General features: G+C 70.6%; 49 protein-coding genes and 1 other RNA gene (2 of these 50 running past the window's edge). 30 read left to right on the forward strand and 20 right to left on the reverse strand.

The genetic code is table 11. The features are described from left to right. The 8 genes from accB to K8640_RS18015 all read left to right on the forward strand — a co-directional run. Positions 1–73: the 3' portion of an acetyl-CoA carboxylase biotin carboxyl carrier protein gene (gene accB, locus K8640_RS17980; RefSeq protein ID WP_223748139.1), read on the forward strand. The gene continues 524 nt to the left of window position 1, outside the view; 73 of the gene's 597 nt are visible here — the last part of the coding sequence; the start codon falls outside the window, past its left edge; its stop codon occupies positions 71–73. 70 nt (positions 74–143) lie between these two features. Further along, positions 144–1,529, forward strand: coding sequence for an acetyl-CoA carboxylase biotin carboxylase subunit (accC, locus tag K8640_RS17985; RefSeq protein WP_141323742.1), 1,386 nt, complete (start codon positions 144–146; stop codon positions 1,527–1,529). 188 nt (positions 1,530–1,717) lie between these two features. Then, positions 1,718–4,873, forward strand: coding sequence for a tetratricopeptide repeat protein (locus tag K8640_RS17990; protein ID WP_223748140.1), 3,156 nt, complete (start codon positions 1,718–1,720; stop codon positions 4,871–4,873). 24 nt (positions 4,874–4,897) lie between these two features. Continuing rightward, the gene (locus K8640_RS17995; RefSeq protein ID WP_223748141.1) at positions 4,898–5,842 is read left to right on the forward strand and encodes an ExeA family protein; all 945 of its coding nucleotides are present in this window, start codon (positions 4,898–4,900) and stop codon (positions 5,840–5,842) included. 5 nt (positions 5,843–5,847) lie between these two features. After that, positions 5,848–9,780: a translocation/assembly module TamB domain-containing protein gene (locus K8640_RS18000; RefSeq protein ID WP_223748142.1), complete on the forward strand. Its 3,933-nt coding sequence runs from the start codon at positions 5,848–5,850 to the stop codon at positions 9,778–9,780. Between the two features lie 11 nt (positions 9,781–9,791). Next, positions 9,792–12,878 carry a POTRA domain-containing protein gene (locus K8640_RS18005; RefSeq protein ID WP_223748143.1) on the forward strand — a complete coding sequence of 1,029 codons (3,087 nt, stop codon included), beginning with the start codon at positions 9,792–9,794 and terminating at the stop codon, positions 12,876–12,878. Beyond that, complete coding sequence (locus K8640_RS18010; RefSeq protein WP_046715636.1) at positions 12,878–13,399, forward strand: hypothetical protein; 522 nt, start codon at positions 12,878–12,880, stop codon at positions 13,397–13,399. The genes K8640_RS18005 and K8640_RS18010 overlap by 1 nt, the downstream gene beginning before the upstream one ends. A 35-nt stretch (positions 13,400–13,434) precedes the next feature. After that, positions 13,435–14,754 (forward strand): lysophospholipid acyltransferase family protein, encoded by a 1,320-nt coding sequence (locus K8640_RS18015; RefSeq protein ID WP_223748144.1) that lies wholly within the window; start codon positions 13,435–13,437, stop codon positions 14,752–14,754. Here the strand turns inward: K8640_RS18015 and K8640_RS18020 are convergent. From K8640_RS18020 to K8640_RS18050, 7 genes are read right to left on the reverse strand one after another with little or no spacing between them, the layout of a single operon-like run. Beyond that, positions 14,744–16,048 carry an MFS transporter gene (locus K8640_RS18020; protein WP_223748145.1) on the reverse strand — a complete coding sequence of 435 codons (1,305 nt, stop codon included), beginning with the start codon at positions 16,046–16,048 and terminating at the stop codon, positions 14,744–14,746. The genes K8640_RS18015 and K8640_RS18020 overlap by 11 nt on opposite strands. Next, the gene (locus K8640_RS18025) at positions 16,045–16,980 is read right to left on the reverse strand and encodes a Ppx/GppA phosphatase family protein (protein ID WP_223748146.1); all 936 of its coding nucleotides are present in this window, start codon (positions 16,978–16,980) and stop codon (positions 16,045–16,047) included. The genes K8640_RS18020 and K8640_RS18025 overlap by 4 nt, the downstream gene beginning before the upstream one ends. Before the next feature lie 17 nt (positions 16,981–16,997). Next, positions 16,998–18,182, reverse strand: coding sequence for an aminotransferase class V-fold PLP-dependent enzyme (locus K8640_RS18030; RefSeq protein WP_223748147.1), 1,185 nt, complete (start codon positions 18,180–18,182; stop codon positions 16,998–17,000). A 50-nt stretch (positions 18,183–18,232) separates the two neighbouring features. Continuing rightward, a complete protein-coding gene (locus K8640_RS18035) occupies positions 18,233–19,528 on the reverse strand; it encodes an LpqB family beta-propeller domain-containing protein (RefSeq protein ID WP_223748148.1) in 1,296 nt (431 codons plus the stop codon). Next, the gene (locus tag K8640_RS18040; RefSeq protein ID WP_141323752.1) at positions 19,525–20,307 is read right to left on the reverse strand and encodes a TonB family protein; all 783 of its coding nucleotides are present in this window, start codon (positions 20,305–20,307) and stop codon (positions 19,525–19,527) included. The genes K8640_RS18035 and K8640_RS18040 overlap by 4 nt, the downstream gene beginning before the upstream one ends. Positions 20,308–20,310: 3 nt before the next feature. Further along, entirely contained in the window at positions 20,311–20,784 is a 474-nt protein-coding gene (tolR, locus tag K8640_RS18045) for a protein TolR (RefSeq protein WP_223748149.1), read from the reverse strand. Positions 20,785–20,797: 13 nt separating this feature from the next. Then, entirely contained in the window at positions 20,798–21,508 is a 711-nt protein-coding gene (locus K8640_RS18050) for a MotA/TolQ/ExbB proton channel family protein (protein ID WP_046715628.1), read from the reverse strand. A 163-nt stretch (positions 21,509–21,671) separates the two neighbouring features. On the opposite strand from K8640_RS18050, the gene K8640_RS18055 reads away from it, so the two are divergent. Together K8640_RS18055 and murI are read left to right on the forward strand one after the other, a co-directional pair. Next, positions 21,672–22,952, forward strand: a complete 1,281-nt coding sequence (locus K8640_RS18055; protein ID WP_223748150.1) for a hypothetical protein — start codon at positions 21,672–21,674, stop codon at positions 22,950–22,952. 114 nt (positions 22,953–23,066) lie between these two features. After that, positions 23,067–23,885: a glutamate racemase gene (gene murI, locus K8640_RS18060; protein ID WP_223748151.1), complete on the forward strand. Its 819-nt coding sequence runs from the start codon at positions 23,067–23,069 to the stop codon at positions 23,883–23,885. Positions 23,886–23,916: 31 nt separating this feature from the next. Here murI and carF read toward each other — a convergent pair whose 3' ends face one another. After that, the gene (gene carF / locus K8640_RS18065; protein WP_141323756.1) at positions 23,917–24,783 is read right to left on the reverse strand and encodes a plasmanylethanolamine desaturase; all 867 of its coding nucleotides are present in this window, start codon (positions 24,781–24,783) and stop codon (positions 23,917–23,919) included. Between the two features lie 246 nt (positions 24,784–25,029). Between carF and K8640_RS18070 the strand changes: the two genes are divergently transcribed. After that, positions 25,030–25,587, forward strand: coding sequence for a hypothetical protein (locus tag K8640_RS18070; RefSeq protein ID WP_046715624.1), 558 nt, complete (start codon positions 25,030–25,032; stop codon positions 25,585–25,587). 81 nt (positions 25,588–25,668) lie between these two features. Here K8640_RS18070 and K8640_RS18075 read toward each other — a convergent pair whose 3' ends face one another. Further along, positions 25,669–27,141: a DASS family sodium-coupled anion symporter gene (locus K8640_RS18075; RefSeq protein ID WP_223748152.1), complete on the reverse strand. Its 1,473-nt coding sequence runs from the start codon at positions 27,139–27,141 to the stop codon at positions 25,669–25,671. A 122-nt stretch (positions 27,142–27,263) separates the two neighbouring features. Between K8640_RS18075 and ftsE the strand changes: the two genes are divergently transcribed. The 9 genes from ftsE (at position 27,264) to K8640_RS18120 (ending at position 37,665) form a co-directional block, all read left to right on the forward strand. Then, positions 27,264–27,956 carry a cell division ATP-binding protein FtsE gene (ftsE, locus tag K8640_RS18080; protein ID WP_223748153.1) on the forward strand — a complete coding sequence of 231 codons (693 nt, stop codon included), beginning with the start codon at positions 27,264–27,266 and terminating at the stop codon, positions 27,954–27,956. Further along, on the forward strand, positions 27,953–28,855 hold the full coding sequence (locus K8640_RS18085) for an ABC transporter permease (protein WP_223748154.1): 903 nt from the start codon (positions 27,953–27,955) through the stop codon (positions 28,853–28,855). Before ftsE ends, K8640_RS18085 begins: the two co-directional genes overlap by 4 nt. Further along, positions 28,852–29,976 (forward strand): murein hydrolase activator EnvC, encoded by a 1,125-nt coding sequence (locus tag K8640_RS18090; RefSeq protein WP_223748155.1) that lies wholly within the window; start codon positions 28,852–28,854, stop codon positions 29,974–29,976. Before K8640_RS18085 ends, K8640_RS18090 begins: the two co-directional genes overlap by 4 nt. Positions 29,977–30,051: 75 nt before the next feature. Next, positions 30,052–30,912, forward strand: a complete 861-nt coding sequence (locus K8640_RS18095) for an alpha/beta fold hydrolase (RefSeq protein ID WP_223748156.1) — start codon at positions 30,052–30,054, stop codon at positions 30,910–30,912. Between the two features lie 61 nt (positions 30,913–30,973). Then, on the forward strand, positions 30,974–32,347 hold the full coding sequence (locus K8640_RS18100; protein WP_255653217.1) for a S41 family peptidase: 1,374 nt from the start codon (positions 30,974–30,976) through the stop codon (positions 32,345–32,347). A gap of 70 nt (positions 32,348–32,417) precedes the next feature. Beyond that, a complete protein-coding gene (locus K8640_RS18105) occupies positions 32,418–34,304 on the forward strand; it encodes a PEGA domain-containing protein (RefSeq protein ID WP_223748158.1) in 1,887 nt (628 codons plus the stop codon). Positions 34,305–34,306: 2 nt separating this feature from the next. Further along, positions 34,307–34,615 carry a hypothetical protein gene (locus K8640_RS18110; protein WP_223748159.1) on the forward strand — a complete coding sequence of 103 codons (309 nt, stop codon included), beginning with the start codon at positions 34,307–34,309 and terminating at the stop codon, positions 34,613–34,615. Between the two features lie 218 nt (positions 34,616–34,833). After that, entirely contained in the window at positions 34,834–35,814 is a 981-nt protein-coding gene (locus tag K8640_RS18115) for a D-alanine--D-alanine ligase (RefSeq protein WP_223748160.1), read from the forward strand. A gap of 327 nt (positions 35,815–36,141) precedes the next feature. Then, complete coding sequence (locus tag K8640_RS18120) at positions 36,142–37,665, forward strand: cellulose synthase family protein (RefSeq protein ID WP_223748161.1); 1,524 nt, start codon at positions 36,142–36,144, stop codon at positions 37,663–37,665. A gap of 65 nt (positions 37,666–37,730) precedes the next feature. Here K8640_RS18120 and K8640_RS18125 read toward each other — a convergent pair whose 3' ends face one another. Further along, on the reverse strand, positions 37,731–38,261 hold the full coding sequence (locus K8640_RS18125) for a hypothetical protein (RefSeq protein ID WP_223748162.1): 531 nt from the start codon (positions 38,259–38,261) through the stop codon (positions 37,731–37,733). A gap of 83 nt (positions 38,262–38,344) precedes the next feature. Between K8640_RS18125 and K8640_RS18130 the strand changes: the two genes are divergently transcribed. Further along, positions 38,345–39,433 carry a PEGA domain-containing protein gene (locus K8640_RS18130; protein ID WP_223748163.1) on the forward strand — a complete coding sequence of 363 codons (1,089 nt, stop codon included), beginning with the start codon at positions 38,345–38,347 and terminating at the stop codon, positions 39,431–39,433. A gap of 55 nt (positions 39,434–39,488) precedes the next feature. On the opposite strand, the gene K8640_RS18135 is transcribed toward K8640_RS18130, so the two are convergent. After that, entirely contained in the window at positions 39,489–40,079 is a 591-nt protein-coding gene (locus K8640_RS18135; RefSeq protein WP_223748164.1) for a hypothetical protein, read from the reverse strand. A 53-nt stretch (positions 40,080–40,132) separates the two neighbouring features. Here K8640_RS18135 and K8640_RS18140 point away from each other — a divergent pair, with 53 nt between their 5' ends. Next, complete coding sequence (locus K8640_RS18140; protein ID WP_223748165.1) at positions 40,133–41,914, forward strand: M1 family aminopeptidase; 1,782 nt, start codon at positions 40,133–40,135, stop codon at positions 41,912–41,914. Positions 41,915–41,926: 12 nt separating this feature from the next. On the opposite strand, the gene ftsY is transcribed toward K8640_RS18140, so the two are convergent. After that, positions 41,927–43,492, reverse strand: a complete 1,566-nt coding sequence (gene ftsY / locus K8640_RS18145; RefSeq protein ID WP_223748166.1) for a signal recognition particle-docking protein FtsY — start codon at positions 43,490–43,492, stop codon at positions 41,927–41,929. Between the two features lie 69 nt (positions 43,493–43,561). Here ftsY and K8640_RS18150 point away from each other — a divergent pair, with 69 nt between their 5' ends. Continuing rightward, positions 43,562–44,119 (forward strand): hypothetical protein, encoded by a 558-nt coding sequence (locus K8640_RS18150; RefSeq protein WP_046715611.1) that lies wholly within the window; start codon positions 43,562–43,564, stop codon positions 44,117–44,119. 8 nt (positions 44,120–44,127) lie between these two features. Here K8640_RS18150 and rnpB read toward each other — a convergent pair. From rnpB to K8640_RS18170, 4 genes are all read right to left on the reverse strand, one after another. Then, positions 44,128–44,522: RNase P RNA component class A (gene rnpB / locus K8640_RS18155), an RNA gene on the reverse strand. A gap of 55 nt (positions 44,523–44,577) precedes the next feature. Next, positions 44,578–45,057, reverse strand: coding sequence for a hypothetical protein (locus K8640_RS18160; protein WP_223748167.1), 480 nt, complete (start codon positions 45,055–45,057; stop codon positions 44,578–44,580). A gap of 9 nt (positions 45,058–45,066) precedes the next feature. Beyond that, positions 45,067–45,684 carry a ribonuclease HI family protein gene (locus K8640_RS18165; protein ID WP_223748168.1) on the reverse strand — a complete coding sequence of 206 codons (618 nt, stop codon included), beginning with the start codon at positions 45,682–45,684 and terminating at the stop codon, positions 45,067–45,069. Between the two features lie 9 nt (positions 45,685–45,693). Beyond that, complete coding sequence (locus tag K8640_RS18170) at positions 45,694–46,425, reverse strand: zinc ribbon domain-containing protein (RefSeq protein ID WP_223748169.1); 732 nt, start codon at positions 46,423–46,425, stop codon at positions 45,694–45,696. A 163-nt stretch (positions 46,426–46,588) separates the two neighbouring features. On the opposite strand from K8640_RS18170, the gene K8640_RS18175 reads away from it, so the two are divergent. Continuing rightward, positions 46,589–47,377 (forward strand): hypothetical protein, encoded by a 789-nt coding sequence (locus K8640_RS18175; protein ID WP_223748170.1) that lies wholly within the window; start codon positions 46,589–46,591, stop codon positions 47,375–47,377. A gap of 153 nt (positions 47,378–47,530) precedes the next feature. Beyond that, the gene (locus K8640_RS18180) at positions 47,531–47,695 is read left to right on the forward strand and encodes a hypothetical protein (protein ID WP_170300416.1); all 165 of its coding nucleotides are present in this window, start codon (positions 47,531–47,533) and stop codon (positions 47,693–47,695) included. Positions 47,696–47,833: 138 nt separating this feature from the next. Here K8640_RS18180 and K8640_RS18185 read toward each other — a convergent pair whose 3' ends face one another. Then, a complete protein-coding gene (locus K8640_RS18185) occupies positions 47,834–48,124 on the reverse strand; it encodes an FYDLN acid domain-containing protein (RefSeq protein WP_141333389.1) in 291 nt (96 codons plus the stop codon). 152 nt (positions 48,125–48,276) lie between these two features. Here K8640_RS18185 and K8640_RS18190 point away from each other — a divergent pair, with 152 nt between their 5' ends. Next, positions 48,277–50,004 carry an AgmX/PglI C-terminal domain-containing protein gene (locus tag K8640_RS18190; protein WP_223748171.1) on the forward strand — a complete coding sequence of 576 codons (1,728 nt, stop codon included), beginning with the start codon at positions 48,277–48,279 and terminating at the stop codon, positions 50,002–50,004. A gap of 410 nt (positions 50,005–50,414) precedes the next feature. Next, positions 50,415–51,074 carry a transglutaminase-like domain-containing protein gene (locus tag K8640_RS18195; RefSeq protein ID WP_223748172.1) on the forward strand — a complete coding sequence of 220 codons (660 nt, stop codon included), beginning with the start codon at positions 50,415–50,417 and terminating at the stop codon, positions 51,072–51,074. A gap of 185 nt (positions 51,075–51,259) precedes the next feature. Here the strand turns inward: K8640_RS18195 and K8640_RS18200 are convergent, their stop codons facing one another. From K8640_RS18200 to K8640_RS18210, 3 genes are read right to left on the reverse strand one after another with little or no spacing between them, the layout of a single operon-like run. Beyond that, positions 51,260–51,517 (reverse strand): DUF3006 domain-containing protein, encoded by a 258-nt coding sequence (locus K8640_RS18200; protein ID WP_223748173.1) that lies wholly within the window; start codon positions 51,515–51,517, stop codon positions 51,260–51,262. Then, on the reverse strand, positions 51,514–52,782 hold the full coding sequence (locus tag K8640_RS18205; protein ID WP_223748174.1) for a ComEC/Rec2 family competence protein: 1,269 nt from the start codon (positions 52,780–52,782) through the stop codon (positions 51,514–51,516). Before K8640_RS18205 ends, K8640_RS18200 begins: the two co-directional genes overlap by 4 nt. Beyond that, positions 52,779–53,990, reverse strand: a complete 1,212-nt coding sequence (locus tag K8640_RS18210) for a ComEC/Rec2 family competence protein (protein WP_223748290.1) — start codon at positions 53,988–53,990, stop codon at positions 52,779–52,781. Before K8640_RS18210 ends, K8640_RS18205 begins: the two co-directional genes overlap by 4 nt. Before the next feature lie 114 nt (positions 53,991–54,104). On the opposite strand from K8640_RS18210, the gene deoC reads away from it, so the two are divergent. The 3 genes from deoC to K8640_RS18225 all read left to right on the forward strand — a co-directional run. Further along, positions 54,105–54,935 (forward strand): deoxyribose-phosphate aldolase, encoded by an 831-nt coding sequence (gene deoC, locus K8640_RS18215; protein WP_223748175.1) that lies wholly within the window; start codon positions 54,105–54,107, stop codon positions 54,933–54,935. Between the two features lie 15 nt (positions 54,936–54,950). Next, positions 54,951–55,343, forward strand: coding sequence for a TraR/DksA family transcriptional regulator (locus tag K8640_RS18220; protein ID WP_046715601.1), 393 nt, complete (start codon positions 54,951–54,953; stop codon positions 55,341–55,343). Between the two features lie 67 nt (positions 55,344–55,410). Further along, on the forward strand, positions 55,411–56,177 hold the 5' end (the start) of the coding sequence (locus K8640_RS18225; RefSeq protein ID WP_223748176.1) for a phospho-sugar mutase. The gene runs 961 nt beyond the window's last position; the window shows 767 of its 1,728 coding nt (coding positions 1–767); the start codon lies at positions 55,411–55,413; its stop codon lies off the right edge, out of view.

Here is a 56,177-nt window from a genome sequence, read left to right on the forward strand (position 1 = left end):
GGTGGAGATCCTCGTGGAGAACGGGCGGCCGGTGGAGTTCGGCCAGTCCCTGTTCCGCATCGAGCCGGCCTGACGCTGGCGGGCGCGCCCCTCGCCCCTTGATGGGCGCGCTCCCCACGCTGCTCGTTCCAGGAGACACCCCCGTGTTCAAGAAGGTGCTGATCGCCAACCGCGGGGAGATTGCCCTGCGGGTCATCCGCGCCTGTCGGGAGCTGGGCATCGCCACCGTGGCGGTGCACTCCACGGCGGACGCCAACGCCCTCCACGTGCGCTTCGCGGACGAGGCCGTCTGCATCGGCCCTCCGTCGTCCAAGGAGAGCTACCTCAACGTCCCGCAGCTCTTGTCCGCCGCCGAAATCACCCGCGCGGACGCCATCCACCCCGGCTACGGCTTCCTGTCGGAGAACGCCGAGTTCGCGGAGGTCTGCGAGAACTGCAAGATTCGCTTCATCGGTCCGCGCCCTGAGATGCTGCGGATGATGGGCAACAAGGTGCGGGCCCGGCAGGCGGCGCGGGAGGCGGGCATGCCGCTGCTGCCCGGCAGCCCCGGCACCGTGAAGGACCCGCGCGAGGCGGAGGAGTTCGCCCGCCAGATTGGCTTCCCCGTCATCCTCAAGGCGGCCGCGGGTGGCGGTGGCAAGGGGATGAAGATCGTCCGCGAGCCGAGCGCGCTGGCGCAGGCGTTCTCCACCGCGCAGGCGGAGGCGGTGGCGTCCTTCAACAACGGCGACCTCTACATCGAGCGGTACGTGGAGAAGCCGCGCCACATCGAAATCCAGATCGTCGCGGACGAGCACGGCAACATCATCCACCTCAACGAGCGCGAGTGCTCGGTGCAGCGGCGGCACCAGAAGCTCATCGAGGAGGCCCCGTCCCCGGCGCTCACGCCGGAGCTGCGCGAGCGGATGGGCCGGGTGTCCGTCGAGGCGATGCGCAAGCTGCGCTACAACAACGTCGGCACCATCGAGTACCTGCTCGACGAGCGCGGCGAGTTCTACTTCATGGAGATGAACACGCGCATCCAGGTGGAGCACCCGGTGACGGAGCTCGTCACGGGAGTGGACCTGGTCCGTGAGCAGATCCGCATGGCCTACGGCCACCCCCTGCGCTTCAAGCAGGAGGACATCCAGATCCGCGGGCACGCCATCGAGTGCCGCGTCAACGCCGAGGACCCCATCACCTTCGCGCCGTGGCCCGGCAAGATTACGGGCTACAGCGTCCCGGGCGGCTACGGGGTGCGCGTGGACTCGGGGGCCTACGAGAACTACACGGTGCTGCCGTACTACGACAGCCTGCTGGCCAAGCTCATCGTGCACGCGGAGGACCGTGAGACGGCCATCCGCCGCATGCAGCGCGCGCTCGGCGAGTACGTGGTGGAAGGCATCCGCACCAACATCCCGTTCCACCGCGCGGCGCTCGGCGAGGAGTCCTTCCAGGAGGGCAACTACGACACGCGCTTCGTGGAGCGACTGCTCGCGAGTGAGACGGGTTCCCGTCGACTCAAGAAAGCCGTGGAAGAGACGCCGTAGCGCACGTCCGCCTACGTGGCGCGTCCGTCTAATGGGCGGGTGTGCAAGCAGGTGAGCTGGCCCCGGGGGGAGCCGGGCTGTTTCTTGACCCGCGTCGGAGGATTCCGTTAGCCTCCGACTCTCCCCCTTTTGAAGATAGAAACCCGCGAAGTTCCAAGGGGTTTCGGCTCGCCGGAAGCCCACGCTCGATGGACAAGAACAAGATCATCGAAGCCGCCGCGAAGCTGGTCGCGAAGGGCGCGTACGACAAGGCCATCAAGGAGTATCAGAAGGTCCTGGAGGTCGACCCGAAGGACATCCGGGTGCTCCAGAAGATGGGGGAGCTGTACCAGAAGAAGAACGACAACGCCCAGGCGGCGCACTTCTTCACCAAGGTCGCGGAGAGCTACTCCTCGGACGGCTTCTTCCTCAAGGCCGTCGCCCTCTACAAGCAGGTCCTCAAGCTCAACCCGAACCTGCTCGAGGTGAACCTCAAGCTGGCGGAGCTGCACCAGCAGCTCGGGCTGATGTCGGAGGCGATGGCCTACTTCCAGATCGTGGCGAACCACTACGACAAGGCGGGCGACACCAAGTCGTCGCTCGACACCTTGAAGAAGATGGTGGACCTCGACCCGGAGAACGTGGCGTCGAAGATCAAGCTCGCGGAGCTGTACGCGCGCGAGAACATGTCGCGCGAGGCGGTGCAGGAGTTCAAGCGCGCCGCCGAGTACCTCAAGCGCAACGGCCGCGGTGACGACTGGGCCCGCGTGGCCGAGCGCCTGTCCACGCTCGAGCCGGACAACCTGCCGCTCGCCAAGGAGCTGGCGACCTCGTACCTGCAGCGCGGTGACCAGAAGCGCGCGCTCGCGAAGCTGCAGGTGTGCTTCAAGGCGGATGGCCGCGACGTGGAGACGCTGTCGCTCCTGGCCCAGGCGTTCCAGGGGCTGGGGCAGACCTCCAAGACGGTGTCCGTCTACAAGGAGCTGGCGAAGATCCACCAGGAGCGCGGCCGTCTCACCGAGGCCGAGGCGGTCTGGACGCAGATTGAAGTGTTGGATCCGCAGGACCCGGAGCTGCTCGCGCGCCGCGCGCCGGCGCCGGCTCCCGCGCAGCCACAGCCCGTGGCGGCGCCGCAGCCCCAGCCGGCCGCCCGCGCCGCGCCTCAGCCCGCGGCCCAGCCGCAGCCCGCGCCCGTCGCGGCGCCGCCCCCCTCGCAGGCGGGGATGGCGCGCGAGCAGCTGGCGAAGCTGCTCACGGAGACGGACGTCTACGTGAAGTACGGGCTCCACGACAAAGCGCTGGAGCACCTGCGCAAGGTCTTCTCCGTTGACCCGGAGAACCTGGACGCGCACGAGAAGGCGTATCAAATCTACGTCGCTTCGGGGAACACGGCGCAGGCGGGCGAGCAGCTGTTGAACGTGCTGCGCCTGTGCACGCGCGCCGCGGACTCGACGCGCGCGCAGCCGTACCTGGCGACCATCCTCCAGCAGAACCCCGCGCACCCGGAGGTGCCGGCGTTCCTGTCGGTGCTGCGCGTGGAGGGCCCGGTGACGGCCTCTCCGTCCGCGACGGTGGTGGAGTCGGTGGGCGAGGACGCCATCCTGGTGGACTCCAGCGACGACGAGGTGCTCGTCGCGCCGCCGCCCGAGGACGCGCTGCTGCATCCTCCGGGGGACGAGCTGGCGCTGGCCACGCTGCCCTCGAGCGACTCCGACGAGGTCATCGACGACGAGCACGACGCCACCGTCGTCAGCGAGGAGGCGCTCGTCGGCGAGGCCATCACCTCGGGCGAGCACGACGTCTACGACTCCCCCGCGCCGGAGGACCTGGCGGCGGCTGCCGAGGACGAGCTGCTGGTGTCCGGCGACGACGGGATGGTGCTCACGGACGAGCCCGGCCTCGCGTCCACGGACGACGAGCCGCTCGTCGAGTCGGCCGACCTGGACGGGCCGCTCTCCGACGACGAGAGCTACTCGCTGGGCGACTCGGACGACGAGGCCACGTCCACGATGGCGGCCATGTCGCTGGGCGACGATGACGACGCGCCGCCGCCGACGATGGTGCGCGCGCCCACCCGTCAGCTCCTCCAGGATGCCGCGCCCGACACGCGCAAGCAGGCGACGCTCGTCGAGGAGGCCTCGCTCGACGTGGACGAGGTCCCCACGCGCGTGGGCATCGCGCCGCTGGACGCGTCGATGCTCGACGACCTCGAGGAGCCCGCGGGCTCCGACATGCCGTCGCTGGGCGACTTCGAGGAGGAGGAGCCCACCGCCTCGCACGCCATCGTGGCGATGGACGACGCGCCCCTCGACGAGCCCGAGTCCCTGCCGGAGACCGACTTCGGCTCGGTGGAGGAGGAGCCCCAGGACTTCGGCTCGCCCGTGGAGGAGCCTCAGGAGGAGGCCGCCGCCGAGCTCGCCGACGACAGCGTCAGCGAGCCGGAGGAGGAGCCCGCCGCGGAGGAGTGCGACGAGGCCGCGTTCTTCCTGGACCAGGGCCTGCTGGAAGAGGCGCGTGAAATCCTCGAGACGGTGAGCATCGCCTTCCCGGGCCACGCGCGCGCCACGGAGCTGATGGAGCGCTTGGAGGTGCTCGAGGCCAGTGGCGGCGTGCCGCCGGAAGAGGAGCCGCCCGAGCCCGTGTCGGTGCCCACCGTGCTTCCGGTGACGGAGCCGGCGGGGGAGCGCGACGCGTTCGACCTGGCGGCGGAGCTGGCCGGCGAAATCGACAACCTGGGCGACGACACGGCGGCGGCGCCCGCGGCGGAAGAGGACTTCCAGTACTCGGTGGAGGAGGTGTTCTCCGAGTTCAAGAAGGGCCTGGCCAAGGTGGTGAAGCCCGAGGACGTGGACACGCACTACGACCTGGGCATCGCCTACAAGGAGATGGGCCTGCTGGACGACGCGCTCCACGAGTTCGAGGTGGCGCGTCAGGGCTCCATGGGCTCCAAGCGCGAGCTCGACTGCCTCACGATGATGGGCATGCTGCACCTGCTGCGCGGTGACGGCGCGTCCGCGGTGGCCACCTTCCGCGAGGGGCTCGCCAGTCCCCACGCCACGGGCGAGGCCGCCAAGGCGCTGGGCTTCGAGCTGGCCCAGGCCTGGGAGGCGAGCGGCGAGCCGGGCAAGGCGCTGCACCACTACCAGCGCGTGGCGGCGATGGACGCGAAGTACCGCGACGTGAGCTCGCAGGTGTCCCGACTGTCCGCCAGCACGTCACCGGAAGACGACCCCCTCCCCATGCCCGCGCCCGTCGCCACCACCAACGGCACGAAGAGCCCTGGCGGCGGTGCAGCCGCGGCCGTGGCCAATCCCCCCGTGCCGGCCGCCGGCGCGCCCAAGGCGCGCAAGGTCGGTTACGTGTAGTTGCCCCCGAGGTCCGGCGAGCCCATGACGACCTACCTCGATTTCTTCGACCTCACCCAGGAGCCCTTCTCCAACGCTCCGGTGAGCCGCTTCTATTACAACTCGGCTCAGCACTCGCAGGCGCTCACCCGGCTGATGCATGCCGTCAGCTACATGAAGGGCCTGTCCATCCTCGTCGGCGACATCGGCGCGGGGAAGACGACGCTGGCGCGCCGCATGCTCGACTCGCTTCCCGAGTCCGAGTACGAGGCCGCGCTGCTCGTCATCATCCACTCGGGCATCACCGCCAACTGGCTGTTGCGCCGAATCGCGCTGCAGCTGGGCGTGGAGAACCCCGCGCAGGAGAAGCTCGCGCTCCTGTCGCAGCTCTACCAGCGGCTCCTGCAGATCTACGAGTCCGGCAAGAAGGCCGTCGTCCTCATCGACGAGGCGCAGATGCTGGAGACGCGGGAGCTGATGGAGGAGTTCCGCGGGCTGCTCAACCTGGAAGTGCCGGAGCGCAAGCTCATCTCCTTCGTGTTCTTCGGCCTGCCGGAGATCGAGAAGAACCTGAAGCTGGACCCGCCGCTCGCGCAGCGCGTGGCCATGCGCTACAAGCTCGAGCCCTTCACGGCGGAGTCCACCGAGGCGTACATCAAGCACCGCCTGCGGCTCGCCGGCTGCCCGCGCATGCCGTTCTCGCCCGAGGCGCTGCTGGCCGTGCACGAGCACTCGTCCGGCTCGCCGCGTGTCATCAACACGCTGTGCGACAACGCGCTCTTCGAGGCCTTCCTGGCCCGGGCGGACACCGTGTCCGCGGACCTGGTGAACCGCATCGGGAAGAACCTGGGCCTGCAGGGCATCAACTCGGCCGCTCCTGGAGCAGCCGAGCGGGCGAGCGTGCCCGCCACGAACCTGCCCCGAGCGGCCAACAACAAGCTCGACCTCGCGGAGATAGACCGCTACCTCGAAGGGCTGGGTAAGCTCTAGGGGCTTTGGCCACACAGAGCCGCAACGGTGCGCTTCGAGCGCTGCTGCTCGTGCTCCTCGTCATCTCGGGGAGTGTCCTCGCGTTGCGCATGCCCGCCACGTGGGAGGTGGCCTGCACGGTGGCGCGGCGGCACCTGCCGGACGTGCTCGGCCTGGACGTGGGCATCGGCCGCTGTGAGCTGGACCCGCTTGGCTCGCGCGTGCTGGTGCACGGCTTCTCGCTCTTCCTGCCGGGCGCGGACACGCCGCTGTTGGCGGCGGACCTGGCGGAGGTGCAGTTCGGCTTTTTGCGCCCCCTCTCCGGCAGGCTGACGTTCGCCTCGGTGCGCGCGGTGCGTCCGCGGCTGTCGCTGGACGTGTCCCAGCCTCGCGAGCGTCCCGAGACGAAGTCGGAGGGCTGCTTCCTGGACCCGCTGGAGCGGGTGCGGGTGGCGAAGCTGGACATCGTCGGCGCCGAGGTGCGCGTGGCGCTGCCCGAGGGGCGCCGCGTGGAGGTGGCGGACCTGGATGTCCGCTGGGCGGAGCGCTGGGGCGTCATCGAGCTGGACGTGGAGGCACGCCGGGGACTCGTGCGCCTGGGGCCCGGAGGCCAGGAGCTGGCGCTGCAGCGGCTGGCCATCGCCGGTGCGGTGGACCCGGACGAGGCACTGCTGGAACTGGAGCGCGCGGAGGTGTCACTGGATGACATCAGCACCACGGTGTCCGGACGGGTGGACTCGCTCTGCCAGCCGCACCTGGCGCTGGACGCGCAGATCTTCCTGCCGCTGCGCACGCTGTCGCAGGCGAAGCTGTTGCCGAAGCCGGCGACGGGCCACCTGTGGAGCCGCGTGTCCATCGCCGGCAAGCCCGAGTCTCCCGCGGTGTCGCTGGAGCTGTCCGGCAATGGGCTGGGCTACGAGCGCTTCGGACCCGCCAACATCTCCGCGCGGCTGTCCTACGCGGGCGACGAGGTGCGGCTGGAGGAGGTGGTGGTGCCGGTGGGGATGGGGCGGGTGCGCGCCACGGGCAAGCTGCTGCTGACGCCGCTGCTGCCGCTGGAGGTGAGCCTGAAGACGGAGGATGCGTCGCTGGCGCGCATCCTCGACAAGGCGGGGGTGAAGGGCTCGTGGGTGGACTTCCCCGCGTCGCTCGAGGCGCAGCTCTCCGGCAACCTGCTGCCGCGCTTCTCGCTGTCCGGGCCGCTGGACTTGCGCACGGGCCGCTTCCGGCTGGCCACGCGCGCCTATGACGCTCCGGCCAGCGAGGGCATCCACATCCTGGAGTTCGACAAGGGGCGGGCGCAGGCGCAGGTGCGGCTGCAGACCGACCGCGTGTCCTTCAACCACGTCCAGGCGGAGGTGGGCCGCTCGCGCGTGCAGGCCGACGTGGGGCTGCTCATCGGCAATGGCCTGGGGTTGGACATCCACGGTCAGGGCGAGGTGGACCTGTCGGACTTCGGCCACATCGCCGGACTGAAGTGGGCGGGGCGCGGCAACGCGACGTACTCGATTACGGGGCCGGTCTCCGAGGTGAAGGTGGAGTCGGGCCTGTCGTTCCGCGACTTCGTCTTCTGGGGCTTCAACCTGGGCGTGCTGCAGGGGAAGCTGGGCTACTCGGATGGGGTGCTGGCCTTCCCCTCGTTCACGGGACAGAAGGGGCGCACGCAGTACTACGGCAAGGCGGCGGTGGGCTTCGGCCGGCTGCTCAACCTGAAGCTCGAGGTGAACGTCCCGCAGGGGCGCACCGAGGACCTGGTCGACGTGGTGGCGGGCCTGACGCCGTCGCTGGCGGTGATGCAGGGCACGCTGGGCGGCACGGCGTCCGGGCGCGTGGAGGTGGACAGCCCCATCGAGAAGCTGGAGGGGCTGGTGGCCTTCGACGTGAAGGACACCACGTACTACGGGCGGCGCCTGGGGGACGGCTCGGCGCGGCTTCGCTTCGTGGACGGCAAGGCCATGGTGCTCGAGCGCACGGAGCTCAAGGGCCCGCTGGGCCGCACCTGGGCGGAGGGCACGCTGCTGTTCGCGGGCGGGCTGGACTACCGCTTCGGCGGGGACGGGCTGTCGCTCGGGGAGACGGTGGGGCCGGAGGTGGCCGGGCGCATGGGGCTCACGGGGACGATGGTGATGGACGGCGTCGTGTCCGGCACGTCCGACATCCCCGTGGTGGACGTCACGCTGAAGTCGCCGCACATCGCGCTGGATGGTCGCAACCTGGGCGCCATGGACCTCACCGGGCGACTGGTGGGCAAGGACTTCGAGGTCTGGGGCCGGCCCTTCCAGGACGCCAGCGGCCGCGTGAAGATGAAGGTGCAGGACACGTGGCCCTACGATGCCTCGCTCACGCTGGCGCTGCCGGAGATTCGCACGCTGCTGCCGGCGGAGCCGCTGTGGGCGGGCGTGTCCGGCCAGGTGTCCGGCTCGCTCACGGCGAAGGGGCCGCTGATGGAGCCCCAGGCCGCGCAGGTGCGCGCGACGGTGGACCGTCTGGTGCTGTCGCGTGACGACGTGCGCGCGGAGAACACGGCCCCCATCTCGCTCGCCTTCGAGAAGGGGCGGCTGGAGGTGCAGCCGTTCCGCTTCCTCGGGCCGTACGTGGACCTGAACATGGGCGGCTGGATGACCACGCGCGGCGGCATCGGCCTGACGCTGCGCGGAGGTGGGGACCTGCGCCTGTTGGAGTCACTGCTGCCGTCGATGGTGGAGCGCTCCACGGGGCGGCTCACCGTGGACGCGGAGGCCACGGGGACGCTGGAGGCACCCTCGGTGGTGGGCAGCGCGGAGCTGTTGGACCTGCGCGTGGCGATGCGGGATCTGCCCATCAACGTCCGGGGCATGTCCGGGCGCGTGGAGCTGACGGGCCAGCGCATGTTGCTGGAACACCTGCGGGGCCTGGTCAACGAGGGCAAGGTGTCCGCGCGCGGTGACGTGCGGCTGTCGCGCTTCCTGCCTCAGCGGTTGGGACTCACGGTGCAACTGGACGAGGTGCCCTACCGGCTCACCGAGGACCTGCCGGCGACGTTCTCCGGGCTGCTCCAGGTGGTGGGGCCGCCCAAGGGCTTCACCGTCACGGGCGGCATCGACATCGTCAAGATGCGCTACCAGAAGGCGCTGGACGTGGAGGCGCTGCTGAAGTCCATGCAGAAGCGCGCGCCGGTGCAGGCGCCCTCGCCGTCCGCGGCCCTGGGCGAGGCGCTGAAGCCGTGGGTCATCTGGGATGTGAACGTCCACTTCGGGGACGTGCGCGTGGACAACAACCTGGCCAAGGCGCGAATGCTCGGGGACGTGCGGCTGACGGGGACGGACCTGCGGCCGGGCCTCTTGGGGCGGGTGGAGCTGGCCGAGGGCAGCCAGGCGTTCTTCCGCAACAACCCGTTCACCATCAGCCAGGGGCAGCTGGAGTTCCAGGACGCCAACAGCCTGGAGCCCGTCTTCGAGGTCCAGGCCCAGACGCAGGTGCGTGAGTTCCTGGTGAAGCTGCACGCCTTCGGCAAGCCCACGGACCCGCAGATCCTCCTCTCGTCGGAGCCCGCGCTGGTGGAAGGGGACATCGTCTCCCTGCTCACCCTGGGGTTCACCTCGTCGGACCGGGACACCGCGGCGTCGGCCGGAGCCGGGCTGGCGGCCGAGGCCCTCTTCAACGCGTCGGGTCTGGACCGGCAGGTCCAGCGGTTTCTCCCCAGCAATCCGGTGCTGAGGGATTTGTCCCTCCAGATATCCACCACCTACAATGACGCCACCCGACAAGCGGAGCCCACCGCGCAACTGGAGTCGAAGTTCCTCAGCGAGCAGCTTAAAATCGGGATGACTCAACCGGTGAGTGGGCGCGGAACGCGGGCGCGTGCCGAGTACCGCTTCGACGACAGACTTTCCGCGCAGGCCCAGTGGGACAACGAGAACAGCGAAGCCTCGTTTGGCAACCTCGGGCTCGAGCTGAAGCTCAGCTGGGAGGTCGAGTAACCCGCGCCGCGGTGGCGCTGGGGCTCTGGCTGTGCGTCCTGGCCTCGGCCTCCGCGCGCGCCCAGGCGCCCGAGGCCCGCGCCGCCGGTCAGAACGTGGTGGCCGTGGAGCTGCACCTGCCTGGAGGCGAGGACGCCGAGGGGCTCAGCGGCCTGGTGGCGGTGCGCAAGGGCCAGGCGCTGATGCCTTCGTTGGTGCGCCGCTCGGTGGAGCGACTGTGGGCCACGGGGCGGTTCTCGGACGTGGTGGCGCGCGCGGAGGAGGTGCGCGGCGGGGTGCGACTGGTGTTCCAGCTCACGCCCGTGTCGCGGTTGGCGCGGCTTCGCTTCGACGGGAACCAGGTGCTGACGGACGGGGAGCTGCTCGACGCCAGCGGCCTGCTGGAGGGCGGCCCGCTGGACCAGGAGGAACTGGAGGGCGCCGTGTCCGGTGTGCTCCAGGCATATCAGCGCAAGGGCTACGACTCCGTGCGCGTGACGGCCACGCAGGAGCCGCTGCCCCTGGGCATCCAGGTGTCGCTGCACGTCACCGAGGGGCAGCCGACGCTGGTTCGACAGGTGAACTTCTCCGGCAGCCCGGGCCTGCCGCTGCCCCGCTTGCTGGCGGCGCTCGCGATGCGCCCCGGTGAGGTGTTCGACCGCGTGCGGCTGGACGCGGGGTTGGACCAGCTGCGCACGGTGTTGCGCGAGGCGGGGCACTGGCGCGCGCAGGTGGGCGCGCCCGCGGTGCTGGTGGAGGGGAGCGCCGCGTCGGTGTCGGTGCCGCTGTCGGCGGGGCCTCGCTACAGCGTGCGCTTCCATGGCAACCACCGCTTCACGGCCGAGGTGCTGGAGCGGGTGCTGGCGTACGACGTGGCCGAGCCGCTCGACGAGGTGGTGGCCGGACGGCTGGCGCGGCGGGTGGAGTCGTTCTACCGGCACCGGGGGTTCCACGACGCGCGCGTGCGTCCGCGCGAGGTGCTGCGGCCGGATGGTGAGGTGGCGGTGCTGGCCTTCGACGTGGACGAGGGCCAGCCCCTGCGCGTCAGCGAGGTCCGCTTCCATGGCAACGCGTCGCTGGGCTCGGGCACTCTGAGAGAGGTGCTGGCGGAGCGCATCCGCGCCGGGGAGCTCCAGCCGGAGCTGGACCTGCGGCTCCAGGACGACCCGCTGGACGTCGAGGGTCGTCACGGCCGCGGGCCTGGCGCCACGGAGCCGGTGCCGGACCCGGCCACGGTGTACGTCGAGGACGCGTGGCTGGAGGCCACGGAGTCGATGATGGAGCAGTACCGTGAGCGGGGCTTCTTGTCGGTGGTGGTGACGCTCCGGGGGCTGACGGTGGATGCTCGCACGCGCACGGCGGCGGCGGACTTCGACGTGGTGGAGGGGCCCCAGACGCGCGTGAAGCAGGTCGTCCCCGACGGGTTCCCGGACACAAAGGCCGCGCGCGCGACGGCCTCGGGCATGGGGGTGCACGAGGGCCTACCGCTGAGCTTCGAGGCGGTGGAGGCGGCGCGCGTGGCGCTGGAGCGCGGGCTGGGCACGCAGGGCTACCTCTTCGCCCGCGTCACGACGAAGTCCTCGCTGGAGGAGGGCGACCAGGTCGCGACGGTGGTGTTCAACGCGGACACGGGGCCGCAGGTGAAGGTGGGCAAGGTGCTGGTGCAGGGCCTGACGCGCACGGACCCGGACCTCATCATGGCCAACCTGAACCTGGAGGAGGGGCAGCCGCTGGCCATGGACTCGCTCACCGAGGGTCAGCGCAGGCTCGCGCGGCTGGGCTTGTTCCGTCAGGTGGACGTGACGCTCGCGGACCCCACGCGGCGCGAGGCGTCCAAGGACGTGGTGGTGACGGTGCACGAGCGCCCTCGCCTCGATGGCCAGGTGTCCGGCGGCTACTTCCTGGTCGACGGTCCTCGAATCACCTTGGACACGGCGTACCGCAACCTGGATGGACTGGGCCTGAGCCTGCTGGCGCGCGGCAAGGTGAACTACGCGGGCTGGAGCGCGGAGGCATTGTCGGCGGACCGGCGGATTGCGTGTGAGCAGTCGGGCGGCGCGGCCTCGGCGGGCTGTGACGTGGAGCTCCAGGGACTGAGCGGACTGGGTGGCCGTGGCAACCTCGCGCTCTCGCAGCCTCGGCTGTACTTCCTGCTGCCGTTCGAGGTGGGCGCGCGACTGGACCTGATCGCCGAGCGTGTGCACCGGCCCTCGTACGTGTCCTCGCGGCTCGCGGCGGCGGCGGCGTTGGACTGGGCGGTGGCGTCCTGGTTCAACGTCTCGCTGTCGTACGAAGTGGAGAACAACCGGCTGCGCTCGCGCGCCGGCGTGCTGGAGCTGCTCAACCGCGCGGACCAGGAGCGGCTGCGCTATCCGTTCGGCGACTTCGTGCTGCACTCGCTCCGGCCCGCAATCACGCTCGACTTCCGTGACGACGCGACGAACCCCCGGCGTGGGCTGGTGCTCATCAGCAGCGCGGAGCTCACGCGAGGCATCAGCGTGAGCCCCACGGATGTCGCGGGCAACGCCGTGCCTGCGTTCCCCATCAACGGTCTGAAGCTGGCGAGCAGCTTGAGTGGCTACATTCCGCTCGGGCGTCGAGCGAGCCTCGCGCTGTCGGCGCGCGCGGGCACCATCGTCCCGATGGAGATGGGCGCACAGCCCATCGGCTCGAAGCTGTTCTACCTGGGCGGCTCGTCGAGCCTGCGCGGCTTCCGCGAGGACGGCGTTCTGCCCGAGGACGTGCGTGAGGCGCTGCATCAGCGGCTGCGCGACTGTCGCTCGCTCATCAGCCCGACGGGGTGCTCGGGCGAGCTGAAGGCGGTGCTCGCGGGGCAGGTGCCGGCGAGCCAGGGCGGTGAGCTCTTCACCTTGGGCAAGGCGGAGCTGCGGCTGCCTGCGCTGACGTCGTTGGACCTGGGCCTGTTCTTCGAGGCGGGCAACCTGTGGCTGGACAGGACTCGGCTGGATTTGGAGCGGCTGCGCTACGCGGCGGGCATGGGCCTGCGGTACATGACGCCGGTGGGCCCCCTCGCGTTCGACGTGGGCTTCAACCTGGACCCGGACGAGGAAGTGAACGAGGCGCGCACGCAGTTCCACTTCAGCATCGGGACGTTCTGATGAGGCTCGGGTCCACGGGGTGGATGGCGCTGCTGCTGACGGGCCTCTGGGGCGCGGGGTGCCGCCACACGCAGGACGTCACCGACGCGCCGGAGCGCCCCAAGTGGATGCCGCCGGAGGGGACGTGTCCGAAGGGCGCGCTGGTGCAGATGGAGCGGCTGGGGCTCAAGCCTGGCGACAAGCTCCCCGTCATCGTGGATGCCATCCAGGACCACCCGGGACCGGCGCGTTACAACTACAGCTTCGTCATCGCGCTGCCCCGGGACGAAGGGGAGAAGGTGCTTCCCGGCGCTCGCATTGGCGGGCGGCTCTATGTGACGAAGCACCGCGTGTTCGGCCGCTATGACCGCGTCTTCCTGCCGGAGAGCGGCGCCATGTCCGTGCCGTTCTGCGGAATCCTGCTCGACGCGAGGTGGGACCGCGATGGCGAGGGGTTGATTGCCTACCCGAGCCCTATGAAGGGGTTCTCCGTGGTGCAGGACAACACGGGCGTCATCCTGGTGGTGGACAAGTACCCGTGAGCGCCGTCCGCGCCGCGTGAGGTACAGTCCCCGGCGTGTTCTACGCCTGTGTCCGTGCCGTGGTGGCGGTGTGTCTGCGCCTGTTCTACCGGGTGAGGGTGAATGCCTCCGGCGCCGAGCCCGAGGGGCCCGTGCTCTTCGTGGGCAACCACCCCAATGGACTCATCGACCCCGGGCTCGTCTTCATCCTCACGCGCCGCAAGGTGACGTTCCTCGCGAAGGCGCCGCTTTTCCGCATGCCCGTCATCGGCTGGCTGCTGAAGGGGCTCGATGCGCTGCCGGTGTATCGCAAGCAGGACGACCCGACGAAGATGGGCGGCAACGAGGGCACGCTCGACGCGGCCAAGGGCGCGCTCGTGCAGGGGCGCGCCATCACCATCTTTCCGGAGGGAAAGAGCCACTCGGAGCCGGGGCTCGCTGAGCTGAAGACGGGCGCCTCGCGCATCGCGCTGAGCGCCGTCCGAGAGGGGGCGCCCGTGCGCATCGTCCCCGTGGGGCTGACGTACGCGGAGAAGCATGTGTTCCGCAGCGAGGTCCTCATCGACGTGGGGCCCGCCATCGACGCCACGGCGTTCCAGCCCGCGGACGCCGCTTCGGAGCAGGACTCGGTGCGCGCGCTGACGGAGCGCATCGCCGAGGGGCTGCGCGCGGTGACACTCAACCTGGAGCAGTGGGCGGACCTGCCGTTGATTCAGCTGGCCGAGCAGCTCTTCGCCTTCAAGCAGGGCGGGGCGCTGGATGCGGAGCGACTGCGTCTGTGGGCTCGTGGCGTGCAGCTCTTCCGCACGCAGGAGCCGGAGCGCTTCGAGGACCTGCGCGCGCAGCTCACGTCCTTCAAGCGCCGGCTGGACCTGGTGCACGCGACGGGGCCGTCGGACCTGGCGCTCGTCTACCGGCCGGGCAACGTCACGTCGTTCATCGTGAAGAACCTGCTCGCGCTGGTGTTCGGGCTGCCGCTGTTCGTGCTGGGGCTCGTGCTGTTCTGGCTGCCGTACCAGGTGCCTCGGGCCGCCAGCCGCAAGGCGGAACTCGACGTGCAGGCCACGGTGAAGTTCCTCACGGGCTTCGTCGTGATGCTCGTCTGGTGGGCGGCGCTCACCGTGACGGCGGGCGTGCTGGGGGGCGCGCTCCTCGCGCTCTTCACCTTCGTCGCGGTGCCGCCGCTGGCCCTCTTCACGCTCTACTTCTCCGAGCGCTCGGATGTGCTGCGCCGGGACGTGGACGTGTTCTTCATGCTGGGCAACCGCGCGCGCCTCAAGGCGCTGCTGCTCGCGGATGGCGAGCGGCTGGCGACCGAGGTGGAGCGACTGGCGGACGAATACCGGCCGAAGGTGGACGCCGCCGTCAGGCGGTAGCGCGCTCCCGGGGAACGGCGTCCCGGAACAACCTCGCGCCGACGAGCAGCGCCAGTCCGCCGAGCAGCACGGGTAGGGCATTCACCGCGATGGCGGTGCGCAGGTTGGACGCGTCGGCGATGTTGCCGATGAGCGTGGGCGAAATCGCATCCCCGAGCAGGTGGATGCACAGCACGTTGAGCCCCATGGCGAAGGCGCGGAACGCGGGCGGCACGCAGTTGACGATGGCCGCGTTGATGGGACCGCTGTTGAGGAAGATGAGGAACTGCGCGGCGCCGATGGCCGCGAACGTGGGCCCCACGTCCTTCAGGTGCACGGCCAGGTACATGCACGGCGCCGCGAGCAGGAGGCCGATGCCCGACATCCACAGGCCACCGCCCTCGCGCTTGCGGTCCAGCTTGTCGCCCAGCCACCCGCCGGCCACGGTGCCCAACAGGCCCGCCACCGCCGTAATCGCGCCGAAGAGGAACCCGGAGCTGTCCGCCGACATCGCGCGCTCGCGCACCAGGTACGTCGGCATCCAGAAGCCCAGGCCGCCGATGGAGAACGTCATCAGCGTGTAGCCCGCCGTCACCGCCCAGAAGGCCGCGTTGCGTCCCAGCCCCTTCAAACCCACCATGAAGGGCAGCTTCACCTGCGCGTCCGGGCCGTCCATGGCGCCGCGCTTCGGCTCCGGCATGAAGAAAGCCATCGCGCCCAGAATCAGGCCCGGCACGCCTCCGGCGAAGAAGGCCACGTGCCACGAGTACTTCTGCGTCAGCCACCCGCCCAGGCCGTAGCCCGCGGCCGCGCCCACGGGGATGGCGATGTAGAAGAGCGCCAGCATCCGCGTGCGCCGGTCGCGAGGGTACAGGTCCGAGATGATACTCGGCGCCACCGCGCCATAGCCCGCCTCGCCGATGCCGATCACCGCCCGCGCGACGAGCAGCGCGATGAACGACGTCGCGAGCCCGCTGGCCCCCGTGGCGAGGCTCCACAACAACACGCCACCTGCCACCAGGAACTTGCGGGGATACCGGTCACCGAGGAAGCCGCCCAGCGGCGAGGCCAGCATGAACACCACGATGAACATGGTGCCCAGCAGGCCCGACTGGGTGTCGTTGATGCCGAACTCCTGCTGGATGCCCGGCAGCGCCACCGCGACGATGTATCGGTCGAGGTAGTTGACCAGGTTGATGAGCGTGAGGATGAGCAGCGCGTAGCCGGCGTTCGCCGCCGGGGCCACGGGCGTGGTGGCGGGCGAGGGGGACGACGGAGACGGGGGAGGAGAGACGCTCACGGAGGGCGCGCTCATGAACGGGAGGCCCCCGCGCCGAAGCGGTGCGCGAGCAGTCCCCACCTCAAGCCCCGGTCACTCACCCGGCAGCCATCCAGCCCCAGCGCCTTCACCGCCTCCAGCAGGATGAGCGCACCCGAGGGGATGACGTCCGCGCGCTTGGGCTGCATGCCCGGCAGCGTGCGCCGCTCCTCGAGAGGCTGCTGGCACAGCTGGTCCACCAGCGCGCTCAATTCGCCCACCGACAGCGTGCCGCCGTGCACCCGCGCCGCGTCGTACGGGTCGATGGCGTGCTTCACCGCGTACACCGTGGTCACCGTGCCCGCCACGCCCACCAGCACCGAGGCGGGAGGTGGAGGCGGCAGCGCCTTGAACGTGTCGCGCAGGTGCGCCTGGATGCGCGCGCGGTCCTCGGCGGACATCGGGTCCGAACGCACGAAGCGCTCGGTGAGCCGCACCGCGCCCACGTCGAAGCTGTGACGGAAGTCCACGTGGCCCGCGGGGTTGCCGTAGATGAACTCGGTGGAGCCTCCGCCGATGTCCAACACCAGCAAGGGCCCAGCCGCCTCGCCCGAGAAGTCCGAGCTCACCGCGGCGAACGACAGCTCCGCTTCGAGCTGCCCTGAGATGATCTCCACCGTGACGCCCGCGCGCGTCTTCGCGGCCTCGAGGAACTCCGCGCCGTTCACCGCGTCGCGCGCGGCGCTGGTGGCCGACACCGCGATGTCCTGCGCGCCCTGCTCACGCGCCTCGCGCGCGAAGGCCTCGAGCACCGACAGCGTGGCCTCCATGCCCTCGGCAGACAGGCGGCGGGTGGCGTCCACGCCGCGTCCCAGGCGGGTGATTTCAGCGCGCTCGAGGACGGCTTCGAAGCGGCCGTCCCCGGTGCGCTCCGCGACCAGCAACAGCACGGAGTTGGTACCGATGTCGATGGTGGCGAATCGCGGCATATGTGTATCCAGCCTACTCAACGCAGCAGCGCTTCCAAAGCGTCTGCCAGCGCGGCGTACTCGTCCGGGGTGTTGTAGAGCTGCGCGGACAGTCGCACGTGCCGCTCGGGCGGCCGGGGCCACGCGACGATGGGCACCTCGATGCGGTGCTCGTCGAACAGGCGCAGGTGGAGCGGGTCCAGGTAGAGCGGAGCTTCGGGCTCCAACGGGTAGCCCGGTGGCAGCGTCACCACCGCCATGCTGCCCACCATGTCCTCGGGGCAGGCGGGGGAGACCTTCAGCCGCTCGCACAGGAGGGCCCGCGCGGCCAGGGCCTTGCTCCGGTTGGCCGCCATCACCTCGGGCCAGCCGCCGGGTAGCAGGCCACCCACCACGCGCAGTGCCTCCGGGACGCAGAGCACGGCGGACGGGTCATGCGTCCCCGTCCAGTCGAACAACAGCCGGTAGCGGGAGCGGTCCGTGCGGGGCGAGTTGCGCCCATGGCTCACCGCCAGCGGCGTCAGGCCCTGCTGCAAATCCCTGCGCACGTGCAGGAACGCGGCGCCCTTGGGCGCGCACAGCCACTTGTGGCAGTTGCCCGTGTAGTAGCCAGCGCCCAGCGAGCGCAGCGACAGCGGCACCTGTCCCGGCCCATGCGCGCCGTCGACCAGCGTCTCCACGCCGCGCGCGCGCAGCTCCGAGACGAGCCTCGCCAGCGGCATCACCAGCGCCGTCTGGCTGGAGACATGGTCCACGAGGAACAGCCGCGTGCGTGGCGTCACGTGCGCGAGCACCGTGTCCACGATGGACCGAGCGGACGTCACCGGCCACGGCAGCTTCGCGACCACCACCTTGGCGCCGCCGTGCTCGGCGACGAAGTCCAGCGCGTTGCGGCTCGCGTTGTATTCGTGGTCCGTGGTGAGCAGCTCGTCGCCGGGCTGGAAGCGCAGCGAGCGCAGCACCGTGGTGACACCGCTGGTGGCGTTGGTGACGAAGGACACGTCCTCGGTGTCCGCGTCGAGGAAGTCCGCGAGCACGCCGCGGGCCTCGTCCAGCAGGGGCTCGATTTCACGGTGCAGGAAGCGGACGGGCTCCGCCTCCATCCGCGCACGCAGCTCCGACTGCTTCTGGAGCACGGCGGTGGGGCACGCACCGTAGGAACCGTGATTGAGGAAGCGGACCTGGGGATCCAATCCCCAGTGGGAACGGAGGGAGGCGCTCATGCGCGGGGACTGCACCCGAGCACGCGCCCCCTGTCAACGCTCCGCGAGTCCTACGGCTGGCTGTCCGCGAGCGGCGCCCAGTCGGGCGTCAACAGCGTGCCCTTCTCCGCCCGCAGGGGCAGCTGGTTGTTGCCGTCCGCCGTCATCACGAACAGCTGCGTGCCGCCCGCGCGCGTGGAGGAGAACAGCACCAGCCGGCCGTTGGGGGAGAACGCGGGCTCCTCGTTGTTGCCCTGGTCCTGCGTCAGGCGCGTGACCTTGCCCGTCTCGACGTGGATGGTGAACAGGTCGAACGCGTTGCGCTCGTCGCGCGCGGTGAAGACGATGAGGTCGCCGCGAGGAGACCAGTCCGGCGTCTGGTTGTAGTTGCCCTGGAAGGTGAGCCGCCGCACGCCCGAGCCGTCCGCGCCCATGATGTAGATCTGCGGACTGCCACCGCGGTTGGACACGAAGGCGATGCGCTTGCCGTCGGGAGACCAGGTGGGGCTGGTGTTCAGGCCGTAGGGCGTGTCGGTGACGGCCTTGGCGCCGGAGCCGTCCGCGTTGGCCACGTAGATTTGAGCGCTCTCACCCTCGGCCTGCGAGTACGCCAGGCGCTTGCCGTCCGGGGAGAACGCGCCGCCGGTGATCATCTGTCCGTCGGAGACCACCATGCGCGCATCGCCACCCGGGCGCTGCACCCAGAGGTCCGGCCGGTTCTTGCGGTACGACGTATAGGCCACCTGCGCGCCGTCCTGGCTCAGCGAGGGCAGGATGTTGATGCCGCCCTTGGTGAGCGTCACGGCGTTGCCGCCGTCCCAGTCCGCCACGGCGATGTCGCGGTTGTTGCCCGCCTTCTTCACGTACGTGATGCGCGACAGGAAGGGGCTGGGCTCGCGGGTGAAGTGCCGGTAGAGCGCGTCCGCCAGCCGGTGGGCCAAGAGCGACGGGTTCTTCACCGGCGCGTCCTTGGTCACCTTGAGGTCCTCGCGGCCGGTGCCCACGTTGTACAGGCGCAGCTCTCCGCGCAGCGTGCCGGCGTCGTCCGCCAGCGAGACCTTCACCAGCGCCTCGGCGCCCACGTCCGCCCAGCGGCTGAAGGTGATGGTGCCCGCGGCCATGCCCTCCTTGGGGTCGGCCGTGAAGCTCTTGCGGTCCAGCACCTGGAGGATGCCGGACGCGGTGAGGTCGAAGGTGAAGGCGGTGTCGAAGGCGTTCGCCGCGCCCTTGGCGCCCTCGTTCTGGGTGAGGGGCGCGGCCACCGCCACCGGCAGCGGGCGGAAGTTGGCGCCGGAGATTTCGATGGTCGGCGTCTGGGCGAAGGCCGCAAGCGGGACGAGGAGGAGGGAGAGGAGCAGGGCTTTCATAGGGCGTTGAACATCAGGTTGACGCCGTTCTTCTGCAGCGCGTCTCGGAGGTGGTCGGGAGGAGGCGAGAAGGGTGAGGCCTTGCGCACGGCGGCGACGACCGCCGAGTCGAACAAATCATTGCCGCTGGGCTTGGTGAGGCTCACGTCCAGCACCTCGCCCGCGCGCCCCAGCCGCAGCGCCACGAGGGCCTTGAGGTGCAGTCGCTCGGACTCCGGAATCGTGTCCGCGACGCTGTAGTTGCGGCGCACCTGCGCCTGCAGGAGGCCGAAGTAGCGCTCGCCCTCGGCGGTGGCCGAGTCGCCGTCCGGGTCGCCGTCCTCGGCGCCCTCGGGCTCCTCCTCGGACGCCTTGGCCGTCTTGTCGAACGCGCCGAACAGCCGCTTGCGCCGGTCCTCGCCGTCCTTCTCACCCTTCACCGGCGTGGGCTTCGGCGCGGACGAGGGCTCCGGCTTGACGCCGGGGATGGGCACCGCGACGGCGGCGGAGGAGGGCGCGGGCGGCGCCTCGGGCGCGGGCTTGGGCGCGTCCACCTGCTTGGGCGGCGGCGGCAGGGCTTCCTTGCGCGGCAGCAGCTTGGAGTCGCGCGGCTTGCCCTGGCGCACCAGCGTGGCGCGGATGGGCTGCGCGGTGAGGTCCACCTTGGGCCCGGCGTTGAGGTGGGCGTACAGCATCCCCGCCAACAGCAGGGCCACGTGCCCCACCACCGACGCGATGATGAACGGCGACACCCGTGAGCTCTTGCTGAGGAGCAGGCTGTGGCTCACCGCGGAATGCATGGGTTAGCGCTTCGCCTCCTTGGGCTTCTTCGAGGTCGACTGCGTGTTGGACGTCTTGGAGCCCGTGGAAGGGTCCGTGATCATCCCCACGTTGTTGATGCCCGCGCGCTGGGCGGCCGCCATCACCTCCACGACGGTGCCGTAGGGCACGTCCCGGTCGGCGTGGAGGAAGACCTCCTTGTCGGCCTGCACCTTGGCGTTGGCGGCAAGCTTCGCCTCCAGCTCCTCGAGCGCGACCTCCGCGTCGCCGATGTAGACCTTCTTGGCCGCGTCGATGGAGAGCACGACCTTCTTCTCCGTCGCCTCCACCGGCGCCGCCTTGGTCTCCGGCAGGTTCACCTTCACGCCCTGCTGGATGAGGGGCGCGGTCACCATGAAGATGATGAGCAGCACCAGCATCACGTCCACCATGGGCGTGACGTTGATCTCGCTCATCGTGGTGCGGCCACCGCCGCGATTGCCTCCGCCCATGCCCATGGTCGAGGTCCGCCTACCGGAAGAAGTGACGCTTGATGATGTTGAGGAAGTCCGCGGAGAAGTTGGACATCTCCGTGTCGAACACCTTGATGCGACTGACGAACGAGTTGTAGGCGACCACGGCCGGAATCGCCGCGAACAGGCCCGCCGCCGTGGCGAACAGCGCGTTGCCCACCGGCGCCGCCACCGTGGCCAAGGTCGCGTTGCCCTGCTCGGCAATCTGGTTGAACGCGCTCAGGATTCCGATGACCGTGCCGAACAGGCCGACGAAGGGCGACGCCGCGCCCACCGTGCCCAGGAACGACACGCGCGCTTCCAGCTCGGTGATTTGCGACGTGGACGCCCGCATCAGCGCGCGCTCCACGTTCTCGATTCCGCCCAGCCGCTCCGCCATGGCGCCCTCGGCGCCGCCTTCCTTGGCCTGCGCCAGCTTGGTCAGCTCCTCGTAGCCCGCACAGAAGACCTTGGAGAGCGGCGAGGCGTCCAGCTTCTGGGCTGTCTGGTAGATGGCCTCCAGCCGGGAGGCCTTCCAGAAGGTGTCGAGGAAGGTGAGAGACTGTGCGCGAGCCTTGGCGAGCTGGGTGGCCTTCATCGCGATGAGGGCCCAGGAGGCCACGGAGACGCCCATCAGGAGCAGCAGCACGGCCAGCTCGATGAAGGACGCGTCGCGGATGATCTCCACGTAGTTCATGGCGCCGAGCGCCAGGGGCAGGTGGGGCGTCATGGGGTGGAGCGCGTAACACTCCGCTACAACTGGGTCAAACAAACGGGGCAAGCCCGGCTGCTTGAAGTGGATTGGCCGTGCCGGTGAATAATTCCCGGGAGGGGTCGTCCGAGGTGACTGAAACGGGCCGAACACCTCATCACCCCAAGACAGGTTGCCCCCCATGAACTCCCGACTGCTGGTTGCATTCCTCTGCCTGGCGGCGGTCTCCTCCGGCTGTATCATCCACGACGAGCCCGCCTACGAAGGTGACGTGACGTTCCGTTGGACCCTCGCGGGCCTGCGCTGCGACGAGGACCCGGATGTCCGGGGCGTGAACATCTACATCCCGGGCGAGCGCCTGGAGAACGATGGCCGCTACCCGTGCCGCGCCAATGGCTTCGACGGCATCGTCCTGCACCGCTTCCAGCCGGGCACCTACAGCTTCCAGTTGGAGGCGGTCAGCTACGTCAACGAGGTGCTGTACGAGGGCAGCGGCACCTTCCGCATCAACGGCGACCAGACGGTGGAGATCGACTTGCTGCCGCCGGGCGTCCCGCCGTCCTACGCGTACCTCGAGTGGCAGTTCCCGGGGAACGCGAGCTGCAACTCGGCCGGCGTGCGCTACGTGGACGTGCGCATCGACAACAGCGAGTGGGGCCGCTTCGACTGTGAGGCCGGCAGCAACGGCAACGCCATCAAGTCGCTGTACGTGGACCCGGGGGAGCACAACGTCATCATGGTCGCGCTCGACTCCCGGCTGCGCGCTGTCTACGAGCACAACGGCCGGCTGACCACGCACTATGGCGCGCCGACCTCGTACATCGGCTCCATGCGCTCCACCGCCACCGGCGTGACGCTGGGCTGGGAGTTCCAGGACGGGCCGAGCCGCTTCAACTGCAGCCAGGCGGGGGTGACGCACGTGGAGATCCGCATCGACGGCGGGCCGTGGGAGCGCTTCTCCTGCTCGGCGGGCAGCGCGGGGGCCACCATCACCAACACCAACCTGGGCGCGGGCAACCACGACCTGCAGCTGGTGGCGGTCGATGCCCAGAACAACCCCTGGTACTACTACACCGGTTCGTTCTCGGTGCCGTCGGGTGGCTCGGCGAACGTGCTGGCCTCGCTGTGGGTGATTGGCGGCGCGTCCATCAAGTGGGAGCTGCGCGCCGGTGGCTCCGCGCTGAGCTGCTCGCAGGCGGGCATCAACGACGTGGCCATCAACTTCCGCGACGTCTTCACCGGAGAGCTGGTGTACGGCATCGTCGGTGACGTGCACGGCTGCAACGACGCGCCGGTGGTCTTCGAGTTCCTGCGTCCGGGCCGCTACCAGGTGGAGATGTTCGCCCGGGCCAACAACGGCGTCGAGTACCGCTCGGTCGCCAACAGCGTCACCGTGGACGTGGTGGGCCACTCCTTCCCGGGCCCGAACAATGCCCTGCTGGTGTCGCTGTTCCCCAACTAGTCGAACCCACCCGTTCGCGGGGTGAACAGAAGGGCCGGGGCCAGGTGCCTCGGCCCTTCGTGCTTGCGGGGGTGGGCCCTGTCGCTGGCATCAAACGTGATAGGGACACGGGACATGCGGCAAGGCAGCCACAATCCCATCGGCGTATTCGACTCCGGCATCGGCGGGCTCACGGTCCTCAAGGCCCTGATGGCCCGCCTCCCCCACGAGAGCACGGTGTACCTGGGCGACACCGCGCGCGTGCCCTACGGCACCAAGTCCGGCGAGGTGGTGACGCGCTACTCGCTGAAGAACGCGGAGTTCCTGCTGGAGCGCGGCATCAAGCTGCTGGTGGTGGCCTGCAACACGGCCTCCGCCGCCGCGCTGCCCGCGCTGGAGGCCTCGCTGCCGGTGCCGGTGGTGGGCGTCATCCAGCCGGGCGCCTCCACGGCCCTGGCGCGCACGCGGGGCGGTGGGGTGGGCGTCATCGGCACGCCGGGCACCATCCGCTCCGGCGCCTACCAGCGGGCCCTGGAGGCCGGTGGGCCGCGGGTGCGGGTGAAGGCCCGCGCCTGTCCGCTCTTCGTGCCGCTGGCGGAGGAGGGGTGGACCACCGGGGACGTGCCGCTGCTGACGGCGCGCGAGTACCTGGGGGACTTCGCCCGGGACGGCGTGGACACGCTGGTGCTGGGCTGCACGCACTATCCGCTGCTCAAGGGCGTCATCGCGGAGGTGGTGGGCCCGGACGTCGCGCTGGTGGACTCGGCGGAGGCCACCGCACAGGCCGTCGCGGCGCTGCTGGAGCAGAAGGGGCTGCTGGCGCCCGCGACGGGGGAGAAGCCGCCTTCTCACGACTACTTCGTCACCGACGTGCCCGAGCGCTTCATGGAGGTGGGGGCGCGCTTTTTGGGCCGCCCCATCACCCACGCCGAGCAGGTGGACCTGAAGTTCTGACGGCGTGGGCCCGGCTCCGGGCCCAGCGTGCTCAGGCGGAGGGGCGGGTGGTGACGGTGGCGGGCGCGGCCTCCTCCGTCGTGGTGGCCTTGGTGAGCAGCTCCTTGGCGGCCTGGACGACGGGGGGCTCGGCGGCGCCCTCGGCCTCCACGAGCGCGCGGGCGGCCTCGTCGCCGATGTCGTCCTCGCGCGGCACCAGCCCGGTGACGCGGGTGATGAGCCGCTCCATCAGCGGGAAGAAGGACACCAGGTTGAGCGGCCAGTTCAGCCAGCCCACGGTGATGCAGTAGTACTTGTTGAAGGGCGCCGTGTGGTGGATCTGGTGGTGGGCCGGCGGCAGGATGAGGTGGATGCGCTGCAGGAAGCCGATGAGGGCCGGGGGCGCGTCCATGTGCGACCACTTGTGGAACTGGTTGGTCGCCATCACCCAGAAGATCATCGCGCCCAGGAAGCTGGACACGAACACCCAGCCGGAGCTGGACAGCGGCATGCTCACCGCGGCCACGGCCACCGGCAGCGAGATGAGGCAGTTGTTGCCGTTGGTCTCCACGAAGTCGTGGCGGGTGATGGCCTTCTCGTCGACGTGGTGCTCGCGGAAGGGGCGGATGAGCGCCTTGCCGAGGATGGGCATCTCCGTGGAGCCCCACGTGTCCCCCATCCAGTGCACGAAGCCGGAGACGAAGTCCGCGGCCAGGTAGCCCAGCAGCACCGCGCCGAGCAGGAGCCACGGCCCGCCGTGCGGGTTGTTGTAGAGCCGGTAGACGAGGAGGAGCTCCAGCGCCACGAAGCTGACGATGGCGCCAATCTCCATGGCGCGGATGGCGGGGGAGTAGCCCTCGGCCAGGACCTGGGCGTCCTGCAGGCGGACCTTGTTCTTGATCTCGTTCGTCTTCTTCATCCGTGGCGTCCCTGGGCCGGGGGTGTCGTGGAGCACCACACCCAAAGCCTGTACGTACCCCAGCCGCTTTTGGCTTTTCAACGGACCGGAGTCGCGGGCGCACTCGAAGGCCGGGTCGCAAGGCAGGCGGGCTCCCGCCGCAGGTTTTGCGTCATGCCCGGCGGGCAGGCGCGCGGGACGGACATGCGGGGGCGAGGCTTACCTTGCGACGTGGGGAAGCGGCTGGTACGGTCCGCCCACTCGGCAATGACGAAAACCTTCGAGAAGGCCGTCACCGGCTTCAACCACAACATCAAGCACAAGGGGAAGGTCTACCACGTCCAGACCGAGGACTCGGGCGTCAACAATCCCCACATCATCACCCACCTGTTCGTGGGCGGGAACATCCTCGCGTCGAAGAAGACGTCCTACTCGGACATCCTCAACGCGGAGAGCCTGGCGGAGGTCGTGCGCGAGTTGATGGAGGAGCAGCACAAGGAGATGCTGCGAAACCTCATCAACGGCGTGTACGACAACTACGAGTCCGCCGTCCGGTCGTACCAGCCCGGTCAGCTCGCCTCCGAGGCCGACCAGGCCCAGGCGAAGCTGCAGACCGGCCAGCCGATGGCCCCCAAGCCGGTGGTGGTGCCCGTCGCGCCTGTCGCACCCGTGTTGCCTCCGGAGGTCGCCGCCGCTCGGGCCCTCAAGGAGAAGCCGAAGATCAACGAGGTCGGCGTGGAGACCCTCTTCGGCGAGGACCTCATCTCCGAGAAGAGCCTCGACGAGGTCATCCTCAGCTACCTGGCGGGAGAGGGCGAGCAGTAGCCCCCCGCCGTTCGTCGCCCCGGTGGCCTTGCTGCCCCGGGCGCGTCGACTGTCCTCCAGTCGACACCTCCTCCCGCCTCGCTAGGGCAGCACCCACCGGACCCAGGTGGCGCCGTAGACCGTGAGCAGCAGCGCGGCGAGGACGTCCAGCAGGATGCCCGTGCGCATCATCACCGGCAGGCGCACCACGCCGCTGCCGAAGACGATGGCGTTGGGCGGCGTGCCCGCGGGCAGGGCGAAGTCGCACGAGGCCGCGAAGGTGCTCACCGCCAACAAGGGCCGCGAGGCGGGCAGCACGTTCAGCATGACGTTCGTCGTCGCGGTGTTGGAGGCGATGGCCGACAGCAGGATGGTGGCGCTGGCCACCGTGCCGTACTGGACCAGCCCCGGCAGTGACTCCAGCTCCGACAGGCGCGAGGTCATCCACGAGGCAAGCCCGCTGGCCTCGATGCCCGCCGCCAGCGCGAAGCCTCCGCCGAGCAGGAGCAGCGTGTCCCAGGGCACCCGGCGCAGCGCGGCCACCGACAGCCGGCCCAGCACCACCAGCGTCACGGCGCCCACGATGGCCACCGCGGCCTCGTAGTGCTTGCCGCCCAGCTTGAAGCCGTCGAAGGCGCGGGCCACCCCCGGCGCGAGCAGCGCGCGCAGCGGGTCGCCGAAAATCCACAGCATCGCGGCCACGAGGAAGACGACGCCCACGGTGCGCTCCCCGCGGGACATGGGGCCCAGCTGCTCGAGCTCCCGGGCGATGACGTCTCCGCCCTGGCCCGGGCCCATCCGGTCCTGCCGGGCCCATCTCCACAAGACCGCCCACGCCACGGGCAGGAAGAGGAGGACGAAGGGGAGGGCGGCGACCATGTACTCGACGAAGCCCACGTCCGTGCCCAGCCGCCGCGACACCACGCCGGCGAAGACGGAGTTGGTGGGGCTGCCAATCTTGGTGCCGATGCCGCCGAGGTTGGAGCCGTAGGCCACCGCGAGCATCAGCGCCGCGCCGAAGTGCTCCAGCGGGCGGCCCTCCGACGCGCGCAGCTGGGCGAGCAGCGCCATGCCGATGGGCACCATCATCACCGCGGTGGCGGTGTTGGAAATCCAGAGCGACACGGCGGCGCTGGCCGCGAGCATGCCGAACAAGAGCCGCTGGGGGCCGGTGCCCACCGCGCGCATGATGAGCAGGGCGATTCTGCGGTGCAGGCCCCACTGCTCCATGCCGGCGCCCAGCGCCATGCCGCCCATGAAGAGGAAGATGTACGGGTCCAGGAAAGGCAGCACGGAGCGGCCCGCGGCCACCGCGACGCTGTCCGTGTCGAACACGCCGAGCACCGGGAAGAGCACGACCGGGAGCACGGCCGTCCAGGCCATGGGGACGGCCTCGGTGAACCACCAGAGGGCCATCCACGCAGCCACGGCGGCGGCGGCGGCGGGGCGGTGGTCCAGGCCGGGCAGGGTGTGCAGACCGGAGGGAACCCCGTAGATGAGGCCAGCGGCCAGGGGGCCCGCGAAACGTCCCACCCACTGTCCCGTCGTCGCGCCGCGCGCGGCCTGCTCACCCATATGACGTGGCACCGTCGCACAGGTGGTGCCGGGGGTGGGAGGGGAAAGCCGGGCCTCCCGCCGGGCGTGCGTGGGTCGCCCGCGCCCGGCCGTGGTAGGTTGGCGTCCTCCCGCGCCGCGCCATGATTCAATTCTTCCACGTCTACAAGGCGTATCCCGGCGATCCGCCGGTGCTCTCGGACATCAACCTCAGCGTGGAGAAGGGCGAGTTCCTCTTCCTCACGGGCCCCTCGGGCGCGGGCAAGACGACGCTGCTCAAGCTCATCTTCTGCGCGGAGAAGGCCACCAAGGGGCAGATTCTGGTGGGCGGCCGCAACATCGCCCGCATCCGCGAGTCCGCCGTCCCCTACCTGCGCCGCAACATCGGCGTGGTGTTCCAGGACTTCAAGCTGCTGCCGCACCGCACCGTGGAGGACAACGTGTCCTTCACGCTGGACGTGCTGGGCGTGCCGCGCGCGCAGGCGCGCGACAAGGTGCGGCGGATGCTCAAGCTGGTGGGGCTGGAGCACAAGGCGGACTCGTTCCCCCTGCGCCTGTCGGGTGGAGAGCAGCAGCGCGTGGTCATCGCGCGCGCGCTCGTGAACGACCCGACCATCCTCCTGGCGGACGAGCCCACCGGCAACCTGGACCCGGCGCTCACCGTCGAAATCATGGACCTGCTCACGCAGGTGAACATCCGGGGCACCACGGTGGTGGTGGCCACGCACGACGCCACGCTGCTCGCGCGCTACCAGAAGCGCACGGTGCGCCTGGAGCGCGGGCAGATTGTCTCCGACGAGGACGGCGTCAAGGCGGCGCGGCGGATGGTGGTATGAGCGCGCTGGCGAAGACGCGGTACTTCTGGCGCTCGGCGGCGGTGGGGCTCAAGCACTCGCCCTTCGTGCACTTCATCGCCGTGACGACCATCGCGATTGCCCTGTTCTCCGCGGGGCTGGCGCGCGGCGGCGCCCGGGTGCTCGACAACCTCCTGGCGTCCCTGGGCGGCGAGGTGGAGGTGACGGTGTACCTGGCGCCGGAGCTGGGCCAGGACGAGGCGCACGGCGTGCGCGCCCGCGTGGAGGCGCTCAGCCAGGGGCAGGTGACGCTGGTGCCGCCGGACGCGGCGCTGGCGAGGCTGCGCACCGAGCTGGGTGATTTGGGCGAGGCCTTGTCGGAGCTGCCGGAGAACCCGCTGCCCGCGGCGCTGGAGCTGCGCGTGCCGCCCGCGCAGCGCACGCCCGAGGCGCTCCAGGCCCTGGCGAAGGAGCTGCGACAGCTGCCCGGCGTGTCCGGCGTGGACTACGGCGAGCAGGCCGTGGAGCGGCTCACGGCGATTGCGCGCGCGCTGAGCTTCGGGGCGATGGTGGCCTTCGTGGTGGTGCTGGGCGCCACCGTCGTCATCGTCGCGGCCACGCTCCAGCTCGCCATCTATTCGCGGCGCGAGGAGATTGAAATCCAGAAGCTGGTCGGCGCCACGGACCGCTTCGTCAAGGCGCCCTTCCTGCTGGAGGGGCTGCTGCAGGGGCTGCTCGGCGCGGGCGTGGCGCTGTTGGGGCTGTGGGCCTTCGGCAAGCTGGTGGGGCCCACGCTGGGCTCGCTGTTCGCCTTCCTGCTGGGGCCGGGCGTGGCGGCGCCGTGGGTGGAGCCGCGCCTGGTGCTGGAGCTGGTGGGCGCGGGCTGTGGCCTGGGGCTGGGCGGCAGCTTCGTGGCGGTGGGCCGCTTCCTGCGCGTATGAGCCGCGTCCTCGTCCTCGCGCTCGGCCTGGCGCTCCTCGGCCTCCCCGCGCGCGCACAGAAGCTGGAGGAGGCGGAGCAGTCCGCGCTGCGCGAGAAGCTGGCCGCGCAGCGCGCGACGCTGGCGCTGGTGGAGGCCAAGAAGCTCACCGTGCTCGAGGGCCTGGAGCTGATGGAGGAGATGGTCGCCTTCTCGCGGCGCCGCGTGCGCGCGCTGGAGGCGGACCTGGCCGTGTTCCGCAAGCGCGTCATCCTGGCCGAGCGTGAAGAGGTGTTGCTGCGCGAGGCCCTGCGCGTGCAACTGCGCCGGCTGTCCCCGCGGCTGCGCACCCTCTACCGCGTCATGCGCCGCCGCCCGCTGGAGGTGCTGCTGTCCGCCGAGGACTTCTCCGCGCTGGTGTGGCGCGCCCGCGCGTTGGAGGCGAGCATGGCCGGAGACCTGGACCTGCTGCGCGGCGTGCAGCGCGTGGCTCACCTGCAGCGCCAGTCCACGCTGGAGCTCAAGCGGCTGCAGACCTCGCTCGCCGCGCGCGTGGCCTTCCTCCAGGAGCAGGAGCGGCTGGCGCGCGCGCAGCACGAGGCGCTCGAGGAGGTGGTGGGCTCGCTCGCGGGTGAGGCGGAGCTGGCGCGCCGCGCGGTGAAGGAGCTGGAGCAGGCGGACGCGGAGCTCTCCCAGGTGGTGCGCGAGCTGAAGGAGGCGCCCGCCACGCACGGCTTCGGCGCGCTCAAGGGCAAGCTGCCCTCGCCCACGCGAGGCATCGTCGAGGTGGGCTTCGGCAAGGTCGTCAACCCGCGCTTCAACACCGTCACCGTGCAGAAGGGGCTCGACATCCGTGCCGCCTCCGGCACGCCCGTCATCGCCGTGGCCGATGGCACCGTCGTCTATGCCGGCTCGCTGCGCGGCTACGGCAACCTGCTCATCCTCGACCACGGGGACGGCTACCACACCCTCATGGCCCACCTGTCGTCGGTCACCCCGGAGGTGGGCGCCCCCGTCGTCGCCGGTGAGCCGGTGGGCGAGGTGGGGGACACCGGCTCGCTCAAGGGCTCGTACCTCTACTTCGAGGTCCGCAAGGCCGGGCAGGCCGTCGACCCCGCACCCTGGCTGGCCCCGACGCCCTGACGCATTGCGGCACGCTTGAGGCGGGCTTGTTATCCTGGGTGAAGGGATTTCGGCACGAGAGGAGCGAGCAGGCGCATGGACCTCATGGGCGGAATGCAGAAGGTGATGCGACGGGTGCTGGTGGCCCGGGGTGTCCAGTCCTCGACAGTCGACGTCGGTGGACAGTCGGTGCACTTCTACTCGCTGAAGGGGCAGGGGAAGGGGCCGCCGGTGGTGCTGGTGCACGGGCTGGGCGGCTCGGCGAACGGCTTCGGGCGCACGTTCTTCGGCCTGTCGAAGCGCTTCTCGCGCGTGGTGGCGCCGGACCTGCCGGGCCATGGCTTCTCCGTGCAGTACTGCGGCGGCCAGGTGTGCGTGCGCAACCAGTTCGAGGTGCTGCGCGCCTTCGTCGAGCAGGAGGTGAAGGAGCCCTCGTACGTGGTGGGCAACTCGCTGGGCGGCGCCATGTCGGTGAACCTGGCGGCCGAGTCTCCCCAGTGGGTGCGCGCGCTGGCGCTGGTGGCCCCGGCGGGCGCGGAGCTGCCGCTGGAGGAGAGCACCGCGCTGCTCAACGCGTTCAAGGTGGGCACGCCCGCCGAGGCCCGCGCCTTCACCCGGCGCCTGTTCCATCAGGCCCCGCTGCCGGCGCTGCTCCTGGCCACCGAGCTGCGGCGCTTCTACGACACGCCCACGGTGAAGGCCCTCACCGCCGAGGCGCTCGAGTCGCGGCTGAGCCTCTCGCCGGAGGCGGTGGGCAAGCTGGCCATGCCGGTGCTGTTCCTGTGGGGCGGCAGCGAGCGGCTGTTGCCCTCCCGCTCGCTGGACTGGTTCCGCTCCCACCTGCCGGCGCACGCGCAGGTGAAGGTGGTGCAGGGCTTCGGCCACGTGCCGCAGATGGAGCGTCCGGACGAGCTGGTGTCGCACCTGGTGCGCTTCGCGGATGCGTCGGGCCTCTGAGGGCCGGGTATAGACTGGGACGCCCTTCGAGCTGTCTTCCGCGAAAGGACGTACCGTCGTGATGCGTCTCTCCCAGCCATGGCGCGCGGCGCTGGCCGCGCTCCTCCTCGTGTCCGGGCCCTCGGCCGCACAGGAGAAGAAGGACGCGGGCGGGAGCAGACCTCCGGGGAAGGCGGAGCGGGCGGAGAAGGACGACGCCACCTATCGCCAGCTGGAGACCTTCGCGCGCGTGCTCTCCTACGTGGAGAACAACTACGTGGAGCCGCCCGACCGCGAGCGGCTGGTCTACGGCGCCATCCAGGGGATGCTCGACACGCTGGACCCGCATACCGTCTTCATGCCGCCCGACGTGTTCCGGGAGATGAAGATCGACACCTCGGGCGAGTGGGGCGGACTGGGCATCGAAATCGCGCGCAAGAACGACCGCATCATCGTCGTGGCGCCCATCGACGACACGCCGGCGGCGCGCGCGGGCCTCAAGGCGGGCGACGAGCTGGTGGGCATCGACGGTGAGAGCACGCGGGGCATGGACGTGGGCCGCGCCATGCAGAAGATGCGCGGGCCCGCCGGTGGCCGCGTCCTGCTCACCATCCAGCGCCAGGGTTTCACCGCGCCGCGCGAAATCGCCATCATCCGGGACCACATCCGCATCGTGTCGGTGGAGGGCGCGCTCTACGGAGGCATCGGCCACGTCAAGGTGAAGAACTTCCAGGAGCGCACGGACCAGTACCTGCGCAAGGAGCTGGACCGGCTGCGCGGCCTCAACGGCGGCAAGGAGCTGCGCGGGCTGGTGCTGGACCTGCGCAACAACCCCGGGGGCCTGTTGGACCAGGCGGTGGCGGTGAGCGACCGCTTCCTGCCGGGCAACCTGCCCATCGTCTCCACCCGGGGGCGCGACGGGCGCAACTCCACCGAGGAGCGCAGCAAGGACCGCGACACGGAGAAGAACTACCCCGTCGTCGTGCTGGTCAACGCGGGCAGCGCGTCCGCGTCGGAAATCGTCGCCGGCGCGCTCCAGGACCATGGCCGCGCCACGCTCATCGGCACGCCGACGTTCGGCAAGGGCAGCGTGCAGACGGTCATCGAGCTGGAGGACGGCTCCGGCCTGAAGCTGACGATTGCCCGCTACTACACACCCAAGGGCCGCAGCATCCAGGAGCGCGGCATCACCCCCGACTACGCCGTCCCGGACGAGGCGGGTGGAAAGCCCGGGCGCGAGGCGCCACGCGAGAAGGACCTGCAGCGTCACTTCCGCGCGGAGGGCTCGGAGGAGGCCTCGTCCCAGGCGTCCACGCTCAAGGGCCCTCCGGAGAACCTGGTGCCCTGGGACGTCGCCGCGCCGCTGAAGGACCCGCCGCTGAAGGTCGCGCTCGAGTTCCTCAACGGGCTTGCGGCCCCTGGTGGACGGCCTCCGGCGCGCGCCGAGGGTCGCTGAAGACACTGCTTCCCCCTTGCTTTTCGCCGCGACCTCCGTTTGATGGCGGGCGGACAAAGGTGAACGAGTGATGCGACCTTCGAGCAATCGCGCGATGCACGCGGCCCTCAGCGGGTGGTTGGTGGGCATGCTGGCCGTGGGCCCCGCCGCCGCGCAGTCGAGCCTCCCCCTCAGGCTGACGCCCCGAGCAGTCCCCTCCGCCTCTCCGTCCTCGGTGACGGTGGTGGCCATCCCGCTCGATGCCACGGCGCGCACGGAGGCGGCGCGGCTGGCGTACTGGGCCGAGCAGTCCGTGGCGCGCTCGGGCCGGCTGGAGCTGGTGCGCCTGTCGGAGGCGCTGGACGCGCAGGGCAGGGCCGAGCGCGAGGCGAAGGCCGCCGAGGGCACCCAGGCCATGAAGGACGGCCAGGCGGCGTACGACGAGCTGGACACGCAGAAGGCGCTCGAGCGCTTCGACGTGGCCGCCAAGGCGTTCGAGGCGGGAGACCTGTCGCGCGGCTTCGGCGACTTCGTCCGCGCCCGGGTGATGAAGGCGGCCTCGCAGGTGGCCAACGGCGAGAACGCCGCCGCGCAGCTGGAGATTCGCGCGGTGCTCGCGGTGGACCCGCGGGCGCAGTTCTCGTCCAACTTCTTCCCGCCCGACGAGATGGCCTTCGTGGACAAGGAGCGCAAGGCGGCGCTCGCTGGCTCCACCGTCGCGCTGACGGTGCGCACCGAGCCCGTGCCCGCGCAGGTGTACGTGGACGGACAGTTCCGGGGCGTGTCGCCCGTGTCGCTCCAGGGCCTGACGGCGGCGGACCACTTCGTGACGGTGATGGCGCCGGGCTACGAGCTCGAGCAGCGCCGCGCCCGCGAAGGGGAGACGTCGCTCACGCTGCGGCCCTCGGCTTCGCAGCGCGCGTTGCAGGCCATCACCGAGCGCGTCGTGCGCAAGCCCGACGGTGTCGAGCGGGACATGGCCCTGCGCGAACTGGGCGCGCTGGCCGGTGTGTCCCAGGTGCTGGCGCTGCTGGTCCAGGGCGGCACGGGCACCGCGCCCGTGCAGGTGACGGGCCTGCGGCTGGACGTCACGGACGGCCACAACCTGGGCTACGCCGTGGGCTCGGTGCCCGTGGGCGAGGCCATGGCGACGGGCTCCGACACGTTCCTGTCCTCGCTGGTGGGCGCGGACACGGCGAGGCTCGCGGGCAACAAGCCAGTGACGCACTTCTCCAGCGGCGGCAGCAGCAACCGCAAGACGATGGGCTACGTGCTGATGGCCACGGGTGTCGCGCTGCTGGCGGGCGGCATCTACTTCGGCATGGAGGCCTCCTCGAAGGAGGATGACTTCCGCCGCGCGCCCCAGACGAGCCCCCGCGCCAAGGACTTCAAGGACACGGGCAAGACGTACGCCCTGGTGGCCGACATCGGCCTGGTGACGGGTCTGGTCTCCGCGGGTCTGGGCAGCTACTTCGCCTTCGCCGGTGGTGGAAGCAGCTCTTCGTCCTCCTCCTCCTCCTCCAAGGCCGCGGCCACGCCCTCCCGTTCGCGCGCCACGCCTCCGCCGTCCAAGGCCGCGCCCTCCAAGAGCGAGTCCCTGGACATGCCGCCTCCGCCCAAGGGCACCCGGCCCGTGAGCGAGCCGCTCCCCATGCCTCCGCCCCCGTCGAAGACGACGACGCCCGCGCCGGCCAAGACGACGCCCGCGCCCCAGGCCACCGAGCCGGCTCCGGCGCCGCCCCCCGCGCGCGACACGAAGCGCTCGCGCGACGAGGACGCCGCCCAGCGCGAGGAGGAGCTCAAGAAGCGCCGCGAGGAGGTCGAGCGCCAGCGCCGTGAGCTGGAGGAGCGCCGCAAGCAGGAGGAGGCCGATGCGGAGGCCAAGCGCAAGCGCGACGAAGAGGAGAAGCGCAAGCGCGAGGAAGAAGAGAAGAAGAAGCGGCCGTCCATCGACGAAGACGATCTCCGGAATTACTAGCCATGCGACGTCCCCTTCGTTTGCTCATCCCCATGGCGGCCCTCTCCCTGGGCCTGTCCGCGTGCAGCCTCCTGGTCGACTTCGACGAGGAGGGTCAGCCCTGCGATGACCGCAACCAGTGCCTGGAGAACTACGTCTGCAAGGACGGCAGTTGCACCGCGGACGACACCCCTCGGCCCTCCGATGGTGGCACCGACGCGGGCACCACGGATGCCGGCACCGACTCTGGCACCCCGGACGCGGGTGGTGACGCCGGCCCTGTCCCGGGCCCCGGCCCCGTGGACGCGGGAACCGGTGACGGCGGCTTGTAGTCGCGGACGCGAGGGGCGGTAGTTCCTACAGCCCCTGGCGCCCCGTGGCCGGGCTGCCGCGCCGCGTCCCCGCGGACACGCCCGCCTGGCCGCCCCCTGGTCCTCGCAACCCCGCGTCTCCACTCGGGAAGCGTGGCCTGGCCGCCTGTGTCCCACCCCTCGGGGTGGGGTTGGCATCCGCCGTGCTCTGTCGTGAACCCACGGAGGGTTTCATCGACATGGGCAAGCGCGTCGGAGTGCTGATGGGCGGGTGGGGTGAGGAGCGGGAGATTTCGCTCAAGAGCGGGGAGGCCGTGGTGGCGGCGCTCGAGTCCCGCGGCCACCACGTCACCCGGATATTCGCGGGGCCGGGGCTGGACCGCGCGCTGCGGGCCGCCGAGCTGGACGTGGCCTTCATCGCGCTGCACGGGCGCATGGGCGAGGACGGCCGCGTGCAGGGCCTGCTGGAGCTGCTGGAGCTGCCGTACACGGGCTCGGGCGTCCTGGCGTCCGCGCTGGCGATGAACAAGCCCTTCGCCAAGAAGCTCTTCCGGCTGCACAACCTCCCCACGCCCCAGGGGTACCGCGTGGGCCGCGACGACGCGTCGCGCGCCCCGGAGCTGCATGGGGACCTGGGCTTCCCCTGCGTGGTGAAGCCCGCCTGTGGCGGCTCCTCGGTGGGCCTGGGCGTGGTGCGCGAGCCCCAGGAGCTCGCCCAGGCGGTGGCGCAGGCGTGCCGCTTCGGGGGCGAGGCGCTGGTGGAGCGCTTCGTGTCCGGGCGCGAGGTGACGGTGGGCATCCTCGGTGACGCGGTGCTGGGCAGCTGCGAGGTGGCCACGCCGCGCGAGGGCTTCGACTTCGAGGCCAAGTACAAGGGGGGCGCCCGCTACTTCCTGCCGCCCCGGCTGTCCCCGACGCGGGTGGCCAACGTGGAGGCGCTGGCGCTCGCCGCGTACCGCGCCCTGAGCTGCCGGGGCTACGCGCGGGTGGACCTGCTGTGCTCGGACACCGACAACGACGTGGTGCTGGAGGTCAACACGCTGCCCGGCTTCACCCCCACCAGCCTCCTGTCCAAGATTGCCGGCCACGCGGGCCTGGACTTCCCGGAGCTCGTCGAGCGCATCCTGGCGCTCGCGACGCGCGACGAGGCGGGTATCCTGGACGCCCCCGAAGTCACCCCCGCTCCCGTCGTCGACGAGCCCCGCCGCGCCGTCAGCTGAAGCGACGCCCCGACAGCCCCAGGCCTCCTGCCCGGCTCCCCAGGGCGTTCCTCCAGGCCCTCGTGACCCGCTCCGACGCGGTGGGTCACGATGGACCTGAACGGAACGTTCAAATTCGGGGAATAATTTGACACGTCCTTGACGCCTCCCTATTGTCCGGCGCGATCAGTCCCGGAAGGTCAAACCCTTGTCTTTTCGGGCACATACGGGGCGGGGGCTCAGCGGACCCAGGAGGCGGCGGTCGGCGTGAGGACGGGATTCCGGAGCCGCCGCGTATGGAAGGACCGCGGGCCACGGGGGCCGTGCGGGAGGGGCTGAGCGTCACCGATGACCACCGTCGAGATCATCTTCCTGGGCGTCTATTTCAGCGTCCTGTGCGTGCTGGCGGTCTACGGCTCGCACAGGTACCGGATGGCGTTCCTGTACTACCGGCACAAGTTCAAGCTGCCGACGCCCAAGGGCTCCCTGAAGGAGCTGCCTCGCGTCACCATCCAGCTGCCCATCTTCAACGAGATGTACGTCGTGGAGCGCCTGGTGGAGTCGGTGTGCCGCATCGACTACCCGCGCGACCTCCTGGAGATCCAGGTCCTCGACGACTCGACGGACGAGACGTGTGGCATCGCCCGGGCGTGCGTGGAGCGTCACCGCCAGAAGGGCCATGACATCGTCTACATCCACCGCGTCAACCGCGAGGGCTTCAAGGCGGGCGCGCTGGAGAACGGCCTGAAGTCCGCGCGCGGCGAGTTCGTCGCCGTGTTCGACGCCGACTTCGTGCCGAGCCCCGACTTCCTGCTGCGCACGGTGCCGTTCTTCTCCGACGCGAAGGTGGGCATGGTGCAGGTGCGCTGGGGCCACCTCAACCGTGAGTTCTCCATCCTCACGCAGGCCCAGAGCATCTTCCTGGACGGCCACTTCATCATCGAGCACACGGCGCGCAACCGCTCCGGCTGCTTCTTCAACTTCAACGGCACCGCCGGCATCTGGCGCCGGGGCACCATCGCGGACGCGGGCGGCTGGCAGCACGACACGCTGACCGAGGACCTGGACCTGAGCTACCGCGCCCAGCTCAAGGGCTGGCAGTTCGTGTTCCTCCCGGAGGTCATCTCCCCGGCCGAGGTGCCGGTGGACATGAACGCCTTCAAGAGCCAGCAGCACCGCTGGGCCAAGGGCTCCATCCAGACGGCGAAGAAGCTCTTGCCCACCATCCTCAAGAGCGACCTGCCGCTGGTGGTCAAGCGCGAGGCGTTCTTCCACCTCACCAACAACATGGCTTATCTGTTGATGGTGCTGCTGTCGGTGCTGATGCCCATCAGCATGGTGGTGCGCTTCCAGCACGGCCTGTACGGCACGCTGTTCCTGGACCTGCCCTTCTTCGTGTCCGCCACGGCGAGCGTGTGCTTCTTCTACGTGGCCGCGCAGCGCGAGCGGGGCGTGAAGGGCTGGGAGCGGGTGAAGTACCTGCCGTTCCTGATGAGCCTGGGCATCGGCCTGGCCATCAACAACGCCAAGGCCGTGGCGGAGGCGCTGCTCAACCAGCAGTCGGGCTTCGCCCGCACGCCGAAGACGGGCGCTGAGGGCAAGAAGGTCGTCGCGGTGAAGAAGGCGTACCGCGGCAGCAAGACGCTGATGCCGGTGGTGGAGCTGCTCTTCGCGGCGTACTTCACCGGGGCGCTGTGGTTCGCCATCGACGCGCGCATCTACACGTCGCTGCCCTTCATCATCCTGTTCCAGGCGGGCTTCCTGTACGTGGGCGTCTCCAGCCTGATGCAGGGGTTCGCGGGCCGCGTGAAGCTCAGCGACGCCGCTCCCGCCGTCAACGCGGCCGAGGAGCAGGCGCGCCGCGCCGCCTGAGGTCAAGCCGTGCGCGCCCCGGGAGGTCTTCCGGGGCGTGACGCGAAGCCGGGCGCCGGGGACCTTCAGGGACCCGCGTCCGGCGTCTCCCGCAGCAGCACCTGCTTGAGGCGCACCGGCGGAGGTCCGGTGCGGGAGGGCTGGCAGCCCTCGTCGATGGACGTGCTGGCCACCGCGCGCAGCGTGAGGCCCGCGTCGTCGCACGCCACCAGCTCCGTGGGGAACACGACGGGGCAGGGAGCGCCCGAGCCCGTGAAGCCCGTGGCGCGCGTCTCCCCGACGAAGCCGCCCGGTGTGCGCTGCAGGACGATGGTCGCCCCGCTCGAGTCGGCGCCCGGGGTGCCCGCATCCGTGTCCGCGAGCGCGCGCACCACGGCCAGCGTCAGCGTGCCCGCGTCCTCCTCGCCCCGGTAGCGGAACGCGGGGTTCTCCTCGTGGCGGTACTCGCCCGCCTGGCTGCTCTCACAGCCGGGCGGCACACGGATGGGCGGTGGAGGTGGGGAGCGCGTCTCCAGGGTGGGAGGCGCCTTGGCGGGGCACGCCGTGAGGCAGAGGACACTGAAGCCGAGGGCCAGCGATGGCAGGGCGCGGTGCATGGGGCGCGGATATTGGCTGAATGGACGTGCGAGCGGGACTTCGTTTGATTCCCCTTGGACGACTCTCTAACCTTCGGACCGTCATGAGCATTCGACGCCTCGTCCTCTTTTCGCTGGTGGCCGTCCTGGCGGCACCGTCCTCCGCGCTCGCTCAGGCCGACGACCTGCTCGCTCCACTCACGCCGTCGAAGTCGGCGACGAACAAGCCGGCCAAGCCGAAGGTGGTGAAGAAGAAGAAGGCGGAGAAGGCGACGGCGAAGAAGCCGCCGAAGGCCGCCAGGCCCGCCGCCACCGCGAAGGGCTCGAAGAAGAAGAACCTCCCGCCACCGGATGACAGCCTGCTGGCGCCCCTGGCGCCGGTGAAGACGGAGCTCGCCGTCGTCATCGCCGGGGGTGTCCGGGGCGCGCGGCTGACGCTGGATGGCCGCGACGCGGGCGCGCTGTCGGCCACGCCCATGACGGTGCCCGTGGCGCCCGGCGACCACCTGCTCGTGGTGCGCAAGGCCGGCTACGAGGACTACTCGCGCCGGTTCACCGTCAAGGAGGGCTCGACGCAGGACGTGAAGGTCTCGCTGGTGGCCACCATGGGCTTCGCGCGGGCCATCTCCGATGTGGCCGGCACCAAGGTCCTGGTGGACGACGTCGAGGTGGGCACGGTGCCCCTGAGCGACATCCTGCTCAAGCCCGGCTCGCGCGAAATCGAGTTCCGCGCGGAGGGCTTCCGCCCCGACATCCAGCGCATCAACGTGCTGGCCGGCACCAACTACGAGCTGGTGGGCAAGATGCGGCCCCTGGTGGACACCGCGGTGGCGAGCAACACGCCGCGCGAGGACGTGCCCGCCAACCCCGTGCTGGACCCGTCCTCCACGTCGCAGGGGGATGACTACAACCCGGCCCTGGCCTTCAACGAGAAGTCGCCGGACGCCGAGCTGGAGGGCTCCATCAAGCCCTGGTACGGCCGTTGGTACGTCTGGGCCGGCGTGGGCGCCGTCGTGGCCGCGGGCACCGTGGGCGCGGTGATGGCGACGAAGGAGCCGGGCATCAAGCCCCCCAACCTCGGGACGGCCTGCAACAACGGCCCCTGCGACATCGTGCTGGGGGGCGGCATCCGCCCGGTGCGCGGCAACGGTGGCGCGCAGAAGCTGGCGCCCGTGGGCGGGCTGCGCTTCTAGCATCCCGAAAGGCCGGGTCCCCTCGGATGGGTGGCGCGGCCCCGGAGGTTCCGTCTCACTCCCCGCGCAGGTCGTCCTCGACGGCGCGGGGCTCGGGCGCGGAGAGGACCAGGTACACGTCCGACACGCGTCCCACGCCCCAGGTGTCCAGCACGGTGGTGCGCACCTTGAAGGGCTCGGACTCCGGCAGGAACTCCGTGAGGTCCACCTCTCCCGGCTCGAAGGTGAAGGCGCGGCGCCCCACGTTGTCCACCTGCTCGTTGCCCAGGTGGACGCTCTCGGTGAAGCCCACGACGGCGCGGCGCTTCACCTGTCCCTTGGCGTCGGTCACCTCGAACAGCAGGAAGTTGTCCACGCTGATGCCGAGCGTGCCCTTCGCGTCCCCGTAGAGCCGCGCGCGCATGCCGTCGCGCTGGAGCACGGGCGTCTCGCCGAAGGTGACGACGCGGGGCGTGCGCTCGCCCTCGTCCGTGTCCACCTCCACGTCCTCGCGCACCTTGTCCAGGGTCTCCGTCTCCTGGGGCGGCGTGTCCACGACCAGGCGGACGGAGCGGGGAGTCGTCGGGGCGGCGGCGGGCGCGGGGACGTTGCGCGCGCACGCCATCCACCCCAGGGTGGCGGCCAGCAGGAGCGTTCGAGAGTGCATGTCCCGCAAGGCTAGACGAGCCGTGGTGGCCCGGGTCAATTAGCATGCGCTTCATGCGCCCAGCCCTGCTCAGCCTGCTGTCGTGGTGCCTGCTCCTCGGACAGCCGGCCCGGGCGGACATCCCTCCGGAGGTGGCGCTGAGCCTCCAGCACCTCAAGCCCGCCGAGCGCGAGCGCGCCGCGAAGGCACTGGGCCCCCTGGAGGAACTGCCGCGCTACCGGGTGCAACTCGACGTGAACCCCGAGACGCGCGAAGCCACCGGGCGGGTGCAGGTGGAGGTGCTGGCGCGTGAGCAGCCCCTCAAGGAACTCTACCTGCGGCTGACGCCCAACGCCCTGGGTGGCAAGCGGGTGGTGTTGTCCGACGCGCGGATGAACACCGCGCCCATCGTCCTGGAGCAGCCGGAGCCCACGCTGTATCGCCACCGCCTCGCGGAGCCCATGCCCGTGGGCATGGCGGTGGTGCTGGACGTCGCCGTGCGCGCGGTGGTGCCTCGGGGGGAGAAGGGCGGGGGCGGGCTGCTGGCCGGCGCCGGTGGCGGGAAGAAGGGCCCTGGAGACCATGGCGCCTTCTCCATCACGGAGGACTTCGTCAGCCTGGTGGGCGTGGTGCCCCAGGTGCCGCCGCTGGACGACAAGGGGCAGCCGTGGGCGGGGCCGCAGGGCATTGGAGATCTGGCGCTGTATGCGCCGGCGCATGTGCTCGCGTCCATCACCGTGCCGTCGGGCTGGGTGGTGCACGCCACCGGCGCGGCCATGGGCGAGGTGCCGGAGCGTGACGGCCGGGTGCGCTACGCCTTCGCCGCGGGCGCGGTGCGCGACTTCCCCATCCTCGTGTCGAAGGGCTACGCGGTGTCCACGGCCACGGTGAACGGCGTCACGGTGGAGAGCCACTACGCCGCGCGCAACCAGGACGTGGGCGAGCGCGTGCTCAAGTACGCCACGTCCGCGCTGGCGGAGTTCGAGAAGCGCCTGGGGCCCTTGCCGTACACGCACTTCCGGGTGGTGGAGGCGCCGTTGTCCGGAGGGGCGGGCGGGATGGAGTTCCCCGGCCTCATCACCGTGGCGACGTCGCTGTACCGCGGCGTGGTGGACCCGCTCGAGATGGTGGCGGGCCACGTGGATCTGGAGCAACTGAAGGAAGTGATGGAGGCGCTGGGCCCGTTGGGCGCGGGGGCACCGATGGCGCAGATGGGCGAGACGCTGGAGCGCACGCTGGAGTTCACCGTCGCGCACGAGGTGGCGCACCAGTACTTCGCGGGGCTGGTGGGCTCGGACCCCATCAACGCGCCCGTGGTGGACGAGTCCCTGGCGCAGTACGCGGCGCTGCTCTACATCGAGTGGAAGCACGGCAAGAAGGCCGCCGAGTCGATGCGCAAGGAAGCGCTGGTGGCGCCGTACCACATGTACCGGATGTCGGGCGGCGAGGACGCGCGGGCGGACCGGCCCACGGGCGCGTTCGATGGGGAGATGGAGTACGGCGCGCTGGTGTACGGCAAGGCACCGCTGCTGCACCACGCGTCGCGCAAGCTGGTGGGCGACGCGGCCTTCTTCCAGGGCCTGCGCTCCTACGTGGACACGTACCGCTTCAAGTGGACGTGCAAGGAGTGCTTCACCAAGGAACTCGCCAAGGCGAGCCCCGGCAACGGCAAGGCGCTCGAGCGGCTGCGCGTGCGCTGGTGGCAGGAGGCTCGCGGTGACGATGATTTGGGTCTGCCCAACCTGGACTCGGTGATGGACACGCTGGGGGCGGGCAGCGGCCTGGACGCGGATGCGCTGGACGCCCAGGCCAAGGAGCTGCTTGAGCAACTGCTGCCCTCACTGTTGGGACAGTGAGGGCAGGACGCTTCAGTCGAAGAGCGCCTGGACGAACTCGCGCGGCTCGAAGCGGCGCAGGTCGGCGACCTTCTCGCCCACGCCCACCCAGACCACGGGCAGCTTGAGCTCGTCGCAGATGCCGATGATGACGCCGCCCTTGGCGGTGCCGTCCAGCTTCGTCAGGGCGATGGCTGTGACGCCCACGGCCTCGTGGAACTGCTTGGCCTGCTGGATGGCGTTCTGGCCGTTGGTGGAGTCGAGCACCAGCAGCACCTCGTGCGGCGTGCCGGGCATGGCCTTGTCCATCACGCGCTTGACCTTCTTGAGCTCCTCCATGAGCGGCGCCTTGGTGTGGAGCCGGCCCGCCGTGTCGGCGATGACGACGTCGGCGCCCTCGGCCTGGGCCTTCTTGATGGCGTCGAAGATGACCGAGCCCGGGTCTCCGCCCTCGGCGCCCTTCACCAGCTGCGCCTTGGCGCGCTCGGCCCACACGTCGAGCTGCTCGGTGGCCGCCGCGCGGAACGTGTCGCCCGCGGCCAGCACCACCTTCTTGCCCTCGCCGGTGAGCTTCGCGGCCAGCTTGCCGATGGTCGTCGTCTTCCCCGCGCCGTTGACGCCCACCACCATGACGACGTGAGGCGGACCGCCGCCCTCCAGCGAGCGCGGCACCGGCAGGTCGACGATGCGCGCCACCTCCGTGCGGATGAGGTCCTTGATGCGCTCGGAGTCCTTCAGCTCGCTGCGCTTGAGCTTCTCGCGCGCCACGTCCACCAGCGTGCTGGCGGTGCGCACGCCGATGTCCGCGGTGAAGAGAATCTCCTCCAGCTCCGCCAGCACGGACTCGTCCACCTGGCGCTGCGAGCCGAACAGCCCGTTGAGGCGGGCCATGAAGCCCTGGCTCTTGGTCTTGTCCAGGCCCTGGGCCAGCGTGCGGCCCGCCTCCGCGTCCACCTTGGCGCGGGCGGCGGCCTCCTCGGCGCGGCGGGCCTCCTCGACGGCGGCGGCCTCGCGGGCCCGCTCCTCCTCCAGGAGTCGCTGGGCCTCGGCCTGCTCGCGCTTGCGCCGCTCGCGGGCCTCGTCGTCGGCGGCCTTCTTCGCGCGGTACTCGACGCGCTTCTCCTCCTCCTCTCGCTCCTTGAGGGCGCGGGCCTGCTCCTCCAGGCGGGCGCGCTCGCCGGCGTCCGTGGTGGTCCGGGCCGCGCGGCTCAGCTCCTCGCGCTGGCGGGCCAGCTCCTGGGCGCGGGCGTGGGCCTCGTCCACCTCGCGCAGCCGGGCGGCCTCCTTCTCCGAGGGGGGCAGCTCGACGCGCAGCTCCGGCCGCTCGGCGGGCAGCGCGGGCTTCTCCGGGACGGGGACGCCGGGCTTCTTGCCCGGCTCGGGCGCGCGCTTCTTGAAGAAGAGCTTGCGGGCCGCCAGCACCATCAGCAGGGCGAAGAGGGCCGCCCCGCTGATGCCCACCACGTCGCCCGTGGTGAGGCCGTCCGAGGGGGGCACGCCCGTCCCGGGCTGGGTGGTTTCCCCGTCCGGGGTGGGGGCGGGGGAGGGGGCGGGCGGCACCTGCGCGGTCAGGGCGTCGAGGGCATTGGGGGTCTTCATGGGCGCGGCTCCGCATACACCAACACGCCGGTGGATGCAGCGCCCCCGGCCGAGTAGAAACAGCGGGCCATGCGCCTCAAGCTCCCCACTGTCGTGCTCCCGTCGGTTCTCCTGCTGGCCAGCGCCTGCATCGTCGAGGCTCCCGGTGGTGCCAGCGCCGAGCAGCGCAAGGCCGCCACGGTGACGCAGGTTCCGGCGCTCTCCGTGCGCAACGGCGCGAACCTGGGAGGCAAGGTGGAGCTGGTGGCGGCCACCGTGCAACCCGGGCGGCTGACGCCCGGCGAGCGCGCCCAGGTCACCCTCTACTTCAAGGTGCTCCAGGCCATCGATGAGGACTACCTCATCTTCGTCCACGTCGAGGACGCGGGCGGCCGCATGGAGCGGATGAACCTGGACCACAAGCCGGCCAACGGCATGCTGCCCACGTCCCAGTGGAAGCCGGGCGAGACGGTGAAGGACGAGTTCTCCATCTACCTCCCCGCGGACGCCAACCCGAAGGCGCTCAACATCTGGCTGGGGCTGTGGGACCCCCGCACGGACACGCGCCTGACGCTGACCAACCCGGACGCGGTGCGCAACGACGGGAAGAACCGCCTGCTGGTCGCGCAGGTGCCCGTGGCGCGGTGAGGGAAAAGCGTCGGAGTGGGCCGTAAGCCGGGTTCTGTTCCCGCCCCTTTCGGGACGGGCGATGAACATTCATCTAGGGCCCTGGTTGCCCAGGGGCCTCATCAGCGAGCAACCCGAACGCATGGGGCGGGCAACCCCTGTCCCCCGGACAGCGGGGACGCGCTCCTATTGGCTCTTGCTCCAGGTGGGGTTTACCGAGCCGTCCGAGTCACCCCGGACGCGGTGCGCTCTTACCGCACCGTTTCACCCTTACCCGCCCCTCGCGGAGCGGGCGGTCTGTTTTCTGTGGCACTTTCCTGCGAGTCGCCTCGACTGGCCGTTAGCCAGCACCCTGCCCTCTGGAGCCCGGACTTTCCTCCCGCCACCCAGGATTGCAGTGGCCGGCGTTCATCTGGACCACTCCGACTCCTGCCCCTTACAACAGGCCCGGGAGGGCGGTCCACTCCGGGCCGCGAGGCTCAATCCCAGGGGGGCTCCCGGGCAGGGAAGCGGGCGTGCTCCTCGTGGGCCCACCGTGCCATGGCCTTCGGGTCCACCTCCTCGAGGGGGAACTCGACCCAGGCCGTGCTGTGCGCGCCCTGGCCACGTGGGGGCGCCCAGGGCGGCCGTGACTCGGCATCGAAGTGGACGCGCAGCCGCCGCTTCCCGCCCTTCACCGGCACGAGGGAGAAGGAGAGGTTGGGCTCGAGGAAGTGATAGGCGGGCCGAGGGCCCCGCATGTCGACGGTGCCCATGTTCTCGAACCAGCGCGCCAGTGAGAGCAGTTCCCCTGTCTCCAGACTGGGGTCCACCTTGGTCCAGGGCTCCTGTCCTGGCACCTGGACGGTGAAGCGGATGAGCAGCCAGTTCAGGCTGTCGACGGTTCCATCCGGGAACTGGTAGCCGACGATGTCCAGCCGAAGCGAGTGGCCGTGGGAGGCCCGTAGCTCGAGCGCCATCCGAAGAGTCTACATCCGCTCGTCGATGGCCCGGTTGCTCATGGCGTCCGCGTCCGCGTTCTTCGCGCGCGGGATGTGGTGCAGCTTCACGCGGGTGAAGCCCGACAGGAGCTTCTTGGCCTCGTCGAACAGCGGCCGCAGCGTGGCGCTCTTCACCTGGTACTGCCCGCCCAACTGCCGGATGAGCAGCTCGCTGTCCGCGTAGACGTCCACCTCGCGCGCGCCCAGCGCCTTCGCGTGCTTCAGGCCCAGCAGCAGCCCCATGTACTCGGCGTGGTTGTTCGTCTGCGTGCCGAGGAATCGGCCCAGCCGGGCGACCACGTGTCCCTCGGCGTCCGTCACCACCGCCCCCGCGCCCGCGGGCCCCGGGTTGCCCCTGGCGGCGCCGTCCGAATAGACGCGCACGCGGGGCAAGGGCTCGGAGGGTGGGGGAGGGGACAGCGCCTCGGCGGGCGCCCGCGCCACCTCGTCCCCGAGCGGCGGGGACGGGTCCAGGCGGGTGGCGGCCTCGTCGAGGAGCTGACCCAGGTGCTCCCGCGTGAGGCCGCGGAAGGCGCGCACCGTCGACGAGAGCGGCTCCTCGCGCGCGATGTGGCGGAGGATGTCGACCAGCGACGGCGCGGGCATCCGTGCGGCCTACTTCGCCGCCGCGGGCGTTTCCTGGAGCGCTTCCACCGCGTAGATGATGCGGTTGCAGGACGGGCAGATGTCCGTGCCGAGCGAGGTGCGCAGCTGGTTGTAGAGCTGCGGGGGCACGTTCATGTTGCAGCCCTGGCAGGTGCCGGCCACCACGCCGACCAGCGCGGGCAGCTTCTTCTTGCGCACCACCTCGTAGCGCCGCAGCAGCGTCGAGTCGACGCCCTCCGCGACACCCGCGCGGCGGCCCTCGAGCGCCTTCACCTGCGCCTCGGACTCGCCCAGCTTGCCGCGCAGCTCACCCATCCTCGCGGACAGGCCCTGCTGCTTCGTAGCGAACTCCGCCTCCTTGCCCTTGAGCGCCTCGCGAGCCTGGCCGAGCTGCTTCGTCAGCTCCACCTGCTCCTCGGCCATCGTCAGATTGGCCTTCTTGGCGATGTCGATTTCACGGGCCAGGGCGGAGTACTCGCGGGTGGAGCGCTGTTCTGCCAGGCGCGCCTCCCACTTCTTCACCTTGTCCTTCTCGTCCGTGATGTTCTGCTCGACCTGGGTCTTCTGCCGCTCCATGTCGGCGACCCGTGCGCGCTCGGCCTCGATGGCGCTGCGAGCCACCCCCAGCTCCCGCTCCAACTCGGCAATCTGACGGGGGTGGATGTCCGCGGCCTTCCGGAGCGATGCGACCTCCAGGTCCACATTCTGAAGCTCCGCCAGCGCCTTCAATTTCTCCCGCAAAGTTGCTGCCTCCCACAGAGCCGCACCGTGTACGGCCGCGCGCTCTTGTACCAACAAGGATGATGGGGGTCCAACGCCCAAATCGACCCAGAGTCATCCCCCGGGCGCTCGGGGCGCCATCCACCATTTGAAAGAGCTTCACGCACCCGTTAGACGGGAACACGTGCTCCGCGCCATCTTTCTCCGCTCGCTGCCCCTGTTCGCGCTCGCCTTCGCCTGCCGCGAGTCCTCCTCGCCGCCCCCGTCCGTGCCCGCGGCCCCTCAGGCGCAGGCCCCCGCGCCCGCGCGCCCCGCGGCCGACGTGAAGTGGGGCGTCATCGAGGGGCGCGTCCGGCTCACCGGCACCCCGCCGCCTCCCACCTCGTCGCCCACCAGCGGCACCGTGGTGTCCGTGTGCGGCGAGCAGACGGAGGACCGCTCCCTCGTCGTGGGGAGCGAGGGAGCGCTGGCCTACACGGTGGTGTCCCTGAAGTCGGCGAGCGCTTTGCCCGCACCGGCCCAGCCGCCCGCCGAGCCCGTGCTGGACCAGAAGAAGTGCATCTATGAGCCACCCGTCCTCGCCGCGCGCGCTGGCGGCCAGCTCACCCTGCGCAACTCGGATCCGCTCGTCCACAACGTGCGCGCGTCCTCCAGCACCAAGCGCTCCTTCTTCAACGTGGCCATGCCCCTGGAGGGGATGAGCACGCGCAAGCCGCTGCCCGAGGAGCCCGGCGTCGTCCCCATCCGCTGCGACATCCACCCGTGGATGCGGGCCGTGGTGCGGACGTTCGACCACCCGTACTTCGCCACCACCTCCCCGGACGGCCGCTTCCGGCTGGAGGTCCCCGAGGGCGCCCACACCCTCGTCTTCTGGCACGAGCGGCTGCCCCAGGCCGAGAAGACCGTGAATGTCCGCGCGGGCGAGCGCGTCCAGGTGGAGCAGGACTGGGCCGTCACGGACCTCCAGCAGTAGCCCGCGCCGGCCGTTTCCAACTTTCTTGGCGAAAGGGCGGAAGGTTTTCGCCCCAGCACGTACTAGGAGGTGCGGCGTGTGCGTCCGGATTTCATTTCCGCTGCGACGGGAAAATTGCTACGCTGCTGCTGGGTTTCAACACGAGAGGGGGGCATGACGATGCAGCCCAAGAAGCGCACCACACTGACGAGCCCGATGCAGACCCTGGAAGCGCCCCGCAAGGAGCCGCGGCCGGTGGGGATGCAGGAGATGGGACCCGGCCTCTACGAGCAGATCCGCCGCGCGCTCACGGAGCTGGCGCTGGCATCGGGGACCTGAGCGGAAGCACGTCGGTCGTGAAGCAGGCCCGGCACGCGCCCCGCGAAGGGCGCACCGGGTGGACACAAGCCGCCTCGTGAGGACGTCCGAGGCTCGCAGGCCTCCTGGCGCTCGCCAGGAAGCCCGCACACCCCTGAATCAGGTGTCGTCGTCGTCGGGCTCGGCGGCCGCGCTCTCGTCGTCGTCGAACGAGTCGAGATCCTCCTCCTCTTCCTCGCTCGCGGCTGCTGGCTCCTCGGGCTCGGGCTCGATGACCTTGGGAGCGGCGGCCAGGCGGCCACGGCGTCCCTCGGGCTGAGGCTTCAGTGCGGGGCTTTCCCGTTGGTCCGCGCCGCACTTCGGGCACAGCGGGTCAGGCTTCTTCATGTCGTAGAACTTCGTCTGACACTTGAAGCAAACGAACTTTGAACCGAGGTCCTTCGCCGGCATTCGCCACCTTCTGAATAAGGCGAGAGAAGACAGGGGCAGAGGCGGGCTCCATAGTTGGGCCGCACGGCGGAGTCAACCGATTGGTTTGCGCGGGAGATTTCTAGCGGTAGCATCCGGGACCTCGTTTTCCCCCCGCGAGCCGGACGCTCCCCTTGAACTTCACCTGCGACAATTGCCAGAAGCGGTACTCCATTGCGGACGAAAAAGTCCGCGGCAAGACGGTCAAGGTCCGTTGCAAGAACTGCCAGAACGTCATCACCGTCGAAGGACCCGCCGAAGAAGAGAGCACCCGCGTGGTGTCGCTCGCGGACGTGGAGCGGCTCAGGGCGCAAGAGCGCTCCCTGGCCGACCCGTCCGTCAGCGTCCCCGCGCCGGTGGCCTCCGCGCCACCGGTGGCCAAGGCGCCGCCCGCGGCGCTCCAGACGCCCTGGGACGATGAGCCCACCAGGGCCGCGCCCTTGCGCGCCACGGGCTCGCCCTGGTTCGTGATGGTGAAGAACAAGCAGGAGGGCCCGCTGGACGAGGGTGCCCTGCGCGAGCTCATCGCCACGGGCACCATCAGCGGCCGGAGCTTCTTCTGGCAGCAGGGCATGGCGGACTGGAAGCGCGGCGCGGACGTGCCGGAGCTCGCCGGTCTGTTCGTTCCCCCGCCCGCGCCGGAGCCTCCTCCGCCGCCCCCGCCGCCTCCCGTGGCGGAGCCGCCCGCGCGCGCCGCCGCGAAGCCCGCGCCCGCTCGCCGCGAGCCGGAGCCGCAGCATCCGGTCTTCTCCGAGCCGGAGCCCCAGTTCCCTCAGGAGCCGGAGCCGCAGGCCTTCCAGCAGCCCGAGCCGGAGGAGCCTCAGTCGGCGCGCCAGTGGGTGCCGGAGGAGGATCCGGACACGACGTACTTCGGCGAGCCGGACCCCCGGAACCAGCCGCAGCCCGTGGGTCGCAAGGGCGCCGCGCCAGCCGCGACCGCCGCGCCGCTCAACGAGCTGTTCTCCGACCTGGATCTGCCCGAGAAGGGTGGAGAGCAGGACGAGGCGCAGGGCGGCAATCCGTACGACGACTCGCAGGGCGAGGAAGGCGGTGAGGAGACCCAGGCGCCCGCGAAGCGTGATCCTCGCGAGAACACGCGCCAGGTGGCCAAGAAGGCAGGGGTGACGCGGCGCAACTCGCCGATGAAGTACGTCGCCGTCGTGCTGCTGGTGCTCCTGCTGCCGCTGGTCGTCGCCTACGTGTTGTCGGAGGCGCTCGGGGTGATGCCGCTGAAGGTCACCACGGTGGATGCGCAGGGGCAGGCGGTGGAGCAGTCCGTCTTCACCGGCGCGGGTGTGGGCGCGCTGCGCGACAAGCTCCTGGGCAACACGCCGCCTCCGGTCGCTCCGATTCCGAAGGCGCCGCCTCAGGCCGCGCCGGTCCCCACCGAGCCCAAGGCGGCGGAGCCGAAGGCCGCCGAGCCCACGCCGGGCGCGGAAGGAGCGGCTGCGGCTCCGACGCAGGAGCAGGTGCAGGCCGTCTACAACGACGCGGAGAAGAAGGACGTCGCCCCGGAGGTTCGCGAGGGGGCGGAGGTCGCGGCGGCGGACTCGGAGGACGTCGGTGGGCCGTCGGACGAAGAGGTGGAGCGCGTTGTGGAGCAGGCGCAGACCTCGTTCCGCGACTGCGTGGAGCAGGAGCTCAAGCGCAACCCGTCCTACAAGGGCGGCAAGGCGACGCTCACCGCCACGGTGGGCACGTCCGGCGCGGTGAAGGAGGCGAAGTTCGACCGCAAGGAGCTCAACGCCAACGCGAACGCGGTGGGCTCGTGCATCCGTGAGCGCGCCCGGCGCATGACGTTCTCCAGCTTCTCCGGCGAGGACATCGAGCTGGAGATTCCGCTGGTCCTCTCCGGTCGGTAGCGCGTCCGGCTCGGCCTGGGTGGCCTCCTCGTGTCGGAGGAGGCCACGGGCTTCGAGCCGCAGTCGTCGAACGGGAGCACGGGCGTCCTCGCCCCTTGGGTGCGCGCACTCCTGGCCAAGGCCGGTGACGAGCGCGCGGGGTGATGCCTCCGGACATCACCCCGCCAACGGCTGTCACCAGCAACGCGGGCCTCCACGGACCGAAGGCCTGTCCATGGGCCCAGGAAGTACGGGAGCTTGGCGCCCATACCAGGTCGCACGGGGACTGGCACACGCGGTGCTTAGGGGACGGGCATCCCCTTGGCTCCGAGAGGCCCTGTCCCATGGCGATCTCCTCCCTATCGCGTCCGACCTCCCCCTCCTGTGCGAAGCGCCTGCCCGAGGCCGCTCAGGCTCCGCAAAGTGTCGTGGTGAAGGTCGTCAACCCGGATGGCTCGGCGGTGAAGACGGTGGACTCCGCGAAGCAACCCCAGGAGTTCGCCGCGCTGCTGAAGAAGCTGGGCCTGACGAAGGAGTCCCTGCTGAAGGGCGACGGTGGGAAGGGCTCGTGCCCGAAGCCCACCGAGTCGCGGAGCTTCCAGCAGAACTGGAGCCGCGACAGCTTCGAGCCGGCCAAGGCCAGGCCGCCCCAGCCCGCGCCGGCTCCGGCTCCCGTGCAGGCTCAGGACGCGAAGCGTCCATCCTCGGGCAAGAGCGCGGACGCGGTGGCCCAGGACATCGCGAAGGAGGCCACGTCCTGGAAGTACGACTACTCGGGTGGCAAGACGTGGGACGCCGCCATGAAGAACGCCAGCAACTTCGACGCGAGCAAGTCCGGGGTCTGCGTGGACATGGCCATCGAGGCCGAGCAGCGCTTCGAGAAGGCCGGCGTGGATGCGCGCGTCGTCTTCGGCAAGACGGCCCAGGGCGACCATGCGTGGGTGGAGTTCAAGGACGACAAGGGGCAGTACCAGGCCTTCGACCCCACCGCCGCGGCTTGCACCAAGAAGGCCGACGACGCCGTCACTCCGTATGACGGCGGCGCCTATCAGTACCAGGGGGTCACCGAGCGGCACGAAGCCGTCACCTGAGGTCTCCGCCGGGCCCGTCGCCCTCCAAAGCGACCCTGGAGAGGGGTGCTCGGCGGCGGCGCGGGGGAGTCCACCTGCGAGCCTCGCGTCGCCCCGCGTGCGAGGCTCAGGCGCTCGCTGGAGGGTGGACCTCGGTGATGCCGAGGCCCAGCGCGCCGCGGGCGCTGAGGCGCGCCACGCCCCGCTCAGAGGTCGAAGTCGCCCGGTGGCGGCGTCTTGCCCTTCTTCGCCCGCTCGCGCGCCGCGCGCACCTCCTCGCGCAGCGCCTCGGTGGCCTCCGGGTCCACCGTCATTGTCTCCAGGTGGATGACGTCGCCTTCACGCGCGCCCTCGGGGAGCGAGGCGAGGGGCCTGGTCACCTCTTGCCCGTCCACGATGAGCACTGCGACCTCATCTTCGATGCGGTCCAGGGTGGCCCGCGACTGGGTGGGTTTCTTCTTCACGGGTTGCAGTCCTGCGCGGGCCGCCGCTCACGAATGGCCTCCTCGCGCGTCTTGTAGATGATGAGGTTCTCGGCGTGGATCTTCCGCGCGCCGTCGCAGTCGGGGATGTGGAATTTGTCGCGCTTGCGGCTCGCGTGGTACGGCCCCTTGTACTTCTTGTTGTTGCGCTCCTCCTTGGGCGGAGCCGCTGGAGCCTCGGTCGTCTTCACCGGCTCGACGGGCACCTCCTCGACGACGGGCTTCTTCTCGACCAGGGGCTTGCCGGCCCAGAAGTCCGGGAGCGGCGTGGGGCCCTGGCCCACCAGCGTGTAGCGCATGTCGCTGGGCGTGCCCTGCTTGAGCCGCTGCGGAGAGATAACCAACGACTTGCCGTCGCTGACCACCTGCACCTCGCCGTGCTCGTCGGTGCGGAACACCTCCAGGTGCGCGGCCTTGAGGCGCTCCAGTGTGGCGGGCGCCGGCGCCTTGAACGCATTGCCCGCGCCCACGGAGATGACGGCGGCGCGAGCCCCCACGCGCGTGAGGAACGCCGCCGTGGTGGCGGTATCGAGCCCGTGCGCCCCCACCTTGAGCAGGGTGGACTGCACTGGCACTTCACGCGCGAGCAGGTACGCCTCCGTCTGCGCCAGCGCATCACCGGTGAACAGCACCGACGTCTCGCCGTACGACAGGCGCATGACGATGGAGTTGACCTCCAGCGCGGCCGAGGGCGCGTCCAGCAGCGGCTCGCTGGGCGCACGGGGCCACAGGATGGTCAGCGACACGCCGTCCCCCAGGTTGATGCGCTGGGGCGCGTTGGGCGTGGACGTGGGCGGCGCGGGGGAGACGACCTGCACCCGGCGCTCACCGAGCTTCGTGAGCAGCGCGTCGTAGTCCGGCGGCGCGGTGGGCAGCTGCGGCTCCATCAACTGGCGGGCCCCCACCCGGCGCAGCACCGCGTCCAGCGCGCCGTGGTGGTCCACGTGGGGATGCGTGAGGACCACCAGGTCCAGGGGCTTGGTGAGCAGCTCCGGCAGGCGGTTCACCAGGTGCCGGGAGGCGCTCTCAGGACCCGAGTCCACCAGCACCGTGGTGCCGTTGGGCGCCACGATGAGCGCCGCGTCCCCCTGGCCCACGTCGAAGAAGTAGACGCGCAGCTTCCCGTCCGGGGCCGCGCCGAAGTAGCGCCGGGCCTCCGGGGCTCGGGCGGCGGGGTCCGGCGCGGGCTCCTTGCAGGCCCCCAGGACGAGCAGGGTGCCCAGCAGGGCGAGTAGGCGCGAACTCATGGATGGCAATCCTCGGAGGGGCGACGCTCGCGCAGGGCGGCTTCGCGGTTCGGGTACACGGTGCGCTCCGACTTGGAACGCTTCAGGGTGGAGCACGTCTCGCGGTGGAATACCTTGCTGCCCTTGAGGCCGATGTAGCGCTCCTGGCCCTCGGAGCCGCCTCGGGGCGAGGCTCCACCCGTGTCGTCGCGGGATTGTCGCGCACCGGCCCCCGGACGTTTCGTCTCGGGCGCCGGGGGCGGCACCAGGACGGGGACGGAGGGAGCGAGCCCCTGGCCGCCGGACACCACCACCATGGCGCCGTCGCCTCCGTGGGTGCGCAGCGTGACGGTGTTGCCGTCGCTGGCCGCCACCACCTCGCCGTCCCGGTCCGTGCGCAGCACGTGCGCGCCCACCGCGCCCAGGCGCTCCAGCGTCTCCGATGCTGGGTGGCCATAGTCGTTCTTCGCCCCGCAGGAGATGACGGCGGCCTGGGGCTTCGCGGCGGCGAGGAACGCGGCGGTGGAGGAGTGACGGCCTCCGTGGTGCGCCACCTTCAGCACGGTGGTGCTCAGGTCCAGCCCCTTCTTGAGCAGCATCCCCTCCGTGTCCGGCTCCGCGTCGCCGACGAGCAGGAACGCCGTCTTCCCATACGTCAGCTTCGCGACGATGGAGTTGGAGTTCGCATCCGAACGCGTCCCGACGAGGAAGGGCTCCTTCGGCGCGCGAGGCCAGAGCACGGTGAGCGAGACGCCCTCGCCCAGGCCGATGGTGAGCAGCCCGTTGGGGGACGAGGGGCCCGGCTCCGGGTTCATCACCTGGCCCACCGTGTCCCCGACGACCTCCAGCAGGTCGCGGTACGCCTCGCTGGGGTGGTCGAAGCCGGGGTCCATGAACCGCCGGGCCCCAATCGTGCGCAAGGTCTGCGCGAGCCCACCCAGGTGGTCCAGGTGCGGGTGCGTGAGGATGACCAGGTCCAGCGGCCCGTTCACCAGCTCGCGCAGGCGCTTGTTGAGCCGCTCGCGCGCCTCGGGCGGGCCGCCGTCGATGAGCACCGTCTTGCCCGTGGGCGAGATGACGAGGGCCGCGTCGCCCTGGCCCACGTCGAGGAAGTGGACCGTCAGCGGCTTGTCGGACGTCGCGGTGAAGGGGGAGGGCAGGCCCGCGGCGAGACCTGGCAGCGCGGCGAGCAGGAGGGCGAGGAGACGGAACCAGCGGAGACGGGACATCACGAAGGGGACTCTACCGCCACGCTCCCACCCTCGGCACGTCAGGTGTGCGCGGGAAACGAACGACTCTCCCGAGCGCTTCCCGAGGACCGCGAAGTGGGCTAAGGGGCCGCCATGTCCGACTCCAAGGACCTCTCCAAGTTCGTCGAGGAGCTCGCCGACCAGGTCCGCCGCCACGTGTCCGAGTGGACGGCCACCCGGGAGGACTCGCCCGGCGAGTTCCCTGTCGACCTCGCTCCGCCCGCCACGGCCCCCGTGGACCCGGCCTCCATCCGCTCGGCCGCGGACCTGGCGCCGTACATCGACCACACGCTGCTCAAGCCCGAGGCCCGCGCCGAGGACGTGGCGAAGGTGGCCCGCGAGGCGCGTGAGCACGGCTTCGCCACGGTGTGCGTGAACAGCGCGCAGGTGGCCACCGCGGCGAAGGTGCTCGCCGGCTCCAGGACGGTGCCCATCGCCGTGGTGGGCTTCCCCCTGGGCGCCAGCCTCTCCTCGGCCAAGGCCTTCGAGGCGCGCGAGGCCATCCGCGCCGGCGCGCGTGAAATCGACATGGTGCTCAACGTCGGCGCGCTCAAGGCGCGCGACCATGCGCTCGTGTTCCAGGACATCCGCGCGGTGGTGGACGCGTGCCGTCCGGTGCCGGTGAAGGTCATCCTCGAGACGTCGCTGCTCACGGACGAGGAGAAGGTCTTCGGCTGCCTGCTGTCGAAGTCCGCGGGCGCCGCCTTCGTGAAGACCTCCACGGGCTTCGGCTCGGGCGGGGCGACGGTGGAGGACGTGGCGCTGATGCGACTGACGGTGGGCGAGGGCGTCGGCGTGAAGGCCTCCGGCGGCATCCGCTCCTCCGAGGACGCGCTGAAGATGCTGCGCGCGGGCGCAAACCGACTGGGTGCATCCGCGTCGGTGGCCATCGTCAACGGGCAGGTCTCCACCGCGAAGTACTGAACCGGCGGGCCCTCGATGAACGCGAAACAGCGAGACGAACTCAAGGCCCTGCTGCTGGCGCTGCACTCCGAGCTGACGGAGAAGGTGCCGGCGAAGATAGAGCCCAACCGCACCGACGATGCGCGCATCGGCGGCGACGAGGACGAGCAGCCCCTCAACGAGATGATGCAGGCCATCGCCTCCAACCGGAACCGGAACATGGACGGCGTGCTGGCCCGCGTGCTCAAGGCGCTGGGCAAGCTGCGCGACGAGCCGGACTCCTTCGGGGACTGCGAGGAGTGCGGCGACGAGATTCCGCTCGGTCGCCTCAGGGCCATGCCCTACGCCGAGCTGTGCGTCACGTGCCAGGGCGGCAAGGACGGCCCCAAGGGCCGCGCCACCCGCCGCAAGCTCACCGACTACTCCTGAAACCCCACAGGCGCCCGGGCACGACGTCGCGTGCGCCCTCTTTCGAGACACGAGGCAACGAGGCTCCATGAGCGACAGCGGATTGAGAGAGCGGGCAGAGGCGTGGCGCCTGGCGGACCCGGACCCCACCACCGCCGAGGAGCTGGCGCGGCTGCTCGCCGCGAATGACGAGGCGGAGCTGGCGGACCGCTTCGTGGGGGACCTGGAGTTCGGCACCGCGGGCCTGCGCGGCGTGCTGGGCGCCGGTCCCAACCGGATGAACCGCGCCGTGGTGCGCCGCACCACCGCGGGCTTGGCGCGCTACCTCAAGGCGCAGGTGCCGGACGTCGCCACCCGGGGCGTGGTGGTGGGACGGGACGCGCGCCGGCTGAGCGCGGAGCTGGCCGAGGACACCGCCGCCGTGCTCGCCGCCGAGGGCATCCCCGCGCACGTCTTCCCCGAGCCCGTGCCCACGCCGCTCACCGCGTACGCGTGCCTGAACCTCAACGCCGCGGCCGCCATCATGGTGACGGCCAGCCACAATCCACCCGAGTACAACGGTTACAAGGTGTACTGGGGCAACGGCGCTCAAATCATCCCCCCGCACGACACGGGCATCGCCGCGGCCATCGCGAAGGTGGAGCCCGCCAACCGGGTGCCGCTGCTCGCGCCGGACGCCGCGCGCAAGCAGGGCCTGTGGCGCGACCTGCCAGACTCGATGGGGGATGAGTACCTGCGTGCCATCCTGGGCCTGCGCGTGCACAAGAAGGGCTCGTCGACGCTGTCCATCGTCTACACGGCGATGCACGGCGTGGGCGGCGTCTGGGCGGAGCGGGCCCTTCGCGACGCGGGCTT

The organism is Myxococcus sp. XM-1-1-1 (genome assembly GCF_020037095.1).
Taxonomy (GTDB): domain Bacteria; phylum Myxococcota; class Myxococcia; order Myxococcales; family Myxococcaceae; genus Myxococcus; species Myxococcus fulvus.

What these genes read in the sequence shown, in the direction of transcription:
- K8640_RS17990 (WP_223748140.1), top strand. Translation starts at nt 1,718, where the DNA reads ATGGACAAGAACAAGATCATCGAAGCCGCCGCGAAGCTGGTCGCGAAG.
- K8640_RS17995 (WP_223748141.1), top strand. Translation starts at nt 4,898, where the DNA reads ATGACGACCTACCTCGATTTCTTCGACCTCACCCAGGAGCCCTTCTCC.
- K8640_RS18010 (WP_046715636.1), top strand. Translation starts at nt 12,878, where the DNA reads ATGAGGCTCGGGTCCACGGGGTGGATGGCGCTGCTGCTGACGGGCCTC.
- K8640_RS18020 (WP_223748145.1), bottom strand. Translation starts at nt 16,048, where the DNA reads ATGAGCGCGCCCTCCGTGAGCGTCTCTCCTCCCCCGTCTCCGTCGTCC.
- K8640_RS18025 (WP_223748146.1), bottom strand. Translation starts at nt 16,980, where the DNA reads ATGCCGCGATTCGCCACCATCGACATCGGTACCAACTCCGTGCTGTTG.
- K8640_RS18030 (WP_223748147.1), bottom strand. Translation starts at nt 18,182, where the DNA reads ATGAGCGCCTCCCTCCGTTCCCACTGGGGATTGGATCCCCAGGTCCGC.
- K8640_RS18035 (WP_223748148.1), bottom strand. Translation starts at nt 19,528, where the DNA reads ATGAAAGCCCTGCTCCTCTCCCTCCTCCTCGTCCCGCTTGCGGCCTTC.
- K8640_RS18040 (WP_141323752.1), bottom strand. Translation starts at nt 20,307, where the DNA reads ATGCATTCCGCGGTGAGCCACAGCCTGCTCCTCAGCAAGAGCTCACGG.
- tolR (WP_223748149.1), bottom strand. Translation starts at nt 20,784, where the DNA reads ATGGGCATGGGCGGAGGCAATCGCGGCGGTGGCCGCACCACGATGAGC.
- K8640_RS18050 (WP_046715628.1), bottom strand. Translation starts at nt 21,508, where the DNA reads ATGACGCCCCACCTGCCCCTGGCGCTCGGCGCCATGAACTACGTGGAG.
- K8640_RS18055 (WP_223748150.1), top strand. Translation starts at nt 21,672, where the DNA reads ATGAACTCCCGACTGCTGGTTGCATTCCTCTGCCTGGCGGCGGTCTCC.
- murI (WP_223748151.1), top strand. Translation starts at nt 23,067, where the DNA reads ATGCGGCAAGGCAGCCACAATCCCATCGGCGTATTCGACTCCGGCATC.
- carF (WP_141323756.1), bottom strand. Translation starts at nt 24,783, where the DNA reads ATGAAGAAGACGAACGAGATCAAGAACAAGGTCCGCCTGCAGGACGCC.
- K8640_RS18070 (WP_046715624.1), top strand. Translation starts at nt 25,030, where the DNA reads ATGACGAAAACCTTCGAGAAGGCCGTCACCGGCTTCAACCACAACATC.
- K8640_RS18075 (WP_223748152.1), bottom strand. Translation starts at nt 27,141, where the DNA reads ATGGGTGAGCAGGCCGCGCGCGGCGCGACGACGGGACAGTGGGTGGGA.
- ftsE (WP_223748153.1), top strand. Translation starts at nt 27,264, where the DNA reads ATGATTCAATTCTTCCACGTCTACAAGGCGTATCCCGGCGATCCGCCG.
- K8640_RS18085 (WP_223748154.1), top strand. Translation starts at nt 27,953, where the DNA reads ATGAGCGCGCTGGCGAAGACGCGGTACTTCTGGCGCTCGGCGGCGGTG.
- K8640_RS18090 (WP_223748155.1), top strand. Translation starts at nt 28,852, where the DNA reads ATGAGCCGCGTCCTCGTCCTCGCGCTCGGCCTGGCGCTCCTCGGCCTC.
- K8640_RS18095 (WP_223748156.1), top strand. Translation starts at nt 30,052, where the DNA reads ATGGACCTCATGGGCGGAATGCAGAAGGTGATGCGACGGGTGCTGGTG.
- K8640_RS18100 (WP_255653217.1), top strand. Translation starts at nt 30,974, where the DNA reads ATGCGTCTCTCCCAGCCATGGCGCGCGGCGCTGGCCGCGCTCCTCCTC.
- K8640_RS18105 (WP_223748158.1), top strand. Translation starts at nt 32,418, where the DNA reads ATGCGACCTTCGAGCAATCGCGCGATGCACGCGGCCCTCAGCGGGTGG.
- K8640_RS18110 (WP_223748159.1), top strand. Translation starts at nt 34,307, where the DNA reads ATGCGACGTCCCCTTCGTTTGCTCATCCCCATGGCGGCCCTCTCCCTG.
- K8640_RS18115 (WP_223748160.1), top strand. Translation starts at nt 34,834, where the DNA reads ATGGGCAAGCGCGTCGGAGTGCTGATGGGCGGGTGGGGTGAGGAGCGG.
- K8640_RS18120 (WP_223748161.1), top strand. Translation starts at nt 36,142, where the DNA reads ATGACCACCGTCGAGATCATCTTCCTGGGCGTCTATTTCAGCGTCCTG.
- K8640_RS18125 (WP_223748162.1), bottom strand. Translation starts at nt 38,261, where the DNA reads ATGCACCGCGCCCTGCCATCGCTGGCCCTCGGCTTCAGTGTCCTCTGC.
- K8640_RS18130 (WP_223748163.1), top strand. Translation starts at nt 38,345, where the DNA reads ATGAGCATTCGACGCCTCGTCCTCTTTTCGCTGGTGGCCGTCCTGGCG.
- K8640_RS18135 (WP_223748164.1), bottom strand. Translation starts at nt 40,079, where the DNA reads ATGCACTCTCGAACGCTCCTGCTGGCCGCCACCCTGGGGTGGATGGCG.
- K8640_RS18140 (WP_223748165.1), top strand. Translation starts at nt 40,133, where the DNA reads ATGCGCCCAGCCCTGCTCAGCCTGCTGTCGTGGTGCCTGCTCCTCGGA.
- ftsY (WP_223748166.1), bottom strand. Translation starts at nt 43,492, where the DNA reads ATGAAGACCCCCAATGCCCTCGACGCCCTGACCGCGCAGGTGCCGCCC.
- K8640_RS18150 (WP_046715611.1), top strand. Translation starts at nt 43,562, where the DNA reads ATGCGCCTCAAGCTCCCCACTGTCGTGCTCCCGTCGGTTCTCCTGCTG.
- K8640_RS18160 (WP_223748167.1), bottom strand. Translation starts at nt 45,057, where the DNA reads ATGGCGCTCGAGCTACGGGCCTCCCACGGCCACTCGCTTCGGCTGGAC.
- K8640_RS18165 (WP_223748168.1), bottom strand. Translation starts at nt 45,684, where the DNA reads ATGCCCGCGCCGTCGCTGGTCGACATCCTCCGCCACATCGCGCGCGAG.
- K8640_RS18180 (WP_170300416.1), top strand. Translation starts at nt 47,531, where the DNA reads ATGACGATGCAGCCCAAGAAGCGCACCACACTGACGAGCCCGATGCAG.
- K8640_RS18185 (WP_141333389.1), bottom strand. Translation starts at nt 48,124, where the DNA reads ATGCCGGCGAAGGACCTCGGTTCAAAGTTCGTTTGCTTCAAGTGTCAG.
- K8640_RS18205 (WP_223748174.1), bottom strand. Translation starts at nt 52,782, where the DNA reads ATGAGTTCGCGCCTACTCGCCCTGCTGGGCACCCTGCTCGTCCTGGGG.
- K8640_RS18210 (WP_223748290.1), bottom strand. Translation starts at nt 53,990, where the DNA reads ATGTCCCGTCTCCGCTGGTTCCGTCTCCTCGCCCTCCTGCTCGCCGCG.
- deoC (WP_223748175.1), top strand. Translation starts at nt 54,105, where the DNA reads ATGTCCGACTCCAAGGACCTCTCCAAGTTCGTCGAGGAGCTCGCCGAC.
- K8640_RS18220 (WP_046715601.1), top strand. Translation starts at nt 54,951, where the DNA reads ATGAACGCGAAACAGCGAGACGAACTCAAGGCCCTGCTGCTGGCGCTG.